The organism is Lentibacillus kimchii (genome assembly GCF_042666895.1).
Classification (GTDB): Bacteria; Bacillota; Bacilli; order Bacillales; family Amphibacillaceae; genus Lentibacillus; species Lentibacillus kimchii.
In genome coordinates, this window is the sequence record NZ_JBHTGR010000017.1 from 1 (window position 1) to 57671 (window position 57671).

48 protein-coding genes, 1 tRNA gene, 3 pseudogenes and 1 riboswitch (1 of these 53 running past the window's edge) are annotated in these 57671 nt (G+C 49.1%); of the genes and pseudogenes, 14 read left to right on the forward strand and 38 right to left on the reverse strand.

What is annotated here, in order from left to right; genetic code table 11:
* Positions 1-103: 103 nt before the first annotated feature.
* From ACFQU8_RS08260 to ACFQU8_RS08270, 3 genes and pseudogenes are all read left to right on the forward strand, one after another.
* Positions 104-925 (forward strand): annotated as a pseudogene (locus ACFQU8_RS08260) (acyl-CoA dehydrogenase family protein); the annotation flags it as partial.
* 103 nt (positions 926-1028) lie between these two features.
* Positions 1029-2573: a class I adenylate-forming enzyme family protein gene (locus ACFQU8_RS08265; RefSeq protein WP_382358740.1), complete on the forward strand. Its 1545-nt coding sequence runs from the start codon at positions 1029-1031 to the stop codon at positions 2571-2573.
* A 114-nt stretch (positions 2574-2687) separates the two neighbouring features.
* A complete protein-coding gene (locus ACFQU8_RS08270) occupies positions 2688-3641 on the forward strand; it encodes an MBL fold metallo-hydrolase (protein ID WP_382358741.1) in 954 nt (317 codons plus the stop codon).
* 411 nt (positions 3642-4052) lie between these two features.
* Here ACFQU8_RS08270 and murJ read toward each other — a convergent pair whose 3' ends face one another.
* Positions 4053-5516, reverse strand: a complete 1464-nt coding sequence (murJ, locus tag ACFQU8_RS08275; protein ID WP_382358742.1) for a murein biosynthesis integral membrane protein MurJ — start codon at positions 5514-5516, stop codon at positions 4053-4055.
* Complete coding sequence (locus ACFQU8_RS08280; RefSeq protein WP_382358743.1) at positions 5517-6692, reverse strand: polysaccharide pyruvyl transferase family protein; 1176 nt, start codon at positions 6690-6692, stop codon at positions 5517-5519.
* 89 nt (positions 6693-6781) lie between these two features.
* Between ACFQU8_RS08280 and ACFQU8_RS08285 the strand changes: the two genes are divergently transcribed.
* The 5 genes from ACFQU8_RS08285 (at position 6782) to ACFQU8_RS08305 (ending at position 12107) form a co-directional block, all read left to right on the forward strand.
* Positions 6782-7069 (forward strand): hypothetical protein, encoded by a 288-nt coding sequence (locus ACFQU8_RS08285; protein ID WP_382358744.1) that lies wholly within the window; start codon positions 6782-6784, stop codon positions 7067-7069.
* Positions 7070-7304: 235 nt separating this feature from the next.
* Positions 7305-9689, forward strand: coding sequence for an accessory Sec system translocase SecA2 (secA2, locus tag ACFQU8_RS08290; protein WP_382358745.1), 2385 nt, complete (start codon positions 7305-7307; stop codon positions 9687-9689).
* The gene (locus tag ACFQU8_RS08295) at positions 9689-10588 is read left to right on the forward strand and encodes an accessory Sec system S-layer assembly protein (RefSeq protein ID WP_382358795.1); all 900 of its coding nucleotides are present in this window, start codon (positions 9689-9691) and stop codon (positions 10586-10588) included. Before secA2 ends, ACFQU8_RS08295 begins: the two co-directional genes overlap by 1 nt.
* A gap of 183 nt (positions 10589-10771) precedes the next feature.
* The gene (locus ACFQU8_RS08300; RefSeq protein ID WP_382358746.1) at positions 10772-11770 is read left to right on the forward strand and encodes an SEC-C metal-binding domain-containing protein; all 999 of its coding nucleotides are present in this window, start codon (positions 10772-10774) and stop codon (positions 11768-11770) included.
* An 82-nt stretch (positions 11771-11852) separates the two neighbouring features.
* Complete coding sequence (locus ACFQU8_RS08305) at positions 11853-12107, forward strand: hypothetical protein (protein ID WP_382358747.1); 255 nt, start codon at positions 11853-11855, stop codon at positions 12105-12107.
* 144 nt (positions 12108-12251) lie between these two features.
* On the opposite strand, the gene ACFQU8_RS08310 is transcribed toward ACFQU8_RS08305, so the two are convergent.
* On the reverse strand, positions 12252-13214 hold the full coding sequence (locus ACFQU8_RS08310) for an NERD domain-containing protein (RefSeq protein ID WP_382358748.1): 963 nt from the start codon (positions 13212-13214) through the stop codon (positions 12252-12254).
* 149 nt (positions 13215-13363) lie between these two features.
* Here ACFQU8_RS08310 and ACFQU8_RS08315 point away from each other — a divergent pair, with 149 nt between their 5' ends.
* The gene (locus ACFQU8_RS08315; protein ID WP_382358749.1) at positions 13364-13777 is read left to right on the forward strand and encodes a hypothetical protein; all 414 of its coding nucleotides are present in this window, start codon (positions 13364-13366) and stop codon (positions 13775-13777) included.
* On the opposite strand, the gene ACFQU8_RS08320 is transcribed toward ACFQU8_RS08315, so the two are convergent.
* The 3 genes from ACFQU8_RS08320 to ACFQU8_RS08330 all read right to left on the reverse strand — a co-directional run bounded on the left by ACFQU8_RS08320 (position 13738) and on the right by ACFQU8_RS08330 (position 20053).
* Positions 13738-16389: a CDP-glycerol glycerophosphotransferase family protein gene (locus ACFQU8_RS08320; RefSeq protein ID WP_382358750.1), complete on the reverse strand. Its 2652-nt coding sequence runs from the start codon at positions 16387-16389 to the stop codon at positions 13738-13740. The genes ACFQU8_RS08315 and ACFQU8_RS08320 overlap by 40 nt on opposite strands.
* Before the next feature lie 202 nt (positions 16390-16591).
* A complete protein-coding gene (tagH, locus tag ACFQU8_RS08325; protein ID WP_382358751.1) occupies positions 16592-17902 on the reverse strand; it encodes a teichoic acids export ABC transporter ATP-binding subunit TagH in 1311 nt (436 codons plus the stop codon).
* A gap of 42 nt (positions 17903-17944) precedes the next feature.
* A complete protein-coding gene (locus ACFQU8_RS08330) occupies positions 17945-20053 on the reverse strand; it encodes a CDP-glycerol glycerophosphotransferase family protein (protein WP_382358752.1) in 2109 nt (702 codons plus the stop codon).
* 138 nt (positions 20054-20191) lie between these two features.
* On the opposite strand from ACFQU8_RS08330, the gene ACFQU8_RS08335 reads away from it, so the two are divergent.
* Together ACFQU8_RS08335 and ACFQU8_RS08340 are read left to right on the forward strand one after the other, a co-directional pair.
* Positions 20192-21754, forward strand: a complete 1563-nt coding sequence (locus ACFQU8_RS08335; protein ID WP_382358753.1) for a glycosyltransferase — start codon at positions 20192-20194, stop codon at positions 21752-21754.
* Between the two features lie 79 nt (positions 21755-21833).
* Positions 21834-24251: a CDP-glycerol glycerophosphotransferase family protein gene (locus ACFQU8_RS08340; protein WP_382358754.1), complete on the forward strand. Its 2418-nt coding sequence runs from the start codon at positions 21834-21836 to the stop codon at positions 24249-24251.
* Positions 24252-24361: 110 nt separating this feature from the next.
* On the opposite strand, the gene ACFQU8_RS08345 is transcribed toward ACFQU8_RS08340, so the two are convergent.
* From ACFQU8_RS08345 to ACFQU8_RS08380, 8 genes are all read right to left on the reverse strand, one after another.
* On the reverse strand, positions 24362-25270 hold the full coding sequence (locus ACFQU8_RS08345; RefSeq protein ID WP_382358755.1) for a glycosyltransferase family 2 protein: 909 nt from the start codon (positions 25268-25270) through the stop codon (positions 24362-24364).
* A 115-nt stretch (positions 25271-25385) separates the two neighbouring features.
* The gene (locus ACFQU8_RS08350; protein WP_382358756.1) at positions 25386-27215 is read right to left on the reverse strand and encodes a polysaccharide biosynthesis protein; all 1830 of its coding nucleotides are present in this window, start codon (positions 27213-27215) and stop codon (positions 25386-25388) included.
* A 323-nt stretch (positions 27216-27538) separates the two neighbouring features.
* Positions 27539-27667, reverse strand: coding sequence for a hypothetical protein (locus tag ACFQU8_RS08355; RefSeq protein ID WP_382358757.1), 129 nt, complete (start codon positions 27665-27667; stop codon positions 27539-27541).
* A gap of 105 nt (positions 27668-27772) precedes the next feature.
* Positions 27773-28459 (reverse strand): ABC transporter ATP-binding protein, encoded by a 687-nt coding sequence (locus ACFQU8_RS08360; RefSeq protein WP_382358758.1) that lies wholly within the window; start codon positions 28457-28459, stop codon positions 27773-27775.
* Complete coding sequence (locus ACFQU8_RS08365) at positions 28380-29354, reverse strand: oligopeptide/dipeptide ABC transporter ATP-binding protein (protein ID WP_382358759.1); 975 nt, start codon at positions 29352-29354, stop codon at positions 28380-28382. The genes ACFQU8_RS08360 and ACFQU8_RS08365 overlap by 80 nt, the downstream gene beginning before the upstream one ends.
* A 14-nt stretch (positions 29355-29368) precedes the next feature.
* On the reverse strand, positions 29369-30232 hold the full coding sequence (locus tag ACFQU8_RS08370) for an ABC transporter permease (protein WP_382358760.1): 864 nt from the start codon (positions 30230-30232) through the stop codon (positions 29369-29371).
* Positions 30229-31242: an ABC transporter permease gene (locus tag ACFQU8_RS08375; protein WP_382358761.1), complete on the reverse strand. Its 1014-nt coding sequence runs from the start codon at positions 31240-31242 to the stop codon at positions 30229-30231. The genes ACFQU8_RS08370 and ACFQU8_RS08375 overlap by 4 nt, the downstream gene beginning before the upstream one ends.
* On the reverse strand, positions 31226-32878 hold the full coding sequence (locus ACFQU8_RS08380; protein ID WP_382358762.1) for an ABC transporter substrate-binding protein: 1653 nt from the start codon (positions 32876-32878) through the stop codon (positions 31226-31228). Before ACFQU8_RS08380 ends, ACFQU8_RS08375 begins: the two co-directional genes overlap by 17 nt.
* 158 nt (positions 32879-33036) lie before the next feature.
* On the opposite strand from ACFQU8_RS08380, the gene ACFQU8_RS08385 reads away from it, so the two are divergent.
* A complete protein-coding gene (locus ACFQU8_RS08385) occupies positions 33037-34665 on the forward strand; it encodes an AMP-binding protein (protein ID WP_382358763.1) in 1629 nt (542 codons plus the stop codon).
* Between the two features lie 67 nt (positions 34666-34732).
* Here ACFQU8_RS08385 and ACFQU8_RS08390 read toward each other — a convergent pair whose 3' ends face one another.
* Positions 34733-35530 (reverse strand): YhfC family intramembrane metalloprotease, encoded by a 798-nt coding sequence (locus tag ACFQU8_RS08390; protein WP_382358764.1) that lies wholly within the window; start codon positions 35528-35530, stop codon positions 34733-34735.
* A gap of 170 nt (positions 35531-35700) precedes the next feature.
* Positions 35701-35802: riboswitch (purine riboswitch) on the forward strand.
* Positions 35803-35963: 161 nt separating this feature from the next.
* Between ACFQU8_RS08390 and ade the strand changes: the two genes are divergently transcribed.
* On the forward strand, positions 35964-37697 hold the full coding sequence (gene ade / locus ACFQU8_RS08395) for an adenine deaminase (protein ID WP_382358765.1): 1734 nt from the start codon (positions 35964-35966) through the stop codon (positions 37695-37697).
* A gap of 237 nt (positions 37698-37934) precedes the next feature.
* Here the strand turns inward: ade and hisC are convergent, their stop codons facing one another.
* The 19 genes and pseudogenes from hisC to ACFQU8_RS08490 all read right to left on the reverse strand — a co-directional run bounded on the left by hisC (position 37935) and on the right by ACFQU8_RS08490 (position 53459).
* On the reverse strand, positions 37935-38990 hold the full coding sequence (hisC, locus tag ACFQU8_RS08400) for a histidinol-phosphate transaminase (protein ID WP_382358766.1): 1056 nt from the start codon (positions 38988-38990) through the stop codon (positions 37935-37937).
* Complete coding sequence (hisIE, locus tag ACFQU8_RS08405; RefSeq protein WP_382358796.1) at positions 38983-39618, reverse strand: bifunctional phosphoribosyl-AMP cyclohydrolase/phosphoribosyl-ATP diphosphatase HisIE; 636 nt, start codon at positions 39616-39618, stop codon at positions 38983-38985. Before hisIE ends, hisC begins: the two co-directional genes overlap by 8 nt.
* Before the next feature lie 33 nt (positions 39619-39651).
* A pseudogene (gene hisF, locus ACFQU8_RS08410) lies at positions 39652-40368 on the reverse strand (imidazole glycerol phosphate synthase subunit HisF); the annotation flags it as partial.
* A gap of 2 nt (positions 40369-40370) precedes the next feature.
* Positions 40371-41081: a 1-(5-phosphoribosyl)-5-[(5-phosphoribosylamino)methylideneamino]imidazole-4-carboxamide isomerase gene (hisA, locus tag ACFQU8_RS08415; protein WP_382358767.1), complete on the reverse strand. Its 711-nt coding sequence runs from the start codon at positions 41079-41081 to the stop codon at positions 40371-40373.
* A gap of 21 nt (positions 41082-41102) precedes the next feature.
* Entirely contained in the window at positions 41103-41687 is a 585-nt protein-coding gene (gene hisB / locus ACFQU8_RS08420) for an imidazoleglycerol-phosphate dehydratase HisB (RefSeq protein WP_382358768.1), read from the reverse strand.
* Positions 41662-42963, reverse strand: coding sequence for a histidinol dehydrogenase (gene hisD / locus ACFQU8_RS08425; RefSeq protein ID WP_382358769.1), 1302 nt, complete (start codon positions 42961-42963; stop codon positions 41662-41664). The genes hisB and hisD overlap by 26 nt, the downstream gene beginning before the upstream one ends.
* Before the next feature lie 5 nt (positions 42964-42968).
* Positions 42969-43595, reverse strand: a complete 627-nt coding sequence (gene hisG / locus ACFQU8_RS08430) for an ATP phosphoribosyltransferase (protein WP_382358770.1) — start codon at positions 43593-43595, stop codon at positions 42969-42971.
* Positions 43596-44837: an ATP phosphoribosyltransferase regulatory subunit gene (hisZ, locus tag ACFQU8_RS08435; protein WP_382358771.1), complete on the reverse strand. Its 1242-nt coding sequence runs from the start codon at positions 44835-44837 to the stop codon at positions 43596-43598.
* Positions 44838-45098: 261 nt separating this feature from the next.
* Positions 45099-45599 (reverse strand): DUF3231 family protein, encoded by a 501-nt coding sequence (locus tag ACFQU8_RS08440; RefSeq protein WP_382358772.1) that lies wholly within the window; start codon positions 45597-45599, stop codon positions 45099-45101.
* 286 nt (positions 45600-45885) lie between these two features.
* A complete protein-coding gene (locus ACFQU8_RS08445) occupies positions 45886-46320 on the reverse strand; it encodes a DUF4064 domain-containing protein (RefSeq protein WP_382358773.1) in 435 nt (144 codons plus the stop codon).
* 371 nt (positions 46321-46691) lie between these two features.
* A complete protein-coding gene (locus ACFQU8_RS08450) occupies positions 46692-47438 on the reverse strand; it encodes a YggS family pyridoxal phosphate-dependent enzyme (RefSeq protein WP_382358774.1) in 747 nt (248 codons plus the stop codon).
* Positions 47439-47472: 34 nt separating this feature from the next.
* Positions 47473-47544, reverse strand: a tRNA-Ala gene (locus ACFQU8_RS08455).
* A gap of 139 nt (positions 47545-47683) precedes the next feature.
* Entirely contained in the window at positions 47684-48364 is a 681-nt protein-coding gene (locus ACFQU8_RS08460; RefSeq protein WP_382358775.1) for a phosphatase PAP2 family protein, read from the reverse strand.
* A 237-nt stretch (positions 48365-48601) separates the two neighbouring features.
* Positions 48602-48728, reverse strand: a pseudogene (locus ACFQU8_RS08465) (cell wall hydrolase); the annotation flags it as partial.
* Between the two features lie 144 nt (positions 48729-48872).
* A complete protein-coding gene (locus tag ACFQU8_RS08470; RefSeq protein ID WP_382358776.1) occupies positions 48873-49316 on the reverse strand; it encodes a hypothetical protein in 444 nt (147 codons plus the stop codon).
* A gap of 348 nt (positions 49317-49664) precedes the next feature.
* Entirely contained in the window at positions 49665-50057 is a 393-nt protein-coding gene (locus ACFQU8_RS08475; RefSeq protein ID WP_382358777.1) for a cupin domain-containing protein, read from the reverse strand.
* A 30-nt stretch (positions 50058-50087) separates the two neighbouring features.
* Complete coding sequence (arcC, locus tag ACFQU8_RS08480; protein WP_382358778.1) at positions 50088-51038, reverse strand: carbamate kinase; 951 nt, start codon at positions 51036-51038, stop codon at positions 50088-50090.
* A 299-nt stretch (positions 51039-51337) separates the two neighbouring features.
* Positions 51338-52837, reverse strand: coding sequence for a 23S rRNA (uracil(1939)-C(5))-methyltransferase RlmD (gene rlmD, locus ACFQU8_RS08485; protein WP_382358779.1), 1500 nt, complete (start codon positions 52835-52837; stop codon positions 51338-51340).
* Positions 52838-53033: 196 nt separating this feature from the next.
* The gene (locus tag ACFQU8_RS08490; protein WP_382358780.1) at positions 53034-53459 is read right to left on the reverse strand and encodes an organic hydroperoxide resistance protein; all 426 of its coding nucleotides are present in this window, start codon (positions 53457-53459) and stop codon (positions 53034-53036) included.
* 242 nt (positions 53460-53701) lie between these two features.
* On the opposite strand from ACFQU8_RS08490, the gene ACFQU8_RS08495 reads away from it, so the two are divergent.
* On the forward strand, positions 53702-54469 hold the full coding sequence (locus ACFQU8_RS08495; protein WP_382358781.1) for an SDR family NAD(P)-dependent oxidoreductase: 768 nt from the start codon (positions 53702-53704) through the stop codon (positions 54467-54469).
* 112 nt (positions 54470-54581) lie between these two features.
* On the opposite strand, the gene ACFQU8_RS08500 is transcribed toward ACFQU8_RS08495, so the two are convergent.
* The 4 genes in view from ACFQU8_RS08500 to ACFQU8_RS08515 are tightly spaced (at most 24 nt apart) and all read right to left on the reverse strand, a layout consistent with a single transcriptional unit that may run on beyond the window.
* The gene (locus tag ACFQU8_RS08500; RefSeq protein ID WP_382358782.1) at positions 54582-55052 is read right to left on the reverse strand and encodes a glycosyl-4,4'-diaponeurosporenoate acyltransferase CrtO family protein; all 471 of its coding nucleotides are present in this window, start codon (positions 55050-55052) and stop codon (positions 54582-54584) included.
* Between the two features lie 19 nt (positions 55053-55071).
* Positions 55072-56190 (reverse strand): glycosyltransferase, encoded by a 1119-nt coding sequence (locus ACFQU8_RS08505; protein ID WP_382358783.1) that lies wholly within the window; start codon positions 56188-56190, stop codon positions 55072-55074.
* Positions 56191-56214: 24 nt separating this feature from the next.
* On the reverse strand, positions 56215-57600 hold the full coding sequence (locus ACFQU8_RS08510; protein WP_382358784.1) for an aldehyde dehydrogenase family protein: 1386 nt from the start codon (positions 57598-57600) through the stop codon (positions 56215-56217).
* Positions 57587-57671 carry the 3' end of a phytoene desaturase family protein gene (locus tag ACFQU8_RS08515; protein WP_382358785.1) on the reverse strand. Its footprint extends 1415 nt past the window's final position, so only the last 85 of its 1500 coding nucleotides appear in the window; the start codon falls outside the window, past its right edge — the gene reads right to left on this strand; it ends in the stop codon at positions 57587-57589. The genes ACFQU8_RS08510 and ACFQU8_RS08515 overlap by 14 nt, the downstream gene beginning before the upstream one ends.

Consider the following 57671-nt stretch of genomic DNA (forward strand, 5'->3'; position numbering starts at 1 on the left):
GTTAAAGCAGCAGCAGGCTGCTTAGAGGAATTTTAAAAAAATACACATTAGAAATTCTGCAGGTCTTTGCGTTTTTAATAAGAGCAATTATGAAATTGATTCACCTGTCATTAATGGTGAAAAAACATCTTGTTTTGCAATCACAGAACCAGGAGCAGGTTCTGACGCAAGGAATATAACAATGCCTGCGATAAAAGACGGTGATGATTGGCTATTAAATGGGGAAAAAGTTTTCATTACAGGTGGGAACGAAGCAGACTTTGCTATGGTGTTTGCGGTAACTGATAAAGAAAAGGGCACTGACGGTGGCGTTACTTGTTTTCTGGTAGACCGTGATATGGGTTGGTACTCCGAGTATATTCACACAATGGGCGAATGGGGACCTGCAACACTGGTCTTTGAAAATGTACGTGTTCCTGAAGAAAATATCTTAGGCGAAGTAGGCCATGGTTTTAAACTTGGTATGCAGTGGATTGGTCAGGGGCGATATATGATTCCAGCTAATGCAGTTGGAGCTGCAGAAAGATTACTTCAAATGGCCATTGATTATTCTCATACTCGAAAAACGTTTGGTAAACCGATTAGCCAGAGGCAAGCGATTCAGTGGATGATTGCTGATTCTGCTGTGGATATTGAAGCAGCAAAGTGGATTGTCCTGCGTGCAGCCTGGATGGAGGAGAATGGAATAGATGCCCGTCATCAGTCTTCCATGGCGAAATTAAAGGGAGCTGTTATGGCTAATGAAGTAGTTGATCGCGTATTACAAATCCACGGTGGTATGGGTTACACAAAAGATTTACCAATTGAGCGATGGTATCGTGAATTAAGGCTGCTTAGGATTTTTGAAGGAACGGATGAAATACAGCGCCGTACGATTGCCAGAAATTTATTAAAAGGATATGAAACCGTAGGAGAGCTGTTATAAAACGATTGAAGTGTCGCTTTTATCGTTATAACTGAAGAGAGTGGCCATTTATCAAAAAGACCTAACGAGATATCTGTAACTTAGATATAAATGGAGGGATAAAATGCTTCTTTCAAAATTATTAGAGGAAAATATAAATTCCTATGGTGAGTATCCATTGCTTTATTATGGGAACAAGTCTTATACAAACGCTGAGAGTGAGCTTATGGCAAAAAAGGTTTCCTGTTTGATTGATAAGCTTGGTATAGAAGTTGGAGATAGAGTGCTTGTTTGTATGCCAAATAGTCCTGAAGTTATATTTTCGTATCAAGGTATTTTACGTTCGGGTGCCATAGTGGTCCCTGTTATGCACCTCCTCCAAGCAGATGAAATTAATTATATATTGGAGAACTCTCAAGCAAAGGCCATTGTTACGTCTTCTTTTCTATTAGATAAAGTTATCGAAGCAACAAAAGGTTTACAGATTAAACCTAAAATAATTTGTGTAGACCTGCCAAACGACGAGACATCCTCAGATCAAACTATAGACATGATGGATTGGCAAAATTCTCTTTCTAAGATTAATACCTCAGAGGAACATTCCCCAAACCTAAAAGAAGATGATGTAGCAGTCATTTTTTATACGTCAGGAACGACAGGAAAGCCAAAAGGTGTCATGTTGACCCATAAAAATTTACATGCAAATGCTTCTAACGGGGTGTTACTCAGGGAGCATGAAGAAAGAGGCACCACTTTAGGGATTCTTCCTTTGGCTCACATTTTTGGTTTTGGCGTCATGAATGATTTATTTATAAAAGGAGAATCTGTCGTTATTATTCCTAAATTTGAAACGGAAGAAGTGTTTAAAGCGATAGAAAAATATAACGTTAAATCCTTTGCACTGGTTCCGGCAATGATTCATGCAATGGTAACAAATCCAAAAGCCGATAAATACGACTTAACATCACTTGAGACTGTCACTTCAGGATCTGCAGCATTGCCAGCCAGTTTACGAGAGACGTTTTTTGAGAAATTTCAAGCGGAAGTATGGGATGCTTATGGTCTATCGGAAGCATCTCCTGGAGTGGCAACCCAAAGACATGAGTTGCCAATAAAAGAAGGGTCTGCTGGGGTACCTATGCCTGGTGTGACCATTAAAATTGCAGATGAAGATGGGACAGAATTACCTACGGGAGAAGTCGGAGAATTATTAGTGCGAGGTGATAATGTTACCCCGGGGTATTTTAAAAATGAAGCGGCTACAAAACAAGCGCTTCGAAATGGTTGGCTGTATACAGGTGATATGGCAGTGGTCGACGAGGAAGGATATCTCTATATTGTTGATCGTAAAAAGGACTTAATCATACGCGGGGGCTTCAATATATATCCACATGATCTGGAAGAATTGCTATCAAAACATGAAGCTGTTTCGGAAGTTGCAGTAATTGGTGTCCCATCTGTGAGTATGGGTGAGGATGTGCTTGCTTGTGTCGTAAAAAAAGAAGACTATAACATCACTGAAAAAGCGTTGATTGAATACTGCCAGCTTCACTTGGCAAAATATAAAACACCTCGTCAAATCGTTTTTGTTAAAGATTTACCCAGAAATGGTGTAGGTAAAATATTAAAAATGCGATTAAAAGATATGTATCAAGAATTCCAGTTTTGATCATAAAGATGATTAAAGGGTGATTATGACAGGTTAATTAGTTGTAAATCCCCCACCAAATATAGCTTATGAGTTTCAATATTACTTTTTGAAAAAGGATTTGGATGAAATATGGTGCAGAAAATAGAAAAGATTACATTATCAACAAACTTTCCAATCGGACCTGTTAATGTGTATTTGTTGTATGGAAAAAAGATCACTTTAATAGATGCAGGCGTAAAAACCAAACAGGCGTGGAAGGAATTAAATGAGGGTCTCCATAAAATGGGGCTAACCATTTTTGAAATAGAACAAATCGTTATAACACATCACCATGATGATCATATAGGGTTACTTGAGTGGATCCTGGAAATAATTTCTGTACCTGTTTATGCACATAAAAATACACAAACCTACCTCCAGGATGAAGACTATATGTATTGGAGCCACATTTTCTTTAAAAATCTTCTTTATGAGTTTGGTCTTTCAAACAAGGCGGCAAGGGAATGGTCCTTTTTAAAAAGTAAGCGGGAATTGTTAACGAATCTAAGGGTAACTAAGGAATTAAAAGAAGGAGATGTGATTCCCAATCTACCGGAATGGAGAATCATTGAAACTCAAGGGCATTCACAAGATCACATTTCCTTATATTGTGCTAAAGATAGAATTCTTATTTGTGGTGATCACGTTATTGATGACATTCATGTCGGCCTTTTTCTTGATGCACCTTTTCCTGGTGAGAAACGCGCAAAGCCGCTCCTTCAATATATTAATAACTTAAAAAAATGTCTGAGTTTTCCCGTAGAGATAACTTATTCAGGGCATGGCACTGACATTTACGATTTAGAAAGTATTGTTAATGCTCAATTAAGAAGAACAGAAAAACGAGCAACACGTCTGAAAAACACTCTATCAAAAGGAGAAAAAACAGGCCTGGATATTATTAAAGACATGTATCCTGATCGGTATGAAAATTTAATTGTCACATTTGTCCTGGAAATTACAAGTCTTCTAGATCTTTTAATAGAACGTAACGAAGTGATTGCGAAAAAAAGAAACGGAATATATCTATATCGTCTTATTGAATAAAAATTATTACATTATAAATAGGTGAATCTGACAGTGTAAAAATGAGTTTCAATCCAGTATCACAGGCGTCTATTTCTGATGCGGTACGCAAACGAAATAACCAATTGCGATTCGGCAAGGATCTCCAACTGGAAATCCATCAGCAAATTAAGATGTGGCATTCTGGACTGTCAACACCATCTCCCCTCTCATATGGATGTCTCGTCGGGGCTCAATCCTTTCAACCGTCATTTACAGCCCACCCAAATTCACTGCGAGCGAGTGGCTAACTCTTACTCGGCGGGCATCCCATTCAATTTCGAGCTGCCAGCGAGAGCGGTTCGACAAAATTCGGGTCGTGACAGGCACCCCGCACGGACGGGCACCCCGCACGGAAATTAGCATTCGCTCTGTCTCCCCCCCTTCTCTTCATCAGTGTACAAGTTTGATGCCTGTGCCGATGATGAGCAGCAGGGTGATGCCGCCGGTTGCTAGTGAGAGCAGGGCTAGGGTGAATGGCAAGAGTGAGACGAGCCATAATGCTGCGGTTGCTGCGGCTGTGTATAGTATGATTTTGCCGATGAAGCGGTGGCTGCTGACGTTTAGTTTGAGTTGCCAGCGGGCGCAGATGATGAGCAGCAGCATGTTGATGATGGCGCTTATGGCGGTGCCGAGTGCGATTGCTTCTGCGCCCAGTTGCTCCCGAAATAGGATGATGACAAGTATGTTGATGCCGATGACGGACAGGACATTCAGGGCGACGGGCAGTACGGTTTTTTCTGCGGCGTAGAAAAACCGTGTGATATAGGTGTTCAGGGCGAGTCCGAGTACGGCGATGGCATAGATTTGCAGCAGCGGGTATGTCGCGCTGGTTGAATCGGTGCTGAAGGCGCCGTATTGCAGGATGAATGTCATGATGTCTTTGGCATAAATGACCAGAAAAGCGCTTGCTGGCAGCAGGAGCAGTGTCAGGAGCCGGAAGCCTTTTTGATAGGCGTTGGTGATTTTTGTCTGATCGCCTTCCCCTGCTGCTTTGGTTAGCATAGGATAAATCATAGTTGTGACGCTTGTCATGAGCACGGCTTGGGGCATCTGCGTCATTTTCGATGCGTAGTTGAGCGCGGCGATTGCCCCGTTGTCGAGTGGTGCGGCGAACATGCGCTGGATCAGCTGGTAAAATTGCATGGTCGCACCGCCAAGCATGAGCGGGAGCGCCAGTTTCAGGAATCGCTTATTCTGCGGCATGCGCACCAGTTTCGGCTTGAGCGGCATTAAATTGCGTTTGCGGATAAAATACACGAGAAATCCGAACATTGCTGCGGCGCCGAGTGCTGCTCCGAGTGAATACGAATAGGCTGAGAGCCATGGTGTGAGCCCTGCGCCGATGATGAGATAGAGCGCGTTGAACAAAAAGGTCGACGTCGTGCTGAGCCGGTAATGGCCATAGACGTTGTGCAGCCCGCTTAGTGCTATTCCGACGACGAGGAAAAATGTTGCTGGTGCGGTCAGTCGGAACAGTTTTTCAGTCAGCGCAAGTGCGTCACCGGACATGCCGCCGAAAAACAGCTCCATCCAGAATGATGGCAGGAGCATGAAGGCGATCGTGAGCGTGCCGACCACCAGGGCCAGCATCGTGAAGACGGTCCGGGCGAAATCGTGTTTGACCTGGCTCTGCTGTTTGCCGTAGACCGAGATAAATGCTGTCGTCACCGCGCCGCCGAGCACGATGTGAAAGAAATTCGGAATGGTAAACGCCGTGATGATGCTGTCCGCTTGATAGGTTGTGCCGTATTGATAGCCGATAAACAGCTCCCGCAGAAAGGCAAACACCCGCGAGAGAATATTGATGAGTGTGATCGTGCCGAGCAGTTTGAGAAAGCGTGATGGAGCGCCCAATCAGGATCCCTGCTTTCTCATCCGGCTAGCGCCGGTGATGTTTTCCTGAATAAGGGTCATGCCCCTCGGCTCCTGATATTTCATCGCTTCAGAACGCTCTCTGAAGCGGGTCCTGGTCGTCTCCCAGTCCGCTGCCATCCGGCTGCACCCATCGGCGAAAAAGTGCTGGTTAATGTGGACATTTTCGATATGAATACTTGCCTCGGCACAGTCAATCCGGTCCATCATCGCGTGCACTTTTTGATGATAAGCAACCGCCATAACCGGCTTAGCTGCGGCCAGCGCCAGAATAAGGGAATGCAGCCGTGTTCCGATAATCAGATCCTGCTTTTCAATCAGGGCAAGCAGTTCCCGATGCGTCAGAAAATCCTCCTGCGTCTCCGTGCGATCCTGATACTGCATCAAGGCCTGAATGTCACGCACGGCACCCAGATCCTGCGGGTATTTCGTGGCGAAAAAGGTGATCACCGCCTGGTCCTGCTCGGCCAGCAGGTGATCGAGATTCGCCGCCATGCCTTCAATGTAGTGATTATATTTCTGTGTATCCTCCTCCGGCCAGTAACTGCTGTGAAAATACGGCAGCGCGGTCACACCGATCGCAAGCCGGCTGTCCGCCGGGTACTCCTGCGCTGGGGCAGGCACGTAAAACGCAGGATCCGCGATCACCTGAACCGGCTGTTTAACCCCGATGGAGGCAAGGAGGTTTTTCGATGGCGCGTCCCGGACGGTTACGAGATCAGCATGGCCCGCGAGCGATTTGACGAGCCATTTGCCGGCACGCGTGTTGATCGGTCCGGCCCCCGCACCATAAATCACTGCCGGAACATGCGCGCGCCTCGCCAGCCAGCCGTACATCGCAAAAATGACCGTACTATTTATGTAAAGATCCATTAAAATCCCGCCGCCGCCAATGATAAGCATGTCCAGCCCGCGGATGACCGGCATTGTCTGACGGATCGTCGCCATAAGCGAACCCGGCGCCGTTTTCGTCCTTTCATATAGAGGATGCGTCATCACACCTAATTTGTGGCGCGTCTCCTCCGGTGTTTTCGTGAACACACATATGTCCTCGCGCTCAACCGGATACGTCTGTTCCAGCTGGATGATAATGCCTTCCAGAATCGCCTCATCACCCTGATTCTGATTGCCATAATTTCCTGTAATTCCAATTCGCATATGATTTCTGCCTTTCTTACACATTCATTTAAATTTGACTATGGTGCATGATCCCGCATTCCCGATGGCGATATTTTTCGATCGGGAGCTTGCGGGATTGCGATCGAGAGGCTCCCGAAATCGATCGGGGTGCTCTCGATATCGATCGAGGTGCTCTCGAATTCGATCGGGATGCTCCCGAAATCGATCGAGAGGCTCCCGAATTCGATCGAGATGCTCCCGAAATCGATCGAGAGGCTCTCAAATTCGATCGAGCAGCTCTCGAAATCGATCGAACATCGCCCTTTTTCGATCGAGAGCATCGGAAGCGATCAGGCGGTGGTTCGTTTGAGAGTGTTCGTTTTCGGCGTGGCCGAAAACGTTCAATTAATGTCTAACAACTGGACAACATCATTCGACAAAATTCGGGTGGTGACAGGCACCCCGCGGGGAAACTCGCACCCTGCGGGAAACAGGCACCCCGCGGGAAAGCTTCCCCGCGGCGGGCACCCCACGGGAGCAGGCACCCCGCACAAGCGCATCCTTGTGCGGGGTCGGCACTCTTTACCTTATATTAACACGGCTGTTTATGCTATACTACTAGTAAGTTATTTTTGAAGGAGTTTCGTTGTTATGTCTACGAATCTATTGGAAAGAAAACCGAAAAATATGAAAGAGTTGAAACCGTATCTGGCGCGTGTTGAAAAGATAAATGAGTTGGAACCAAAATTTCAGGCTCTGTCGGATGAGGAGCTGCAGGCGAAAACGGCGGAATTCCGCAGTCGGCTTGATGAGGGTGAGTCGATTGATGATTTGACGGCGGAGGCTTTTGCGACGGTTCGCGAGGCGGCGGTGCGCGTGCTGGGCATGCGGCATTTTGATGTGCAGCTTCTTGGTGGTCTGGTGCTGAAGAAAGGCAATGTTGGCGAGATGGCGACTGGTGAGGGGAAGACGCTTGTTGCGTCGCTGCCGGCCTATCTTTATGCGCTGGAAGGTAAAGGCACGCACATTATCACGGTGAATGATTATCTCGCTCAGCGGGATAAGGAGCTGATCGGTCAGATTCATGAGTTTCTCGGTCTGAGTGTCGGTTTGAATGTGTCCGGCTTGAGCAGTTCGCAGAAAAAGAATGCGTATTTGTGTGATATTACATATGGGGTCGGCAATGAATTTGGCTTCGATTATCTGCGCGATAATATGGTGCAGTCGCTTGATCAAAAAGTGCAGCGCCCGTATCATTTTGCCATTATTGATGAGGTCGACAGTGTGCTGATTGATGAGGCGCGCACGCCGCTGATTATTGCTGGCAAGGATCAGGCGGCTGGGCGGCTCTATCAGGTGTGTTCGCGCGTGATTGCTGGCTTTACGCAGGATGAGGAGTTCACGTTTGATCCGGAAACGAAGGTCGCTAATTTTACCGATGATGGCATCAGCAAGTGTGAGCGGATTTTTGGGATTCCGAATTTATTCGATCTGGAGCACAGCACGCTTTTCCATGCCCTGCTGCAGGCATTGCGGGCGCGGATGCTGTTTGAGCGTGATGTGGATTACATCGTTGATGACAGTCAGATCAAGCTGGTTGATATGAATACGGGCCGTGTGATGGAAGGCCGCAGCTTGAGTGACGGGCTGCATCAGGCGATTGAAGCGAAGGAAGGGCTCGCCAATTCGGATGAGAATAAAACGTATGCCTCGATCACCGTGCAGGACTATTACCGGATGTATCCGACTTTGTCCGGGATGACGGGGACGGCGAAAACTGAGGAGAAGGAGCTGTTCCAGGTTTACGGGATGGATGTTATTCAGATCCCGACGAATAAACCGAATCAGCGGACGGACCTGCCGGATCAAGTGTTCATGACCCAGCAGGCGAAAAATGACTTTTTGCTGGAGGAGATCCGCTCGCGCTATGAAAAGGGTCAGCCGATGCTGATCGGGACGACATCGATTCTGCAGTCAGAGGAAATGGCGCGCATTCTCGATGAGGGCGGTGTCCCCTATCATCTGCTGAATGCTAAAAGTGTTGAGCAGGAGGCCCACTTGATTGCGATGGCCGGCCAGGTCGGCCGTGTGACGATCGCTACCAATATGGCCGGGCGCGGTACGGACATCATTCTGGGTGAAGGTGCTGCCGAACGTGGCGGGCTGCATGTGCTCGGCACGGAGCGTAATGAAAGCAAGCGGATTGACAACCAGCTGCGCGGGCGTTCCGGGCGTCAGGGTGATCCGGGATCAACGCAATATGTGCTCTCACTCGAGGATTATTTGCTGACGCGTTTTGCACCGGATGAACTGGAGCGGATGCGACCGAAGCTAAAATCAGATGAGAATGGTCTTGTCACCTCGTCCAACGTGCATAAACTTGTGGAAACAGCCCAAAGGATCAGTGAAGGGATGCAGTATCAGGTGCGCGAATACAACCTGAAGCTGGAATGGGTCCTGAACCAGCAGCGGCAAATTGTTTATGAGCTGCGGAATAATATTCTGGAGACAGATGATATCCTGACGTTTGTTGACAAACAAACCGCGAATGTGCCGTGGGAAATGATTGATACGTATCTGCAGGTTGATGCAGCGCCAGAAGAAATTGATTTGAAACCGCTTGAAGACAATCTGAACCGTATCCTTTTGAGTGACGTGACGCTGGCGGGACAGCAGGTAGAGACTGAAGACGACGTCAAGGAACTGGTTGAGCCGGCCTGGGAGGAACACAAGGAACGTTTCTTTTCATTTGCCGAAAACGAGCAGGTCCTGGCTTCCGTTAGGGGTCTGGCGGTTGTCGTGGTTGACAACGTCTGGAAATCACACCTGGACACGATGCAGCAGCTGAAGGAAGGCATTGGCATGCGGCAGTATCAGCAGGAAGATCCGATTCAGTTGTTTGAAAAAGAAGGCTACTCACTGTTTGAGTCCTCCTTCAGTCAATTAACGTTTGAATTGGCATCGCGTACAGCAGGCCTGATGGAGCGGAAAATCGCTGATCAAAACAAGCAAGAGTCAAAAGAAAGGACGATTTGATGTTTAATTTTGCCAAAGGAACGAAAAAAAAGCAGGAGCAAGCGGCGAAAGCTGACGACTATTTACAGCCGGATCAGGAGGAAACCTCTGACGCTGATCAGCCAGCTGTGGAAACGGAGCTGTCGATCCCGGATGACTGGGGTCTGACCGAGGAAGACCGCTACGTCTATGCGTTTCATAACAGCCAGAGCCCCAAACTGCATCAAAATCAGATTTCCATTTACGGGATGGAAGTGAAGCAAACGAAAAAAGGTATGGAAGTCGCTGGCCTGATCCGCAACACAGTCACGAAAGCTATTCAGTTCGGCGAAACGCGTGTGCTGCTTCTGGGCTCGGATCAAAAACCGGTTGCCCGCAAGACGTTTGATCTCAGCCAGCTCGGCTCGATTCCGGCAAACGGCGCGCGGCCATGGACATTCGTCTTTGAGCCGGACATGATCGTCGGTGATACAGCGCAATTAGCCGGCAGCTGGTCGCTTGCATTTGAGCTGAAAAAATCGCACCAGCTGGATTTGGAGAACTCATGGGAAGAGTCGATCAATGAGCAGACGCGCGCATCGCTCGAAACCATTGTGAAGCAGGCACCGAAGCTGAAACCGGGGGAAATGAATTTCATGGGCGTCCAGGCCAGACAGCAGGACAACGGCGATATCGCAGCCACAATCCTGATCCGCAACGGCGCGGAGAAAAATATCCATCTGGAGCAGGTGCCGCTCGGGCTGAAAGACGCCAGCGGTGAGGAAGTCGCACGCGGCAGCTTTCAAATGACAGATTTCACCATACGGGCGAATACGAGCAAACCATGGACATTCATTTTTCCAGCGCGTATGATTATTCGGGAGGAAATCGATCTCAGTGAATGGTCCGCCTACCCGATTCAGCAGGATCAGAAGGCTTAATGGCGCCTGCGGATAGGGGCCGGGCGCGGAACTTAATGATGCGCGCGGCCCCGGCCGCATCAGACAGCAGCTATGACGACACTATCCCCAACTTGTGGGTGTTACAGCTGTATTTGACTTGAAATTGCATGATCTTTCCTGCATAATAGGAAGCTAGTAATCTAACAAGAGGTGCTCGATACTATGAGCAAGATTAAACGAAATGACCCGTGCCCATGTGGAAGTGGTAAAAAGTACAAAAACTGCTGCGGCTTTGAAAATGCAGCCAATACAAGCGTTGAGCGTACGAACAGTGAACTGCAGAAGCTTCACCAGCAATTCGCCGCGGCCATTATGGACGGCTACGCACAGACACTTGCAAATTTGAAGGCACGTTACCACCGTGACGATATGGACAACGACGCGGAGACAGCCGAAATCTATCAAACCGGGCTTACACTGTGGATTCTATTTCACATCCCATTTGGCACCGAAATCCGCACCATTTTCTCGGACTTTTTCAACAAGTCCATACGCGGTGTCAGCCGGCGCACACGCGAATTGTTCGCCAGCTGGGGCGAGCAGCTGCCATCAGCCTATGAGGTGGTGCAGGTAGATGCGAACAGCCATCAGCTCACGCTGGACGATTGCCGCACGCGCGAACGTTTCCGCATCCCCTATCATCCGGAAGAAGATTTTTCCGAAGGCAGTCTGCTAATCGGAACACTGGTGCCATATGCTGATCAGTACGGTTTCTTTTATACAATTATAAAACTGTACCGTCACGAGCCGGAGCACATCACGCAATTATTAAATACTTATGACCGGCAGGATGGCGGCTTGCAGGAGCACTTCCCTGACTTTCTCGCTGACGCCCTGAATCAGGGAAAAGAAACAGATGACTGGAGCAATGCCGTTCACGAAAACGTGGCACAATTGTTTGCCGATCACATGATTGAAAAAAACGTTCAGGATGACGTCTTATTTAAAGGCGTGGCCTTCTGGCAGCGCTACGCCCAAGAAGCTAAACCATCCTTACGAAAACCCGAACCCTACGCAGCAGCCCTGGAATATCTCGTGCAGAAAGACTGGCTGCAGGATACCACGATCACCCAGGACCAGCTTGCCCGCGAGTATAACTGCACACCCGGCAGCATCTCCGCCAACTACCGCAAGCTGGCTGCAGAATCGGACGAGTCTTGACATAAGGTTAACCCTTGCCGTAATGGCAAGGGTTTTTTATTGGGATGCTCTGGCTTGGGTGGTGCTCGGGTGGATTGGGGCGGTGCTCGATCGTTATGCTGTGCGACTCGCGCGGCTTGGGGCGGTGCTCGCGCTCTATTCGGTGCGGCTCGCGCGGCTTGGGGTGGTGCTCGATCGATTTTCAGTGCGGATCGATCGCCTTTGGGTGGTGCTCGATCGATATGCTGTGCAGATCGATCGACTTTGGATGGTGCTCGATCGATATTCAGTGCGGCTCGATCGATTTTGGGCGTGTTTTTTTCTTAAAGGGAAAATTTTCGGCGTGGCCGAAAATTAACATCCTCAAACGAACGACTGCTCGATTGATTCCCCAGTGCTCCCGATCGGTTTTTGGCGGTGCTCGATCGAATTTGGGCAGAGGTCGATCGACTTTGAGTCGTGCTCGATCGATGTTCAGTACAGCTCGATCGCCTCCGACCCCCTACTTTCTATTAGACACATTATGCCATTTCCTCGTTTGAGGGTAGTAGTCTAAACCGCTGTTCTTCAGAATTCTCGAGGCCACATGGCGTGAGTTTAAACCTAAGAAATTCATACATTCCTGATTCGTGATGGTTTCCTTGATCAGCAACAAGTAATCATTAAGGGCTGTGATGTGCTCATGTTTTGAATAACAATTGCATTTCTCGCAGAGCCAGCCGCTATGAACACGTTTCATACCGCACTGCCCACAGTCTGGACAGCGGACGCCTGACCTTATATCTTTTTGTTGGAGATTATGTTGCTTGAACAGATTAATATCAAAGGTACCGCACTGGCTAAGAATCGCTTTGCCTATTTGTGGTCCAGATAACTTTTTTGCTCCTTCATCACTCATTTGGCGGTCGTACGATACGATCCGTTCATGAATTTCAGCAGCATGGGCAACATAGCTACTGACTTCTTCCTGGCTCCCCTCCACTTTGACGATTGTCGCCGGATCAGCAATAGCTACAAAACCTTTTATTGGTATTTTGCTGAAATAAAGCTGATTGAGCCAATGCTCTAGATTACGTATTTGATTTTTAACTTGGGTGATGGGATATTCAAAGCCTGACTCAATCTGATTATCGGAGCGAGTAAGCTGCCTGAGGATGGTATTAAATGTAATGAGACCTTGATAATGTTTGCTATCAACAATAAAAATCGTGTGATCAGCAATAATAAGTGAATCAATCTGAAAGTTTTTGCCGTTCGTACGCAGATAGACATCATGAAGGATCGTAAACTTCGGGGCAAGGTAATCAAGAAAATAATCGACTCTTAACTCGCCGGAATAGCCTCGCTGCTGCCGTTTGGCGTCTTCCTGTATTTTAATCAGTTCTGGAAAATTAGGTGAGAGTCGCGGAAGAAGAGCATCGAGCTTTCTTAGAGGGAGGGGTTTGCTGCGACGTTTTAATATCATGGCATCGCTCCTTTTAGAGATTTTTGTAAGAGGGCAAGTCTATCATAGCACACCGCCCTATAAAATAATAGCTGCTGATTACGTATTAAAGCGGAAAGTTAATCGAACGTTTTCGGCTGAGCCGAAAACGAACATCCTCAAATAGATCGGTGCTCGATCGACTTTGGGTGCTGCTCGATCGATTTTCAGTGCGCCTCGATCGACTTTGGGTGCTGCTCGATCGACTTTGGACGGCGCTCGATCGATATTCTGTGCGCCTCGATCGACTTTGGGCGGTGCTCGATCGATATGCGGTGCGCCTCGATCGACTTTGGGTGCTGCTCGATCGATATTCAGTGCGCCTCGATCGACTTTGGGTGATGCTCGATCTATTTTCAGTGCGCCTCGATCGACTTTGGGTGCTGCTCGATCGATATTCGGTGCAGCCCGATCGACTTTGGGTGCTGCTCGATCGATTTTCAGTGCGCCTCGATCGATTCCCAGCGCTCCCCGATCGCCCCACCACTCGTGCGCAAGCGGCTGCTCATTGCTGTGATTGTGTCAGTCTGGACTCGACCGTTTGAAAGATGCGTTGGCAATTGGACGCGTCCTGGTACTTTATAATACCTGAAATATCAACATCATAGTTTGCTAGCTGATGCTGAAGTCTGTCTTCGATTAAGTTGACCAGTTCTTCTTCGGATTCGGCGATTTTGCCGATAAAGGTTTCCTCGACTGGTCTGAGTATGCCTTTTCTGAAGAATCGTTTGACGTCGAAATGATAGTAGATAACCGGTTTGTTCATGAGCGAAAAGTCAAAGCTGACGCTGCTGAAGTCTGTTATGAGCAGGGCGTGATTGATCAATAGTTCCTGAACATAGTAAGTGTCATACGGTATGAATGTTACGCGGTCGTTGTCAACACGCATTTCGCGCTGAAAGTAGTCTTGTGCGCGGTAATGCGGGTAAAAATGCAGTTGAACATCGTAAGCTTCGAGGAGCTCTAGTAGCCGCGTATTATTAATTAGGTTTGTGTAAGCTGCATAATATTTACTTTCCAGGAATTGCTGGTCTGTATTAATCCAGTCCCGCCATGTTGGCATCAGCAAAATATCCTTTGGACGGGTGTTCTGGTTCTGGATAAGGTTATCAAATCTGGCGAGTCCTGTAACAGCCACTTCATCTTCCTGATAACCCAGTTCATCCATAACAATGTCATACTTTTCGGGTTCACTGCTGACGATGACTAGATTAAAAGGCAGCTCATAGTATTTTTTGTGATACTCGACATTCTTGCGTCCGAGAACGCCATGCTGCAGAAAGACGCGGTACGTATTTTCATAATGGAAAAAGCCGCTTGCTGGTTTGTATGGCAGGATATTTTCCAGATCATGTGTGCCTAACAGGACTTTCGCTTTGAAGGCAATCGCAAAATGTTTTTCGGATCCGAAACACAAGACATTTGGGTTATCTTTCATTTTTTCATATTCGGGTGATTCCTCATCGATAACATAGTAGGCGTCGATATCGGTATGGTTTTGCAGCCAGTGAAACAGCACAATCCCGTTGTCCTGTGCCGTATTGTACCGTTCGCCCAAGAGCCATACATTGCTGTCCTTCACCGATGTATCGGCGGGAATCTGGATGGTTCGCGGGATGGTAAAGGATTCAATTTTAAGATTGCCAAACGGTGTCGTGGTTATAAGGAAATGGTGCTGATTGGACGCGTCATCTTCCTGTTGCTTATACGTATAATAGTTATCTTTTTTGTAGTCAGCGTATTTATATTTAATTTTTTCTTTGCGAATCATGTCTCCCTGCTGATTGATGATCACCACAAAAATATCAAAAATGGTTTTCTCTTTCGATTTGAGGTTTATCAGATCCAGTTCATTTAGGTCGGCTTCAAAAACGTCCTGTATGGGCATATAGACAGCATCAAATGAATGTCTGTCTTCAATATATAAATAAGGCGCGCAGTCCATAAATTTATCGAGTGCCCCGTCCCCTTCTCCAAGCTGCCCTTTCAGAATAAAATCGTCAATCTTCCATAATTGTTTGTTTAATTTTGGCTTTTGAACGTTCAGGCCGAGTGTCGCATCTTTGCGTTTATAAAAGGCGTAGGTCATGTATTGCGCATTTACAGCGTGTTCGAACGTCAGATCCCCTTTCAGCACAGAACGCTTGATCTGCAGCTGATATTTGAGGGGTTCATCACCTTCTTGTAAGACAAAAAACCGCTTTTTGGCAAAATGGTCGTTCACATCCATCAGCGGAATATGTGCCAAGTACCCTTGAGTCTCTGGATGTAAGCTGTAGATGTAGTCCCGATCATGAACGGGGTCATTCATGATTAACTGCAGATTGGCGTCAGCTTGCTGTTCGATTGCCTCAGGCGTTATATGAAGGCTGATAGATGCCGACTGATGTTCGATCCCGATGGACGCTGCCTTTAGCCGGTTTGGCGCAACATGTAAATGGAAATAGCCCTTCTTACTCAGGGGGGTCATCCGATGATGGCAGGTATTGAAAAAGGCCATTTCCTGCTCCTGAATACCAGCCGGCGTTAACGTATTGCCTGTTTTTATAAACAGCTGCCAATTGCCTTTTGATAACAGCGACAAATCATGTACCTGGACGCATCCCTCATCCACGGTCGCCTGCAGCAACATGTCTTTTTGGCCCCGAAGGAAACACAGTTCCATAGGTGTGTCATGCCAATCCGTCATTTGAAATGAGAGCGTGTTATAACCTGTCTGGACATCACGAATAGTGATTGGTTCACGATTGAAATCATATTCCGGCAGCAGACGCCGGATCGTCAGATGTTGCTGAACCTTCGTGACCAGACATTTGCCACCGGTTATAACGGCCTCTTTCATAGCACTGTTGCTTAAGGAAGTCGTCAGCCACATCACTTGATGATTAATATAGACATGCAACACGGCGCTCGACTCGATCACGTTTAGATTATCAGCGGAAACGGTAATGGTTAAATGCTTCCCTTGCCGTTCACAAGGCAGAAAATAGGCGTGATCGTCAGTTGTTAACGCTGCCGCAACATGGTTTATATCACCCCAAAAATGACTTAGCTGAAAATAATAGGTTAATGCATCAGAGTCGCCTGACCAATCATACAAAGTTACTTTTTTCACCAAACGCTGTTTCCATTTTTTTAAGATCTTATGCCACTTCAATAATCCTCGCTCCTAGCTCATACATGTTGTCATTTTCGTGTACCTTTTTGGTCAAACCTCATAATAGCTGCTGCCTTTTGTTTAATACCGTCCCTATTCTAGCAGACCATTTTTATATCCAGCCATGCATGTAAAACAATTTACATACTTTTTACACCTCCAAGCTGGGAGGCGTTTGATTCGAGTCCGTGCGGGAATCGGTCTAGTCACCTGTCACATGTTTGGCATGCACCCAGATGTGCTCACCTTCTAGTGTTCCCCGGTACCAGACATTGTTGCCGATTTTATCCGTCTGGTCGACCGGAAAGGCCGTGTCTTCATACGGGCCTAAATCAGCGATCAGCTGGTTTCTCCGGCCGCCCCAGGGAAGGCTGTAAGCTGCACCTGCGCCTGTCAGATAGCATGTTTTCGGGTCAGAATCAATGGCTATATGCACATGACTCGCCATATCCGAGGCTTTCATCCAGCCAATGACCCCTGTCTGGGCACTGGGCTCCGTACTCAGCAGGTAAAACAGCTCATCATAATAAACGGCTTCTCGTTTAATGTAGTAGACATGATTTTTATACTGATCCGAGGACATCCCCTGATCCAGCTCATCCAGCGACGGAAAAATCGAGGAAATGCCGCCTTTAATATGGCCCAGCTTGCTGACAGGTTCTTCCTTGTAATACGTTTTATACGTTTGTTTGGCTTTGACAGCCGGTTCCTCCGCCAGATCCTGCTGCGGCTGCGCACCGTTCAAGACATCTGTTTTATATTGAACGCGTTCCTGTTTGGTCATCTTTTTCCAGTCGGCCAGAAACTGTTCGTATTGCGGTATGATCTCTTCCACATCCCCGTAAGTACGGACACGGCCGTATTCCAGCCAGAGAATCTTATCGCAGAACTGCCGCATCTGACCGATCGAATGGCTGACGAAAATCATCGTCTTGCCCTGGGTTTTGAATTCTTTCATTTTGTTCAGGCTTTTTTCAGCAAACGCTTTATCCCCGACCGACAGTGCCTCATCAATAATCAGCACGTCCGGATCAATATTGATAGAAATGGCAAACCCGAGCCGGGATTTCATGCCGCTGGAATACGATTTAACCGGCTGATCGATGAATTGGTCCAGTTCGGCAAATTCGATAATGCCGGGCTCCAGTTCTTTAATCTCATCCTTGCTGAACCCGAGCATGAGGCATTTCAATTCAATATTATCGCGGCCGGTCAGATCGCCTTTGAGACCGGAATTGACTGCGATCAGCGACACCTCGCCGTTGACGCTGACAGAGCCATCTGTCTCGGGAACAACGCCGGCGATCACATTGGCAAGCGTTGATTTGCCGGAGCCGTTAATGCCGACAAAACCGACCACATCACCCTGCTCGGCCTGGAAGCTTATATCCCTTAGTGCGTAAAAGGAATCGCCGTAACTCCGGGGTGTGGCAAAGTCCAGCAGCCGCTCCTTCGAGCCGTTGTATAACTTATACATTTTTGATAGATTGCGAACATCAATTGCCCTGTCCATAGGTATCACTTGCCTTTATAAAGAGACTGTAACAAACGTTCTTCAGAATAATTGATTGACCACGCGTTCACTGGCCCGGCCGTCTTCCAGATAGCAAAACTTATCGTAAAAGGCCTGTGTTGTGGCCGATGGTTCGAAACCATGCTGATCAATTGATTTGATTTCCTGAAGCAGCGCCTCGGTCGTTTTAACCAGCGGACCAGGTGCTTTCGCCTCCAGATCAAAATAAAAACCGCGCAGATTGTCCCGGTAGTCTTCAATGTCATAAACATAGAAAAACATCGGCCGGCGCAAATTCGCATAATCAAAGAACACCGAGGAATAATCGGTGATCAGCATGTCGGACACGAGGTACAGCTCCCTGATGTCTTCATGAGCGGAAACATCAAATACAAAATGATCGTAGCCGGTAAGGTCAAGATTCTCCGCCACGAGATAATGCAGACGCAGCAGAACAATCGTATCCTCCCCGAGTTCCTCATGCAGACGGTCCAGATCCAGCTGCAGATCAAATTTATACTGACCCCGTCCGTAAAACTGATTATCCCGCCATGTCGGCGCGTACAGAATCACGCGTTTGTCCTCGGGGATATTGATTTTATGTTTTAAGTCGCTGATCGTCCCCGCGTTGTTGGCGTTGATTAAAAAGTCATTCCGCGGGTACCCGGATTCGATCATCGTCCGGTCAAACTGAAACGCCCGCCGGAAAATTTCCGTCGAATAGGCATTAGGTGAGACGAGATAATCCCATTTAGCCGTCGCCTTCAGAAAGTTTCGTTTATATTTTTCAGCATTGGTGCCCGGCATATGCACCTCGTCCATATCGGTGGCCAGCCGTTTCAGCGGCGTGCCGTGCCACGTTTGCAGATACGTCGTATGCTTCGGTTTGGGAATCCATAACGGCAGGCGGCTGTTGGAAACCCAGAAGCCTGCCCGCGCCATCAGGAACAGCCATTTAATCGAGAAACGGCGCACGTGCCTGACATGTTTATCTTCAAACAAGGGCATATGCCGCCTGTCGACACTCCAGTACATCTCATAATCAGGCTTGTGCGTCAGCATATACTCATAAATCGCCCGGGGGCTGTCGCTGTATTGCTTGCCGATAAAGCTCTCAAACATGATCGTCTTTTTCTTGGCCGGAAGCTTTCCTAAAAGCGAAAACGCCAGCTTATACCAATTCTTTAACACGTTACTGCGCCGCACTCTAACCCAGGCTGACTTGAGCTGGCGCACCATTTCTTTCCTGCGGTAAAATCTAGTAATCTGCAAGGATGCGTAATAGGATCTCTTGGTAGGTTTCAGCAGTATTTTCTTCTTTTCAGCATTAACCGACTGGATAACGCGGGTCGGCTGAATGCCGGCACTTTTATCCAGGCGAACGCGGGTGCTCCGGATTGTTTCACGCCAGCTGTTGGTGTTCAGGGTCATTTCCAGATAATATTTTAAGTATACTTTCCTGTCATTGTTCAGCATGTGCGAAAAATTGAATGAGCCGGTGAAACCACAGTACAGAAGCTCGTTATTCCCTTCTGCTTTTTGCTGGATGTCACCGCGCTGCATACGTTCAACGGGCACCACTGTTTCCTGGTCATCGCGATTATTCGTTACCACTAACCGCAGATCTTCAACGTCTGAGTCACTTGTTTTAAATAAAGGCGGGTAATTGAAGTAGCCGGAAAAGCTCAGCTGATCCTTCTTTAGGCTCACCTCATCCAGTTCAGCATATAAAAAGTAATGATTAAACCGGAATGAAAGCTTGCCATTTTTCGTGGGGTACGGATAAAACATTTTCGCCTGGTCCGGCAGATCGACAACCAGAAAGCGGTACTGGCTGCTCGTGTTTTTCGCCCGGATGCGGCGCTCATCATCCTCCGTCTGGCCATTTAAATACACGTCCCAGATGTCGCGCTTCATGAATGTTTGCGCATGCGCATCAAAAGGCAGATAGACATTGAATACGGTAACATCTTCCCGCTGTTCAGCCGTCACGGACGACAGCACCAGCCATTCCTCTGTATCACGTTCAACTAATGTGAAGAAGCAGTTGTCCCATGCTTCGAAAAACGTATTTTTAACAGCCAATTGAAGTTCGTAAGTCGTTTCCTGAAGGTTTATATCGATCACTTGGTTATTTTTCAGTGCGGACATGGTTGTGATGTGACTCCCCTCAATTGATTCCCAGTATAGTCTATATTATATCGGGGCGTGAATTGATTTTCAAACGTAATATGATTATACTTGGAATAAGTATGCTGGGCAAATGACAGCACAGAAAGGGAAGACGCCATGAAACCAACCGTGTTTTTTCTTATAAACTCTATCGACCTGCAGCGGGGCGGCCTGACCAAGGCGTCCTTAAAACAAGCGTCATTCTTCGCGGAGATGGGTTATGATACCCATATGCTGACCTTCAATTTCAATCCCGATTATCCGCGAATACGCCGGAAGCTGCATAAACTGAGAAAGGTTCATAGCAACGTCAGGATACGCAATATGTATGAAGAATTAGCGGGACACAAACAGCCCGAATACGCCCGTTCTCCTGCCAAAAAGGCTTCCCTTAAACAACTGACCAAAGGAACAGCGGCTGTTAAACGGCCTGGGTATAATGCGTACCGCTTGTATGCTAACGGGCTGTATACGTCTTATATCGCCCTCAGGAAAAATCAGTCCCTCAACTTTATCGATTATTTTAATGCGAACCGCTACCGGACCAAGCGGGAAACGTTCGACAGCTGGGGTCATCTGGCCAAAACGGCCTACATGGATTACAAACATAATGAGCCGCGCCAGACGATCTATTATGACCGGAAACAGCGCGCCTATTTAACGCAGTGGCATAAGCCTGCGGATGAGACGACAAACCGGCATGTGCTTTTTCACAAGGATGGTTCGGTTAAAAAAGAGCTGACACAGAAGGAACGCGTGCTTGAACTGGACTGGCTGCATGACGTGATTGACCGCCTCGGCGGCAAGCAGTCCATCGTTATATCCGATACGCGAAGCACGGACGATCTGCTGGTTAAGCTGCATCACCCAAGGGCCGCCAAAATTTGGCGGCTGCACAGCAGTCATTTGGAGAAGCCCTATACCACGGATGCGTCTATCGTGCCAAAAGTCCAGTACGGCATGGAGCATCTCGAGGCGTTTGATGCGATTGCCCTGTTGACAGAAGAACAAAAGCAGGACATCAGCAACCGGTTCGGCAGTCACTTAAATCTGACCGTTGTGCCGCATTATCACGAGACGAACACATCATTCCGGCAATCGCTGCGTGCTGCCGCACAGAAGACGGATCCACGGCGATGTGTCATCGTCAGCCGTCTGTCATCGTTGAAACGGCTCAGTCATGCGATCCGGGCCTTCCGGAAAGTTGTGAATGAATTTCCTGATGTCTGCCTGGACATTTGGGGAACCGGAAAACAGGAGCCCAAATTGCAAACATTGATTGACGAGCTTGATCTGGGGCAGAACGTGTTTTTGCGAGGCTATACCTATAACCCGGATGCGATTTATCAGCGCGGGCTGTTTTCAGTGACGAATTCAAAATCTGAAGGCTTTGCCCTGTCAATTCTGGAAAGCATGTATAACAAAACACCGGTCATCAGCTACAATATTAAATACGGGCCTGAGGATATGATTGTGGACGGCGAGAACGGCTATCTGATTAAGCCATCGATTGAGCAGCTTGCTGACCGGATGATCCGGCTGTTCCGCGAACCTAAACGTGCCATCGATATGGGCGAAAATGCGCGGAAGTCTATTGATGAGCATTTCAATAAAGCTGTCTACAAACAGAAATGGCAAGAGACCATCAATACCGCGCTGGCCAACAAACGTCAATCATAAGGCTGGATGCGATCGGCACGGAAGGATTGCAGCTTCTTCCAAAAGTACTGAGCTCGGACGAACGAAGGAGGTATAGTCTATGACACCTGCTGTCTATTCGGTTCAGCTTGATAAACGCGGCGTGATGACATTAAACGGCATGGCTGATGCGCCTGTAACCCAGAGCGATGCAGCCGCTCTGCTGCTCAAAAAACGCAAGTCGTCTGAAACGCACATATTCCCATTAGACTGGACGGATGAAGATAACTGGACGGCCACCGTTTGCTCACAGGATATGGCGTTAGCAAATGGCACGTGGGATGTTTATATCGTCTGGAATGAAACTGAGCGGCAACGGCTAAAAACAGAAGATGGGCTCGTTATCGATGAAAACCGGACAGCCCTGCTGAATCAGGGGCAGCATACATATGAGGTCCAGTGCTATATCACGACAAAAGGCTCGCTCTCTTTAAAAATCGCCACTCCTTCCATGACCGTCACGCAGCTGAACGGCGAGGTGATCGGCGACAGCACTATCAGGCTGACAGGCTATATGCGTGAGGACGCCTCCCGCACAGCTGACTTAAACGAAGCAGCTCTGGTTGTGAAGCAGGAACACGGTGAGGACGCACTGCAGACGTTTCCCCTGCACCGTTTTGCAGAGGATCAGGACAGGTTTTATGCCGATATCAGCTATCAGACGATGGCGCGTGATCCCGAAACAGATAAGTGGGATGTTTATATGCGCACCGGCGGCTATTTGTTCCGTGTTAAGCTGGATGATCCAGGCGAACTGGAGCGGCACACGTGTCTGGAATGGCGCGATGCGGAGCTCACCTTGCTTTATATCTATTCAACTGTCTATGACAATCTATCGATCAAGCGGACAGGGCTCAAAATTAAACGCGATGTCACATCTTATACGCTCAGTGACGACCAGTTGCAGCTGCAGGGCTATGCTTATTTCGAACGGCTCCCTTTTGACATACCTGATAAGCTGAAGCGCTCCATTATCATTCGCCAGCGGCAGACCGGTGAAGAGCTCGTCTATCCACTGGAAAACCGAGCTCTTGCCGACACCGCTGATGCCTATTATCAGTATGCTGGATTCACGGTGACGGTTCCACTGGAGACGATCCAGGCAATGCAGTCCGATATCTCACATGTCTATGATATTTCAATTCGCCTTGTCTATGGTGATCATGTCCAGGAACGGGGGCTTGGGCTTGAATTCTATGATTACCAGGTCGATAAACCGCTCGCTGCCAGTACATCCTGGCAGCGCACTAAGGGTGTCCGGAGCTTTCTCACACTGACACCGGCGGGCAATTTAAAACTGGATATGTATAGCTACGCGCGCCGAAAACTCAAGTATGTGCAAAAGCTGCAGACAGCGAACCGTCCTGCCGCAGATGACCGTCCTATTTGGCTGATTGGTGAACGGCCTGATACAGCACAGGATACCGGGTATCACTTTTTTAAATACTGCCGCGAACAGTTTCCGGATCTGCCGATTTATTACGTTATTGCCAAAGATTCACCCGACCGGGATCATGTGCGCCAGCTGGGTCATGTGATTACATACGGATCGATGGATCATTTCAGGAAAACCGCCGCCGCCAGTACATTTATCGGGTCACATGACTTAGAGTACATCCTGCCGACCCGGGCTGTGGACTGGCCCAGTTATCAGCATGGCACGCGCGTGTTTTTGCAGCACGGGGTTCTTGGCCGGAAAAAAGTCGATTACGCGAAAAGCGATTACCAGTATCCGTTCCATGTGTTCTGCGTGAGCTCCGAATCGGAACAGAATATGGTGATCAACCAAATGGGTTATCAGCCCGAAGAAGTAGCCATCACTGGCCTGTCACGGTTTGACCAGCTTATGGAGCAGCCGGACACAGAACGCTCCATCCTGCTGATGCCGACGTGGCGGGACTGGATTAAGGAAAATAACTTTCTGGAATCCGAGTATTTTCACCGCTATCAGGCACTGCTGACGGACAGCCGGCTGCACGCAATGCTTGAGAAATATGATGAGCATATGGACTTTTACCTGCATTACCGCATGCAGGCGTATGTTTCCTATTTCAGGGAGCTTGCATCAGACCGCATGACCATCATTGCCTTTGATGAGGCGGATGTGCAGAGCCTGCTGCTTAAAAATCGTCTGTTAATCACCGACTACTCTTCGGTATCATTTGATTTCAATTATATGGGAAAACCCGTGCTCTTTTATCAGTTTGATTTTGAGCGCTTTTTCAGGAAGGGCTTGCTGCGGCCAGCGGCGGAAACGTTTCTGGGTGAGATTTGCTATGATCAGGAGACGCTTATCACGGCGATTGAACAGCATATCCAAAACGGCTTTGAGGAGTCACCAGACGCAGGCAAACAGAAAGAAAACCTGTTTGACCATATTGACCAGCACAATAATGAACGTATATTAAACGCCATCATGGATGCGAAGAAAACGCAAAATAACGGAGCAGACACAACCGGACCGCATCCAGCGAGGTGATGCGATCCGGTTGTGTTTTGGCACAGCGCCTGGCCACTATCTGACCCTGGAGCTATTAACGTACAGAACGGGGTTATCGGGCATGGATCTGCTCAAGCTCTGTTGCGGGCTTAACCATTGCCCTGCCGCAGTTTCCGGGTGTGACTCACCAGCTCACGAACGCAGTTATAAGGCGACGTGACCAATGCTTTTAGCAGATGTGTGGCCGTGATCCGCATATAGCCACTCCGCTTGCCGGCAACAGCCATAACAGCATGGTGTCTGAACGTTACATAGCGCCGTTCAGCCCGGCTGAGCTGCGGGAAATAGGTTTGTTTAAAGGCGAATAGTTCCCGTTCCTTAGCTAGTTTGTTAGCGCCGACGGAAATCCGCTCACCGTCATGAATGTACTGGATGACGTTTGCTTCCGGCAAATAGCCAATGGTCAAGCCTTGCTCAATCGCCTTCAGCATCAGCATAAATTCCTGGCCCATCGCGACATTATCAAACCCGCCAATTGTATGGAGTGCCTCCTTTTTAAACATATAGGAAGCAGTCGGGGTCAGATGATGCAGCAAATGGTTCTTTAACAGCTCGTCATTCGCTAAGTTTGTCACATAGGGATGATGGCGAAAGTCGACAAGCGTGTCAGCTGTATCATGAATACGAACGTCCGTAAAGGAAAGGTCCAGCCCGTTTTCTTCCATATAATGGACCTGGCGTGTGATTTTCTCCGGTAAATAAATATCGTCATCATCGAGAAACGTTATGTAATCGCCACTTGCCCGGGCAACACCTTCATTGCGGGCCAGCGCACCCCCGAGATTTGTCTCATTGCGATTATAGGTGACGCGGGAGTCGTTCTCGTACGCCAGCATTTTCGCCTCGGTTTCCGCTCGCACATAAGAATCAGGGGCATTATCATCCACGACAACAATTTCGATAGCTTGATAGGATTGCTTAAGAACCGATTCAATGGCCCGTTCCAGATAGTCACTTCGTTTATAAGTCGGAATAATGACACTTACACAGGGTGTCATAGTTTATCAGCGCCTTACTAAAATTATTCTTAGATTATAGCCACAAGCGGGGCCGTCAGTTATGACATGACCCACGCTCTGCGCCCAGATGCTGTGAATCACGCCACCATTCCGGTCAGGAGCCTTTTGCGGCAAGCTCCGTCCGCTCAGTATGGACAATCGTCATCAGGGCTTCTTTTAATTGCGTATCGTCTTTGTCCGAAAACTGCTCGATGAGACGTGTGATCAGACGGGGATCCACTTCGAGTGTCCGGCCGACATAAATTTTCTCGTAAACTTCCCCGGGATGCACTTCATCATCACTCAGCGGTTCTTCAAACATCTTTTCACCTGGGCGAATGCCGCTGTATTCAATCCCGATTTCCGTCTCCGTGTAGCCGGAGAGTTTAATCAGGTTGCGGGCAAGGTCGACAATCCTGACAGGTTCGCCCATATCGAGGACGAAAATCTCCCCGCCCCTGGCAAGTGTTCCGGCCTGAATCACCAGACGGGAGGCTTCCGGAATCGTCATAAAATAGCGCACCATATCCGGGTCCGTCACGGTAACCGGGCCGCCCCGGGCAATTTGATCTTTAAACAGCGGAATGACACTGCCGCTGCTGCCGAGCACATTGCCAAAGCGCACCGCAGCAAATGTTGTCTGACTGGTTTGATTCAAATGCTGAATGATTATCTCCGTGATGCGTTTCGTCGCCCCCATCACGTTCGTCGGGCGGACCGCTTTATCCGTCGAAATCAGGACAAACGTGTTGACGTTAAAGGCATCCGCTGCTTCCGCCATATTTTTTGTACCGATCACGTTATTTTTCACGGCTTCGTGCGGGTTGTATTCCATAAGCGGGACATGTTTATGCGCAGCAGCATGATAGATAATCGCTGGTGCGTATTGCTGGACAATTTCATACATACGGTCTTTATCCCGTACATCACCAATCAGCGTGACAAACTCCGTGGCAGTACTGTCGTATGTGTCCTTTAATTCCATATGGATCTGATAAATGCTGAATTCATCGTGCCCGACAAGCAGCAGCCGGCCGGGCTGGAATGGCATCAGCTGGCGGCACAGTTCCGAACCAATCGAGCCGCCGGCACCTGTAACCAGAACCGTACGTCCGCTGACGTATTGCGAAATGGCATCGATGTCCAATTCTACAGGGGCCCGTCCCAAGAGTTCCTTTTCATCAACATTTTTAAGACTGCTGACCTCGACACGGCCGGTCAGGAGATCCTCAAGCTTCGGAATCAGCTGCACTTTTGCATCGGCCTGGCTGCATATATTCACGATCGTATTCAGTTCGCCATTAGCAAGCGACGGTATGGCGATTACGATAAGATCAATCTGCTGCTGGTCGACAATTGCGGGAACATCCTGGATGCGGCCAAGCACCGGGATGCCGTACATTTCCATACGCTGTTTCGTCATGTCATCATCGACAAAAGCAATCGGCCGTATCTCTTTGTGTTCATTCCGGTTATGCAGCTGACGGGCAACCATGGTGCCAGCAGCGCCAGCCCCGACAATCAGGGTGCGATTCTGGCCTTGATACCCGTCGATATAGCGGTCGTGAAACACGCGCCAAACAAAACGTGATCCGCCAATCAGTGTGACATGCAGGAGCCATGTGACAAGAAGCGCGCGTGAATAAAGGGTGAAATCAGCCGCAATCATTTGCACGAGACCAGCAACGATAATGGACAGTGTCACCGATTTAACAATCGCCAGCAGTTCACCGACACTCGCATATGCCCACACTTTATGGTACAGCTTGTACACCGCGGCAAATAAATGATGCGAAATTAATAGAGCTACAGCACTGATGACAATGGCGTCAAGCTGGAAAACATCTTTAGACCGGTAGGTGACCCAGGCAGCAATGAAAAGTGCGGTGCTGACAATGACTGAATCGAGAAACATTAACAACAGCAGGCGTGTTCGATAGGTCACATATATCCCCCCTTCCCTTTTCATGTGCAGGTCAGACGAAAACGCTCGTTCGCTGAATTCCAGTATAACAGATTTCGCCATAGCGCAACAGTTTTCTATCAGGGGGAAGCTGGATGCTGGTCAGACTGCCATAAAGCTTTTTCATCTTGATCAGCAATCTTGCATGTGGTGTACTTATACGTTAGTTCAGTCCCATGAAATTGATACTTGTAAGTGTCAGGCTGAAAAGATTATATCCCCCGTTACCTTACACGACAGGCGGACGCTTTCCGCGGGCACGGCTTGAGCCTCCTCGCTCGCAAAAAACCGCTCGCTGTGGGGTCTCAAGACTCGTGCTGTTCCCGCAGGAGTCGCCGCCTGTCGTTCCAGGTAACGCGGCTTGTCTTCAGTTTACTTTGCTGGTCTAGTTCAGTATTGCCTTTTTTCGTCCAATCGCACCTTGATAATGCCATATTTATTTCCTTCTTGACATACCACCGCAGGTCTTTCCAGCAAGGCTTTCGTTTATTCTGCTGTTTCAGCGACAGCTGTGGCAAGCATGATTTGCCTGAAACGTCTCAGTCAGCCGGCTGCAGCAGCTCGGGAAAAGAAACCAGCCGGTCTGCAACCCGCTTTAGCAGCGCTTGGTCATGACTGATGGCGAGCACGCCGAACCCCCATTCGTTGCGCATGTGTAAAACGGCCTCCCAGATCTGTGCCTGTGTGACTGCGTCAAGCATCGTGGTCATCTCATCCGCGATCAGATAATCGGCTGCCGAACCAAGGGCGCGCGCCAGGCAAAACCGCTGCAGTTCACCGCCGGACAGCTCACGCGGGTACCGCTCCAGCCACGCCCGGGAAATGCCCAGCGTCTCCAGGAAATTATGACCAGCCCCGCCCCCTTCAGCGAGGATTTTTTTCATTTTCCAGCGGGGGTTAACAGCGTGCTCGGGATGCTGCAAAACCAGCTGAACCGGGTGCACCCCGCTTGCAGGCAGCGCATGCCCATCCAGCAAAATATGGCCCGCATCCGGCTTCGCAAACCCAGCCAATAGTTTTGCGAGCGTCGTTTTGCCTGTGCCGCTCTGGCCAGACAGCCCGACAATTTCACCCGGTGCGATCGTTATGGATAGATTATGGAACAGCGGCTGATCCCGCTTATACCCGTAACGAAGTCCCCGCGCCTCAAGCATGAAAACACCTGACCATCCCGCCATGCTGCGTTTTCGATGGAGGTGATGTTTGCCAGCAGATTTCTGAGGCAAGCGGGCATCTCGGGGCAAACGCACAACCCGCCGGTTTTTCATCAGGAAGCGGCTGTGAGCCTGCGATGGGCGTAAAAGTTTGCTGTGGCAACGCGTTCCATAACGCCCGTGTATAAGGATGGCGCACGTTTTCCCCGTTTCCCTGAAAGTCCTGCACGTTGGCGATTTCCACCGTTTCGCCGGCATAAAACACTGCGATTTTGTCAGCAACCGAGAGAGCTGTCATGATATCGTGGGTGACAAACATGACCCCTTTGCCGACATCCGCGAGCTTGCGAATGTTCGCGGTAACATCCGTCAGCGCCGCCTCATCCAGCCCCGGGGTCGGCTCATCCGCAATCATCAGCGACGCATCACTCGCCAGCGCTGCCGCTATCAGCACACGGCGTGCCATGCCGCCGGATAGTTCAAACGGGTAGCATTTCCCGGCATCACGGGACAGGCCCATCGTCTGAAAAATCGCTTCCTGCTCAGCCTGTTTATGTTTTCCCTTGAGCATGTGCTGCACCTGTTTGCCCACTTTCATCAAGGGGTCAAGTGCGCTGATCGACTGGGGAATCAGCGTGATATCCCGGCCGCGCAGCCGCTCCTGCTGCCCGTCTGTAAGCGGCTCGCCAGCAAACGACAGGCGGCCGCTGACTTCTGCATTCACCGGCAGCAGGCCTAAAATGGCATCCGCCAGCAAGCTTTTCCCAGAACCGCTGGCACCCACGACTGCAACGACCTCACCTTCATGGATGGCAAGCTCGACATCACTGATAACCTGGCTCGTCATCTCCTGCCAGCCTTTATGATACTGATGAAACGTCAGGGACATGTTTTGCACTTCAAACAGCGGTTCTCCTTCATGTTCCGCGAAGGGTCGTCTCGTCTTATCTGCAGCAGGCAGCACCATGTATCAGTCCTCCTTCAACCATTCTGACTGTGAAACGGATCGGCCAGCTTCCGGACGTGGCGCCCCAGCATGTCAAAGGTGCCAACCATTAACAGCAGCATGAGCCCAGGGAAAAACGCCAGCCACCACATGCCCGTTGATAAATAACGCATGGATTCTGACAGAATTACGCCGATAGCCGGCACATCAGCAGGCAAACCGAATCCTAAAAACGTGATCGCTGCTTCGTGCAAAATCACATGCGGAAATAATAAGACAAAACCGATCAGGAGCTGCGAGGTTAAATGTGGCAAGAGATGCTGCCGGGCAATCCAGAAACGTGATCGGCCGAGCCTGCGGGAAATCGCAACATAGTCGGTGTTCAGCACCGGCAGCACCTCGGCTCGCAACAGGCGAGTGAGCGCCGGCCAGTGCGTCAGCGCAAGACCCACAATCACGCCTTTAAAACCGCCGCCCAGCGCAAAGGAAATTAAAATCAGAATCACGATATGCGGCAGACTGAGAAACAAATCAATCAGCCAGGTAACGACCGTATCAAACACCTGATGGACCGAGGCCAGCAAACTCAGCAGCAGCGCTATGATGACGCTGACCAGAGATGCCAGGACGCCCACACCAAAACTCAGGGTGAGACCCTTAAAGGTACGAGCTAGCATATCCCGTCCCATCCAATCCGTGCCAAATAAATGTCCGAGCGATGGCTGCCCGTTTCTAGCAGCTAAATTGACCGCCAATTTGTCCGGACTGATCAGCCAGCCAGCAGCAAGCATGCCGGTGAGCAGCAGAGCAGCCAGGACAATCATGAGGACTGCCTTTTTCCGAATTGACCATTTTTTCCGTTTGCCAGCAGAGACACCCACGGCTGTTTGTTCATTCATGTTGCTTCGTCCTTTCTGATCCGCGGATCAACCAGCCGGTACAGCCCATCCGCCAGCGTGTTGCCCACAAACACAAAAATGGTGCTGAACAACACGATCCCCAAGAGCAGCGGCACATCGCTCGATAGGCCGGCCTGGACGACAGCCTGCCCGAGTCCGGGATAGGCAAAAACCTGTTCTGCCAGCACCGCGCCGCCAAACAATTCACTGAATGAGGCGAAATGCAGCGATATCGCAGGAAGCGAAACGTTGCGCAAGCCGTGACGCCACAACAGGGAAAAACCCCGCTCCCCTTTCGCCCGCGCATAGCGGATGAATTCGCTATGCAGAACTTCGGTCAGTTTTTGCCGTGTATGCAGAGCGACGTTGGCCATACCGGTTATGCTTAATGTTAGAGCCGGCAGAACCAAATGCTTCAGCTGTTCGGCCAGGGTGACGTCCGCGGCCACTTCTCCGGCCGGTGAAGACAGCCCTACCGGGAACCAGCCCAGGGACGCGGAAAACAGCATAAGCAATAACAGGCCCAGCCAAAACGGCGGTGTCGAGGCCATGGTGAAACAAAAGCCTTTAATCAGGCGGTCGAGCACCGTCCCTTCACGCATACCCGCGATAAGACCGGCCAGAAAACCGATGATGCCGGATAAGAGCCAGGCAGCCCCCATCAGAACGAGGGAAGCACTGAATCGTTCCACAATCACCTCGGCAACCGGCTGCCGAAACACCAGTGATGTGCCAAGATTCCCGTGCAGAACAGCTTTTCCCCAGCTGATAAATTGCTGATACCCGGACGCATTCAGGCCCCAGTACGCAGCTATGTTTTCCTGCTGCTCCGAACTCAGGCGTGCCATATCCCCGCCGACGTAGGAACGGACCGGGTCAATCGGCGAATAACTGACAAGCATGAAGGCCAGGATGCTGACAGCGATAAGCAGGGTCGTGAGTTTTAGCGTTTTTTTCGCGATCAGCCGCAACACAGGTCGGAACCGCAATGTGTCAGCCTTCCTCCGCATCTTGCCAGTGCCAGTTTTCAATGGCGTCCGTTATAGGCCAGCCGTGCCCGTGCGGCTGGATGCGCTGCTCGCCAATCTTTAAATCATCCTTTATAAAATACGTATGCTCAATGTTCACAAGCCATACCCACGGGGCATCCCCCTTTGCCGTGAAACCTGTCTCGCCGTCCCACTGAGCCTTTTTCCAGAATGCATTGGCCGCTTCCTGCGATGTGGCCCGCATCGCCTGTTCCATATAGCGGTCAACGTCCGGATTGCTGTAATAATTGGCGTTATTCAGACTTTCAGCTTTTGTATGGCTGCTATAGGTGTGATACATCTCCAGCGGTGTTTGATTGCCATAGCCCATCATGACCGGATTCGCTGGCATGAGCCTTTCCAGTTCATCCCAGCTTTTACCTTCTGTGCTGATAGACAGCCCTAATGGTTCCATCTGACTCGCAAACGCCAGCGCTAAGGATTGCCGGATGTGATCATCAGACGGATAATACAATGTGAACGACGCCTCCACACCGTCTTTTTCACGGACGCCTGCATCATTTTCCTGCCAGCCGGCCTCAGCAAGAAGACGTTTGGCATCAGCCAGCCGGTTATCCTCAATGACCGTATCCGGATTCCACCAGGGCAAGTCATCAGCTATGGTATAAGCCGGTGTGCCGTAACCTTCCAGAACACCGTCCACCAAACCTTCGCGGTCGACTGCGATATTCATCGCTTTTCGGATAGCTCTGTCCGATGTTACAGCATTTCCGAGCGGATACCCTTCTTCTGTCTCACCGCCGGCTTCGGGATAAGGCAGCATGACACCCCGGTTATCCACACTCTGCAGATCAACGAGCCGCATGCCTTCAACCGTCTCATCCGCTAGCGATGGCGGAACAGCCGCTACATCTGCTTCACCCGCCTGCGCTGCAGCAAAGGCCGCGTCCTCTTCCAAAAACAAGAAGGTCAGCTTTTCAAAATTGGGCGGGTCTCCGTAGTAATGCGGATTGGCCTCGACAATTAATTGCTGGCCTTTACGCCATTCAACGAGCTGAAAGGGGCCTGAACCGATGGGATGCTCATTATACGCCTCATCATACGCGTGCTCCGGAACAATCCCGATCCTTGCTAATTGATCGATAAACGTGGAATCCGGCTCTTTTAAGGTGAACGTCATCGTGTGGGCGTCCGCCTTTTCAATCGATTTGACATTGCTCAAATCAATCACCGAGCCGCTCGTCTGGGCGGTTTTATATGTAAACACAACATCCCTGGCGGTCAAGTCTTCCCCATCGGAAAACTGCACGTCTTCCCGTATGGCAATTGTCCATTCCAAACCATCGTCACTGACGTGATAATCGGTTGCGAGGTCCTTCTGGATAGCAAGGTCCTCATCATACGTTAAGAGCGTACTCTGAAACAAAGGCGAGCCGTACTGGCCCCAGCCGGTGGTTGGATCAAAGCCCTCATCAGGCTCACCGCCGATTGCCAGCACCAAATCTTTGCCCTTGGAGGCATCCGCCGTTTCCGCTGAACCAGCATCCTCCTCGGCTGATGCGCAAGCACCCAGAGCAGCTGTTAGCAGCGCCATCATGATGACCATCATCGATCGTTTCAGACGCATCGGGCATTCCTCCAGTTGTTCTGTCGTCATCACATAACTATGCGTGTCTTAATGGTTTCATGCACCAGGCATTGCTGGGCCTTCTATCCATTGCTATTTATATGAAATTTTATTATAATCAAAAAATACACAATACTTAAATGGGGTTATTTATCACATGCGTCCGATAATCATAAGGAGGAATCATCATGCCATTCGAAACACTCATAACATCTGAACAAATCAAAGAAATGGAACAGAACGGATTGTGGCGGATGGAAACGGTCTTGGACCACCTCAACCAGTGTGTTGATGCCTGTCCTGACTCTGAAGCAGTTTTTGACGGCTATACCAGACTGACCTATCATGAACTAGCTGAGGAAGTGCAGTACTGTGCCGCTGGTCTTGCGGAACTGGGTGTCGAGAAGGATACGGTTATCTCGCTGCAGCTGCCGAACTGGGTGGAATTTATTATTTTCCATTATGCGGCCACTTTTTTAGGAGCCGTTACCAATCCGCTTGTCCCAATCTACCGGGAACAGGAAATCCGTTATATGGCGGACCTTGCTGAAACGGAAGTCTATATAGCACCCAAACAATTCCGGAATTTTGATTATGAAGAAATGATTCACCAGCTGAAACCTGACCTGCCCGCATTAAAATCGGTCATTATCGTAGGCGAACCGGACTATGATACGTCACTTAGCTATGATACGTGGATGAAGGATAACCGCCAGTCCGGCCAGAATGCGGAGGAAGTGGACGCTGATCCGAACGACGTTTCTGAAATTATTTTCACGTCAGGAACAACAGGGGAGCCAAAAGGGGTGCTGCATACCCACAACACGCTAACCTGCGCAACACAAGGCATGATTGATCATCTAGGTCTGACGGACAGCGATGTCGTTCATATGGCTTCAACTTTTGCCCATCAGACAGGGTTTCTGTACGGATCACGCATGCCGGTGCAGTGCGGTGCTAAAGGCGTTTATCAGGACGTGTGGAATGCAGAAGAATTCGTTGAGATGATTGAACAGGAACAGATCACCGTCACATTTGGCGCAACACCGTTTCTGCACGATTTACTGAACGCCAGCAATCTGGAGGACCGGGATATCTCATCACTGCGCATTTTCGTTTGTGCAGGAGCGCCGATTCCCAAGCCTCTGCTGGAAGAGGCCCTGGAAAAATTGCCAAACTGTAAGGTGCTGGGCGCCTGGGGCCAAACAGAAGATGCGATCGTGACCGTGAGCAGCCTCGATGATCCGGCTGATGTGATTATCTCATCCGACGGCATTCCCATTAGCGAGGGAACAGAAATACGCGTTACCGACGATCAGGGCACAGAGCTCCCCTATGGGACTGAGGGGAACCTCGAGGTGCGCGGTTCATTCGTGTTTGCCGGCTATGCCAAACGTCTGGCGAAAACCCAGGAGGAATTCAATCAGGACTGGTTTATCACCGGGGATCTGGCCATAATGGATGAAAGCGGGCATATGAGCATTTCCGGCCGGTCTAAAGATCTGATTATCCGGGGCGGTGAAAATATTCCGGTAGCCTACGTGGAAGACGTGCTGTATAAGCATCCATCGATTGCAAGTGCCTCAGTCGTAGCCGTGCCTGATCCGCGCATGCAGGAACGTGCGTGTGCCTGCGTCATACCGAACGACGAAACATCGCTGACCATGGACGAATTACAAACATTCTTACATGAGCAAGGTCTTGCCAAACAATACTGGCCGGAATACTTGCAGGTGTATGAGGATTTGCCGCGCACGCCAAGCGGAAAAATCCAGAAGTTTAAACTGCGTGAAGAAGTCAAACAGAACGTGACCTGATTACGGACTCACAGCAGGAGCTCTTCCCCACTGCCGCAGCAAACGGGAAGAGCTCCTGCTTGTCATTTTATTGAGCATCTGCTGAATCACTGAATAAACGCTTCGATCGTTTAATAAATCTGAGCGAGGCAAGCGCAACGATTAACAAAAAGATTTCGGCTATTAGGCCGTTTAACTGAAAGGCTTGCGTCAGCATAATCGAGATAAAATTGACAGCCGTATGAATCAGGATCGCATAGAACAGAAAACGGATCCTGCTTCTGCTGACACTGTAGAGCACCATTAATGATAAGGCCAGCTGCAGCGCAAAGGTCAGGAGCCGCTCCACACCAACCAGGAAAAACATATAGGCCGGCGCCTGGGTCAGCTGATCCTGCATAACCTGTAACTGCAGTGATGCGTCGCCCATACTCTGCAGCATGTCCGCAAACTGCCCCGTATTAATCATGACAGCGACGATAATGGACTGAACACTTGCTATGGCACCCACGAGAATCGCCTCAATTCCGCCGTGCCCAATACCGTAAGCGATACCGTCCTTCCAGTCCCGAAATGGTGTTAAGATCAAGCGAAATCCGACATACCGTCCGACTTCTTCAAACACACCAGCGGCCAGTGCGCCGTACAGTGCGTACAGATACGGATTTGTCAGCCATTCACTGGTGACATCATTTCCCTGCAAAACATAGCCATTCAATATGGACTCCAATAATTGCGAGAAAACGATGAATATAGCCACACCGACCAGGACTGGCTTCCAGTCAATGCGATAGGACCGTTTCATATAAATCCAGCCAGCAATCGGTATGATCAGCGATAGCAAAAGCGACATAACCATAAACACAATCGACCATGAACTTACCAAATAAATACCCTCCATCCTTGCCACTTTGAAAAAAAAGGCAGCTTGTCTTATGATATCATACATTCAATCGTTTGAATCAGGTGCCAGGTACATACACAATTCTGAATAATCTGAGTTGTGTATGTACCTGGCACCCAGCAAAACAGGATGTTATAATGAGAGACATCTAAAAAATGATAGTGGTATTCACTCATATAATTGCAAGGATATGGCTTGCGCGTTTCTACCAGTTTACCGTAAATAAACTGACTATGAGCAGCAATGGGATAATCATAGATGTTTTAAGTCTATTCTTTTTCGGCGCGTAACCCGAAGACCTTTTGCTCACTCATAGGATGATTGAGTGTGCACTGGTTCTTCGGTTTTTTTATAGGATGCGGCAATGAAGGCTATAAACCCTTTGCTGAGCGGTCCAACCATTGGAGGGATAATGTTGAATAGAAATGAATTAAAACAATTGATAGACGTAAGTGCAGGTCGTGAACCCGCGGATCTGGTTTTGAAAAACGGCAAAATTGTGGATGTCTATCAAGGCGCTATTCTCACAGGTGATGTGGCGATCGTCGCAGGAAAAATTGCCGGTGTTGGCGAAACGTACGACGGTAAGGAAACGGTCGACTTACAAGGAAACTATATAGCGCCTGGCTTCATCGATCCGCATATTCATGTCGAATCCTCCTATGTAACACCGGAAGAATTTGGCCGGCTGCTTGTCCCCCACGGAACAACAACCGTGATGGCCGATCCTCACGAGATCGTGAATGCAGCGGGACTTACCGGGCTTGATTATATGATCGAAGCAGCGAGCCACACCGCTTTAGATATCCACTATATGCTGCCTTCCTGCGTGCCGGCTACCAATATGGAGAATTCTGGATCGGTGTTGAATGCCTCCGATATGGCCGAAGCTTTGCAAGAAGGAAAAGCCCAAGGTCTCGCCGAGTTCATGAATTTCCCAGGTGTCATTCAAGCCGAGACAGACACGCTGGATAAACTGTTAGCTGCGAAAAATCTGCATAAACGCATCGATGGCCACAGTCCGATGGTGAGCGGCAAAGACCTTAACGCCTACATTGCCGCTGGGGTGGAGAACGACCATGAGTGCTCCACCGCTGAGGAATTGCAATCGCGGATTTCAAAGGGAATGTATGTCTTTTTAAGGGAAGGTTCTGTAACACAGAATCTGCGCACCCTTCTAAAAGGCGTCACACCGCACAATGCGCGTCGCTGCGCTTTATGCGGCGATGATGTGCAAGCCAAAACCATCCTGGAAAAGGGTCATTTGGACAACGCCATCCGCATCTGTATAGAGGAAGGTGTTGATCCGATCCAGGCGATCCAAATGGCGACGATTAATGCTGCCGAAAGCTGTGGATTTAACGACCGGGGAGCCGTCGCCCCGGGGCTGAAAGCTGATTTAGTTATCTTCAGTGATCTTGCTAATCCCGTGGTGGAACAAACCTATATTGACGGCAAACGTGCTGCCGATCAGGGAAAGTACGTCATGCCAGTTAGCCGGGCAGACATATCGCCTATCGAGTCCAGTATGCATATCAACGATTTTTCAGAAGACAAACTCGCTCTGCCGCTGGCTACAGCTCAAGCGCGGGCAATTGAAGTTAATCAGACAGAGGCTTTGACCAATGAGGCCATCGTTGACGTTGACCAGGACGAGAAGGGCGCGTTTGTTTATAATCCTGAAAAACCGGTTGCGAAAATTGCTGTTGTTGAAAGGCATCACCATACCGGGAACGTGTTTGTGGGACTATTGAAGGATTATGGCATTAGCCGGGGTGCTATCGGAATCTCGATCGCCCATGACTCGCATAACGTGATTGTAACCGGAACGAACGACGCGGATATGGCAGTGGCTGTTGAAAACTTACAACACCAAGACGGCGGTGTGGTCCTGGTTGATAATGGAAAGGTTATCGGCAGCATGGCACTTCCAGCAGGCGGTTTGATGAGCCATCTTTCGGGAGAAGAAGTCGCCTCCCAGCAAACCACCATTAATCAAACAGCACGCGACGTCCTTGGAATCGCGGAAGACGTTGATCCCATCATGACACTGGGCTTCATGTCACTAGCCGTCATCCCCACCCTCAAAATCACAGACCTGGGCCTCGTCGACGTAACAAAATTTACATTCGTGCCCGTATCTGTATAAGGTAGGTGCCAGGTACATACACAATTGGGAACTATCTGAATTATGTATGTACCTGGTACCCGGGCAGCATGCGTGACTAAACCGCTCTGGAAATAGACGTCGCTTTCCGCGGGCGGCTGGTGAGCCTCCTCGCGCGCCGGCGCGCTCCGGGGTCTCACCTATCCTTTGCTCCCGCAGGAGTCTCCGTCTTTTCCTCCGCTGTTTAAGGTGAGCTGCCAGGCACCCCGAACCAACCCTTTACCCGAGTTCATCCAGCGCTGCCAGTACTTCTTTCATGTTATCTTGTGTTCCAATTGTTATGCGGAGGTAGTCTTTTATCTGCGGCTTGTTGAAGTGTCTGACCATAATTCCCCGCTGTTTCAGCTGCTCGTACAGTGCTCCGGCCTCATAAGCCGGATGCCGGACAAAAACAAAATTGGTCTGCGACGGCAGGACGGAAAACCCGCGCGACTTGAGCTCTCCGGCAAACCACTCCCGCGTCGCGATGATCTGCCGGGTTGTCTCAGCGAAATAATCCCTATCCTCGAGCGCAGCCGCCGCTCCCGCAATAGCCAGACGATCAACGGTATAAGAATTAAAGGAATCCTTCAGCCGCAGCAAGCCTTCGATAAGCTCAGGCTGGCCCAGCGCAAAACCCACGCGCAAACCAGCAAGCGAACGTGATTTAGACATCGTCTGGACGATAAGCAGATTAGCGTACGTATTAATCAGCGGGACAGCTGAAGCCTCCGCAAAATCAATATAAGCCTCGTCTATAATAACGACCTGATCCGGATTATGTTGCAAGATCGCTTCAATACGCTCCAGCGGCAAATACACACTCGTCGGCGCATTCGGATTGGGGAAAATCACGCCGCCTTCTGCCTGAAAAAAGGCTTCCGCCGGCAAACGGAAATCAGTCGTGAGCGGCACTTCCTGATAGGGTATATTAAATAACTGCGCATAAACCGGATAAAAGCTGTAGGACACCTCCGGAAACAGAATCGGCCGCCCAGGGTCAAAAAACGCCATAAACGAAAAGGCAAGCACCTCATCTGATCCATTGCCCACAAAAACATTTTCCTTGTGAAGCTGCTGATCGGCCGCGATTGTCTCGCGCAGATAATCAAGGCTGGGCGGCGGGTAGCGCTGCAGCTGTTGCTGCGCTGCCGCCTGTATCGCCTCCACCACATGAGGCGATGGCGGATAGGGATTTTCGTTCGTGTTTAATTTTAAAATATCCGACTGGCTGGGCTGCTCACCCGGAACATAGGGCTCGGTGCGCTTGAGCGCCTCACTCCAGAATTTAGACACGTTCGTCACCTTCCTTTTCCAGCTGCCGGCGGTAGAGTTCACGTTTAATATCAGCGACGGAGATACCGAGCACTTCCATTAAAACAAGCGTGTGGTAAGTCAGATCAGCGATTTCCCACGTCGTTTCCGCCGTATCCTGATTTTTCGCGCCAATAATCACTTCACTTGTCTCTTCGCCGACCTTTTTCAGGATTTTATCGATCCCTTCCTGGAAAAGATAGTTCGTGTATGTTCCCTCTGCGGGCTTTTCATGCCGGTTATGAATGCGCTGGACCAGCTGTGTCACAACGTCCGGCTCCGGCGTCTCTTCTGCATAAAGCGACTGATGAAAGCACGTCATCTCGCCGGTGTGACAGGCCGGGCCGAGCGGTTCCACCTGAACAAGCAGCGCGTCCTGATCACAGTCATACGCGATGTGTTTTACCGTCTGCGTATTGCCGGATGTTTCGCCTTTATGCCACAAGGTCTGTCGCGTTCGACTGAAGAGCCATGTTTCCCCCGTTTCCAGCGTTTTATCGAGCGCTGTCCGGTTCATATAAGCAAGGGTCAGCACACGCCCGTCCCGCGCGTCCTGAATAATCGCTGGAAGCAGGCCGTTCTCGTCAAATTGCAATGTATCCGGCATCATCCCCGCGTCCTGATGACCGTCTATTTCCGCTTTTAAGTCACGAATCGTCAGCACGCCATAATGAAACACCGAAGCACCAAGCGCAGCATCTGCCCTGTTCGGCTTAAGCGCGTCCAGGATATGCGCAACACTTCCGGCGCCGCCGCTCGCAATAATTGGAATTTGCACACGACGGGCAACCGCCTCGATCAGCTCAAGATCATAGCCATTTTGTTCTCCGTCCGTATGAATCGCATTCAGAACCAATTCGCCCGCTCCGAGCTGTTCGCCTCTCACGGCCCAGTCCACAGCATCAAGCCCGGTATCGGTCTGGCCGCCGTTTTGATACACGTGCCAGCTGCCATCACGGGAAGCTGCAGCATCAATCGAGAGCACCACCCGTTCCGGTCCAAATTGGTCAGCTGCCGCGGCGATCAAATCGGGATCGCTGACAGCAGCAGTGTTGATCGATAATTTAGCAGCCCCGGCATCGCGCAGCTGCTGCATCTGTCCGAGTGTCTTGATGCCGCCGCCTGCTGTCAAAGGAGCCTTAACACCCGCGGCGAGCTGCCGGACGACATCAAGGTAGCCGGACCACCCATCCGGATCAGCAGCAATGTTATAACAAACCAGCTCATCCGCGCCGTCCTGATCATACTGTTTGGCTAATGTCACCGGGTCAGCGACATCTTTTATATTTTGAAACTTTTGCCCCTTCACAACGCGCCCGTCCGCAACATCGAGGCAGGGAATAATCCGTTTAGCCGTCATGTTTAACACACCTCCAAAAGTTGTTTCAGTGTCGTGGTGCCATCGTATAAAGCTTTTCCGACAATGGCGCCGTACATATTCATGTCACGCAATCGTCTCACGTCTTCTTCGCTCGTAATGCCACCTGAGGCAATCACGTTAATCGCTGACGCATGCTGAATGGCCTCAAGCTCCGCTATATTCGGTCCCTGCAGCATCCCATCTTTGGAAATATCTGTATAAATCACGGTCTTAACACCGCTTGCCGCCAATTCCTGGATAAAGTCAAGCGCCCGCACACGACTTGTCGCCGTCCAGCCGTCTGTTGCAATCAATCCATCCTTAGCATCGACCGAGACAGCAATGCGATCACCATAGACGTGCAAAGCCTTAGCCAGAAATTGGCGATCTGCAAGAGCAGCCGTCCCGAGAATCACGCGATCCACCCCGGCGTTTAGATAAGCTTCCAGCTGCTCGAATGACCGGATGCCGCCGCCGACCTGCAGCGGGATCGAGACCTTCGCGGCAATTTGCGCGATCAGCTCCTTATTTACGGCTTGGCCAGCTTTGGCGCCGTCCAGATCCACAATGTGCAGATACGGCGCCTGAGCGCTCTCCCATTTTTCTGCCATCGCTGCCGGTGAGTCACTGTAAACATGCTCCCGGGCATAATCACCCTGAATCAGACGGACACACTTGCCATCCCGGATATCAATCGCTGGCAATAGAATCATAGACTCACCCCTTTTTATCTGCTACAGCATGCCTTTCGTGCTGGGAATACCTGTCATACGCCCACTGATGCGGCTTGCTTCATCAAGCGCCCGGCCGAATCCTTTGAAAATGGCTTCAATCATATGGTGGGTGTTCTCACCATAGGCAAGATTAATGTGCAGTGTCACCCCAGCATGGCGGGCAAAGGCGAGGAAAAATTCCTTCACTAGTTCGGTATCAAACTGCCCCGCTTTATCCTTTAATCCCTCCACATGATACACGAGATAACTCCGGCCACTGATATCCAGCGACACGGTTGCAAGCGCCTCATCCATCGGTGTTGTCACCGTCGCATACCGGGTGATGCCGGCTTTATCGCCCAGAGCCTCACGAAAAGCCTGCCCCAGCAAAATTGCGCTATCTTCGACCGTATGATGCTGATCCACCTCTAAGTCACCAGCACAGGTGAGCGACAGATCAAATAAACCATGTTTCGCCGCCAGCGTCAGCATATGATCCAAAAACCCGACACCGGACTGGATTGACGCGTTGCCTTCACCGTCCAGATGCCAGTCCAGACGAATCGCTGTTTCGGACGTTTCACGACTGAGAACGCTTTGCCGCATGATTAGCCTCCTTTCTTATCTGCACTGAATTCGCATGTGCTGTCAGCTGCTCCGACCGGGCCAATCGGTCAATCTGGTCAGCCGCCTGTTCGAGCGCGCTGGCACTGTATTCGATAATGCTGGTTCTTTTTATAAAATCATACACGCCGAGCGGTGAGGCAAATTTGGCTGTTCCTGATGTCGGAAGTGTATGATTGGGCCCGGCAAAATAATCACCCAGCGGTTCCGGTGAATAATGACCGAGAAAAATAGCTCCCGCGTTCTGCACGCGATCGACATACGCCCCGGCATCAGCCAGCATCAGCTGCAAATGCTCCGGCGCCAGATCATTTACGATGTCAAAAGCCTCATCGAGACGGTTCACAACAACAATCGCCCCGTGTTGATCAAACGCTTGATCAATAATGGCTTTGCGCTCCAATTGGTCTATCTGTTTTTCAATTTCTGCTTGAATGGCCTTCGCTTCCGAGGAAGAGTTTGTGATACAAATCGCTGCTGCATCCGTATCATGTTCTGCCTGTGACAAAAGGTCAGCCGCTGCAAACGACGGTGGTGCTGTGTCATCCGCCACGATACAAATCTCACTGGGACCGGCGATCATATCAATCGCCACATCACCGTACACCCACTTCTTGGCACGCGCCACATAGGCATTTCCAGGGCCGGTAATCTTAGAGACGCGGTCAATGCTTTCTGTTCCATAAGCAAGCGCCGCGATTGCCTGCGCTCCTCCCAGCTTATAAATGGCTGTCACCCCCGCCAGATCAGCTGCTGCAAGGACTTCATCGGAAATCCGGCCATCCGGACCGGGTGGTGTGGTCATGATGATCTGCTTCACGCCGGCAATCCGGGCAGGAATCGCATTCATCAAGACGGTCGACGGATACGCAGCTGTTCCCCCTGGGATATACAAGCCGACTTTTTCAATCGGCGTTACTTTCTGGCCGAGCTGTTTCGCATTCGTCTGTTCCAGAAACCAGGAGGCCTCTTGCTGGGCCTCATGAAACGCTGTGATATTATCACGGGCTTCTGCAAGAGCATCCATAAAAGCATCCGTCACATTTTCCCGTGCCGCATTTATTTCAGGACGCGAAACAGCAAGATCCGCCAGCTGCACACCGTCAAACTGCGCCGTCAGGTCAAATAGCGCCCTGTCGCCATCCTGTTGCACCTGACGGATGATTGCCTGCACCGCTTCATCCAGCTGCTGGTGCCCGCCGGATGGTTGCCGGCGCCCCTGCCGTTCAGCAAATTGCTCCTGTGTCATGATTTCCATGATGATCACTCCATTCCTGTTTTGAGCTGATTAATGAACGTATGGATGTCGCGTGACTTCGTGGTAAAGCTCGCTTTGTTCACAATCAGCCGCGTACTGATGTCGCCCAGTTTATCGAGTACCAGCAAACCATTCTCCTGCAATGTGGTGCCTGTTTCCATAATATCGACAATCACATCAGCGAGACCGATTAACGGCGCCAGCTCGACCGAACCGTTCAGCTTAATCACCTCAGCAGGTATACCGCGCCTGTCAAAGTAAGTCCGCGCAACGACCGGGTATTTCGACGCCACCATGATTTTTTGTGCTGGATCAGATGGCAGATGCTGCTTGCCTGCCAGGATAAATTGACACTGGCCAAGCGCTAGATCAAGAAGATCATAAACATCGGCCGCGCGCTCCATAATATTGTCTTTGCCAGTGACTCCGGCATCAGCCGCTCCCTTTTCCACATACGCGGGCACATCGAGCGGTTTTACCAATATCAGCCGGAGCTGACGCTGGTCGTCGCTGAAAATAAGCTTCCGGCTTTGCGGATGAAAATCCGGGAAACGATAACCCGCCTGCTCCAGCAGTTCAAGGACACTGTCTGCCGTCCGCCCTTTTGCCAGGGCAAGTGTAATGACCGCCATTCACGCACCTCCTATCGCTTCATGCAGCAGCGATTGCAATTCCTGTCCGTCGGTAAACGCCTGTTCTGTCTGTTGGTCATCAAACCAGTTGCCGTCGGGTGAGAAACAAGCCGTGCAGCTGCTGTCTTCGGCGGTGTGTCCGGAATCCCCCCGCGGATAGGTCACCACGGCATAACCAGCTTCACGCAAATCATTAGCCGTTCTTAAAGCATTGATCTGTTCCTGAGGTTCATAAAACAGCGTTATATCAACAGATGGCGCTGTGCTGACAAGGCGGTTTTCCTGTCGCAGCGCATCTGCTAGATAGCTGGTCTCATAGGCAAAGCCAATCGCCGGAAGCACCGCTCCAAACTGATCAGCCAGCCGGTCATAACGGCCGCCCATCACCACCGGTTTGCCGTAATCCGCTACAACTCCCTGAAAAATCACGCCCGAATAATAGTCCATGTTGTTGATCAGCCCGAGGTCAAATACAACCGCATCCGCCGCGTCATAGGCCTGCAACAGCTTGTTCAGCGCATGCAAATCAGCCAGTTCCGCCTTCATATCAGGCGTTAGGGCAAGCTCCTCGGCACGTTTAAGCACATCCTCCGGGTCGCCGTATAATAATGGAATGGTCTGCAGAATAGCTGCCAGATCATCCGGAACATTGACGTCCGCGAGAAACCGTTTAATATCAGCGAGATTTTTCGATTGCACCAGCATCTGCAGCTGCTCCCGTTCAGCAGGAGCTAAATCGAGCTGACGCATCACAGCTTTAAAGAACCCAGCATGCCCCATTTCAATTTTAAAACGTTCAAATCCGAGATCCTGCAGGCCATGAGCTGCCAGCGTGATCACCTCGGCATCTGTCTCCGGCCGGTCGCTGCCAAAACGCTCCACGCCTGCCTGCAGACGTTCTTCCAGCTCAGAGGCCTCCGGGTACTGCCGGAAAATATGCGACACATAAAATAAACGCGCTTCCCGTGTCGTCGACGAAGCCATCATACGGGTGATGGGGATGGTCACATCAGGCCGCATCACCATCACTTTGCCTGACTGATCAATCGCTTTAATCATATTTTCCCGCTTGACGGTTCCACTGACCAAATCATATAAATCGTACTGTTCAAATGTGGACGTCCGCACCTGACGAAACCCATATGTCTGAAAGCGATGTTTCAGCGTCTTGATTAACGCCTGGCCGGATTGAAATTCAGCCGATCCCGTATCCTGTGAACGATCAAACAAATACGACTCCACACCAGCACCCCCCCTTTAGTTGTATCCAATTCGACTTTATTACTTTATCACTTTATTTAATTAAAGTTTTGTAAAGTATATATGATGAAAAACGCTATGTCAATAGGGTGCGGGTGGGGTGCCAGGTACATACACAATTCTGAATTGTGTATGTACCTGGCATGTATGAAGTGGAACAGCAGATAAGAACGTAAAATCCGCATGAAATCAGATGTGAAACCTTGATTTCATGCGGATTGTTTAATTCAGGACTGAGCCTTTTTAATTATCATGGTGTAATGGCGGTGAAACTAACCATCCTTTGTCTTTGGTCAGTTTTAAATACTTTTCGCCCAGTGTTGCCTTTTGGGTATGAAACTGGCCAAACATCCTGGCAATATCTTCCCGGGTGGACGTGCCCATCATTTCACTGCACGAAACAAGACCTGCTGCAATTTGCCCAGCGACAGATGCGGCAATCTCCTGGTCCATAAAGCGTGCGCCTGCTGGTATATCTTCCACGTGCGCCTTGGGCCGTTCCGGTGGCGTCGGCGGCAGACCCACGCCATTCTTTTTGAGAAGTTCTTCCATTTCTTTAACTTCCTGCTGACCTTGCTGAATGGTATCCTCAAGTAATTTAGTCAGGTCCTCGTCACCTGCATGGTTGACCAGCGTCTGATACTCGGCAATCAGCCCTTTTCCGCCCATTACCGCTGTCCAGACACCAAACACCTCACCATAATGCATCGGCTCATCTGCGGGATTTCCATCTAAAATACCCATTGGCATCCTCCTAATCCATTTCATTGTATAGGTGACACTTTTTAAAGCACACGCCTATTGTGCCTCTGGCGTGGACATCTATTCAGGTGCCAGGTACATACACAATTCATAATGGTTAAATGATTAATCAGCAGTATGATGTTCAAACTCACGTTAAAAAACACAGAAATTAATCCTGTGTTTTTAGTTGCTATTTATTTTGTGAAATCAGGAATTAAAAGGTCCATTAAGGATGTTTTTCATTGAATCCACAATTTGAAAACTGCACATATTTTCACAGAAAGTATTATTGGTCGGCAGCATGAACGTTAAATTTACTCCGTTTAATGAGATAAATTCCAGATACTGCTTGTAAAACAGCCGGTATCAGCGTAAAAAATGATGCCACGGCGGCACAAATTAAAAAGATACCCGATAAATGCTTTTGGGATCTTAACAAGGCTAGACTTATTCCATTCAACACGACTGAAAACCCGATAAGAATTAATGGATAGTGCGCATATTGGTTAAGATAAGACAATATATCAGCAGCCAACGGAGCTGTATCAACATTATCTCGTTGTGCCTTTGGATCTTTAGACAATATGTCAGTCACTACTGTATTTGCCGTTTTATTTTGCTCCAACGGTCCTATCGAGCTTAAAAATATAAACGCAGCTATTAAAAGAACTATGGAACAAACAGATAAAATAACAATAATGGTATGTACAGAAGTCTTCATTGACTTTATCACCCTTTTAGCGCGCTCAGTCTGTTTCAACAACTTGAATAGTTTTAATGAGATTCTTAAACAAACGTTTGATTAACTTTGGCGATCCAGTCTAAAGAGGTGGGGACTATTAAAAGCAAGAGGCTGGGACAAAAGACAAGAATCATAAGCCTGCTTCGGAAAAAGACGCCGCTTTCCGCTCGCGGCTGGTGAGCCTCCTCGTGCTCGTCGCGTTACAAGGCGTGCGTTACCAGTTGCACTCGTGTGATGACCTCCTTTTACTGCTGGCAGATCGAGCACTTTTTCGAGCGCACCCGTTCACTGCCACGCCTGCCGCACAAAAATGCCAGGGTGGGTGTGGCGCCTCCCTGGCATTTGCTGTCTTAATCGTCTGTATCGGAAAGCTGTTCGTTCCAGTAGTAGCTGTCGGGGTATTCGCGGTCACCGAAGATGGCAGTTCCGACGCGAATCATGGTTGCCCCTTCTTCAATCGCTGCCTCCAGATCACCGGACATGCCCATTGAGAGGACGCCCATATCAACGCCCGGATAATCCTGGGCTTTGACCTGTTCCTGAAGTGACTTCAGCAGGCGAAAACTTTCGCGCGTCTCCTCGGAATTGGCCGACAGCTTGCCGATCGTCATCAGCCCTTTAATATGGAGTGTACTGAATTCAGACAGCTGTTCAATTAACGTGAGCACATGCTCCGGCGCGGCACCGAATTTGCTTTCTTCATAAGACGTGTTTACCTGTACAAGAATATCCAGTGTGCGATTATCTTTAAGAAGCCGATTGTGCAGCTTTTGAGCCAGTTTCAGACGGTCAACGGACTGAATACATGTGACATATGGCAGGACATTATTGATTTTATTCGTCTGCAGATGCCCAATAAAATGCCACTGGGCTCGATTATCTTCAATAAGAGGATATTTTTCCTGCAGCTCCTGGGCTTTATTTTCGCCAAGCAGTGTCTCACCGGCATCAAGCGCAGGCTTAATAGTTTCAGCACTGACGGTTTTCGTTGCCAATAAAAGCGTGATGTCGTCAGGATTTCTGTTCGCAGACCGGCAAGATGCATCAATTCTTTTTTTAATCTGATTCAGCTGTTCTTGAACTTTATTGGCGTTCATAACATTTCCTCTTCTTTAACACGAATTTTTGAAAAGGGGGTATCTGGATTCGAACCAGAATATAAGGTCTTGCACAACCTTGGCCTATCCATTTGGCTATACCCCCATAACATTAATTTTTAATTTTTTAGTAACTTTACAAAAACATGTAAACACAGTATAATAGCTAGCAATGAATCTTGTCAAGGACCTCACATGCACTCCCTTGTACCTCATAACGTGCACTGAGACCACCATCTTCTGCGTTAGTACTGCGAATCATGCGCCGCCTTCCGCACCGGCTTAATGAAACGATCGTGTTCCGGAAGATATGTATAAAGAAAAATGCTGAAAAACAGCCACGCTCCTCCGGCCAGTAATCCGCCCAGAACATCAGATAAGTAATGAACGCCCAGATAGACGCGGCTAAAGCCAATCAATCCGATTAAACCAACAGCGCTCATCCAGACCCATCCAGACGGCTTCGACATGCTTTTCATAGCACGGAACAGCAAAAAGGCTAGAAAACCAAAAAAAGCGATTGAATTCATGGCATGTCCACTCGGAAAACTGTCTGAACTCACCTGAACAAGATGCGTTATCTCCGGACGCGGCCGTTCAAAGACAGCTTTCAGCAACCAGTTGCAGAGCCGCACACCCAAAAGATTCAAAACGAACAAAAGCGTCAGCCAATAACGTTTCTGAACGAGCAGCACACATGCGAGAATCACCAGCATCGGATAGCTGACATAAGCCGAGCCCATATAAGTTATAACAACGAAAATAGCTTCTCCTGATGAACCAAGAAAATTGTATAAATAAGACTGCATCTGCTCATCGAAAGCCAGCAGCCAAGGCTGTTTATACGATAAACCAATCACAAGAAATAGTACAGCTGCCACAACCATACAGAATCCTAAAAAAATCCGCTTCTGGAAAACCGGCATGATGCGCATTCCCCTTTCAACGTTGTTTCATCCATCTGAAATACCATCTGCCAGCATACCATATCGCGCATAAAAGGGGCATCGATCGACTGCACCACAATTTCGATCGAGACTCACACAAAATCGATCGGCGACACTACAATTTCGATCGAGACTCACACTACAAGCAGCCAGGAATAGGACGTTATTGTAAAAGTGCCATCCTTCCACAAAAACATCCTTTCGATAGATACCTGGTCCGGCAAACGGCTGGCCGTACCATGTTTGCGGACAATCACCATAGGGGGTTGAAGTACCACAGTGAATATTTTGCCGGTTGGCGCCGCCAATACTTCAGATTTTTTCTCGCTAATCGTCTCTCAGCATCCCGTAGGTTCTCCGACGGCTTCCGCACGCATCATTCTGGCCATTAAGTCAACGTCTTTATCCTGGTATTTAATGAAAGCTATAAATTCACCTCCATAACATTTAATGAAGGTGTTTGCGCAAATAGATATGACTCCTTGGCCTATTCCTTCTGTCCTTCTGCTTGATCACGCAAGTTCTGTTTAAGCTCTTCAAATTCTTCCTCACTTAATTTATCTAAGGGATCCGGCCGGTACCAATGCAAAACTCCATTGAAAATCATGCCTCTGAATATTTCGCCTCCAATATTTAGTTTAAAATAATGGGAAACATGTGCTGGGCCTTTCATAACAGATTCAATTTCCACATCATCTGCATGCTGCAGTTTTTTGTCGCCCTCCAGCAATTGGTGAAGCTCCTTTTCAAGCCAATCCACCTGATCTTGATCAACATCCTGAATGGGGTGCGGATGCATCCATTGAATCTCGTTGTCCGTGTAATGGCCCCTATATTCTTTGCCATCCAGTAATATACTGAATTGCTGCCGTTCATGCGGCCGACCTTTAAAAATGGTCTTAACATCAAAATCTTTATTGTCTTTAACCAATATGAACACCTCACAATGTTGTTGTATGCTCAGCATTTATTGTGCACGGGATCTTACCTTCCATTCAAAACTGGCTTTACAAATGTTATTTTAAAATTATTAAAAATACGTTATAGTGGTAATAATTGCCTATACAAATGCTTTGGGGGTTATGAAGTGCTTTTAGCTCATATTCGAAACAGTGACTTTGCGGAGCAATCTGTGCAATCTCCCCAAGATCGCCACTCCCCTAATAAATGCGTCCGTTGATCACACTAAAATATGGTTCCGATCCTCATATTCTGAAGAAGATCGAAACCATTTTGCCAGGTACAGTCAGTCTTAGCCCTGTTTGCTCGTTTAATACCTTTACACGTTTCCCTCGTCGACCATGAATGATTTCATATCACTGTTTTTAACGTCTCCGTCAGATACAGGCAGAAATATACTTACCTGTTCTGTGGGTTCCGTATCAGCGTTGAAAACGGAATGCACAACGCCTTCAGGAACAATGAACGTATCACCATCCTGATAAGTCAGCCATTCGCCATTCTGCAGGCGTTTCACCTTGCCTTTAATAATATGAATAACTTCCGCTACATCATGATAATGCGGCAGGACGGCTCCACCTGTCTCGAGGTATTCCCGCATGACAGTACTGACATTAACGCCTAAGGCATCCGCGTCTTTGGAGCTCAGGATATTACGATGGTAGACATTGCGGTGTTCCTTGAATAAATGCCATGTTAATTGTTCTCCCACATTCACTGTCGTCCTTGTCAGTCATGAGGATCACTCCTTTTCTGAAGTTTTTACAATCGTTGTTCCGGTTTCACCCTGGATAGCATCCTTAGCCTTTTCCAGCGATGTAATAATTGATCTTCGTCCTTCTTTAGCGCTGACAAATTGTATAGCGGCCTGAACTTTAGGAAGCATGCTGCCCGGGGCAAACTGGTCTTCTTGAATTAGTTGTTCTGCCTCTGCACCAGTCAATTCGTCCAGATCCTGCTGGTCAGGTTCTCCATAATTGATCGCGATTTTTTCGACTGCGGTCAGAATGAATAAAAAGTCTGCATCGAGTTCATCAGCCAGGCACCTGCTGGCGGAATCCTTATCAATCACCGCATCAACGCCTGTCAGGGTATGACTCTCTTCTTCGACGACGGGGATGCCGCCACCGCCGGCTGCGATCACAATACGGCCCGTGTTGACCAGGTCGTTAATAATATCTTTTTCAACCACTTTTATCGGCGAAGGGGACGGAATGACCCGGCGATACCCTCGGCCGGCATCTTCTATATACGTGTCACCTGTTTCTTCCATTAACCTTTTCGCTTCATCTTTTGAATAAAATGATCCGATTGGCTTGGTTGGATTCTCAAATGCCTGATCATCCTTATCAACCGCCACTTGGCTCACAATGGTTGCCACCGATTTATCAATTCCGCGATTCAGCAGTTCTTCACGGATGGCATTCTGCAGGTGATAGCCTATATAGCCCTGACTCATGGCGCCGCATTCAGCAAAGGGCATGCTCGGCACCCCTGAATATTCCTGAGAGCCGTTTTCAAAGGCTAAATTAATAGCGCCAACTTGCGGGCCATTGCCATGGGAAATAATAACGTCGTGCCCTTCTTCAATTAAATCCACAATTGGTTTAGCGGATTCCTGTACTAATTGCATTTGCTCCTCGGGGGTATCGCCAAGAGCGTTTCCCCCAAGAGCAATGAGTATTTTACTCATGAACGCCATCCTTTCCATAAACGTTGTAGAAACGCTGCAGTCCTTTTTCAAAGCATGCCTTAGGCGCATGCTAATTGCTAGCGCTGCTCCCCCCCTTAAATGTTTCCGCTTGTGACTAAGAACAGACCCAGACAAAACGCGGAGAAAGCAATGGTTAAAGTGCATAGACCTCATGTACTTATAGAAGAAAGGATCTATTAACATCATCATATATGTGAATACTCTGATAAATATGAAATAAAAAAAGGGCCGCCATGATGGCAGCCCAGGATTGCCTTACCTATTATGCAGGCAATGCGTTATCGCTTACCTGCCTTCTCTTTTCGTACCAGTTTCGCCACAGCTTCGACATGATAGGTTTGCGGGAACATATCGACAGGCTGAATCGCTTCAACTGCATAGCCGTGCTTCGTTAAATACTTTAAGTCGCGCGCCTGCGTTTCAGGATTACAGGATACATATACCACCCGCTTGGGCTTCAGTTTGGCGATGCTGGACAGGAATGCTTCGTCACTCCCGCTCCGGGGCGGATCCATCAGCACAACATCAGCCTTTTCACCGCGCGAAGCCATTTGCACCATGAATTCGCCGGCGTCGCCCTGATAGAACCGGGCATTTTTCACACCATTGCGTTTGGAATTGCGAATAGCGTCACGCACCGCATCTTGATTTAATTCCACACCCATCACGCTGCCAGCTTTCTGACTGGCAATCAGACTGATGGTGCCAATGCCGGAGTACGCATCCACCACCGTTTCCTTGCCCGTCAGATTGGCCATTTCAATCGCCTTCGTATACAATTTTTCCGTCTGGGCCGGATTAATCTGATAGAACGACTTCGCGGATATTTCGAACGTCATGCCGCCAAGCGTATCGGTAATCGTCCCCTTGCCGAAAAGCACTTTTTCCTGATCACCCAAAACCGCGCTGGTGTTCCGCTTATTGATATTCAGCAGGAGCGTCGTGATTTCAGGATGGGCTTTGCGCAAGGCTGTTATAAAGTTATTCTTGCCTTTGAAGATAGGTGAGGCCGCTACCAGAACGACCATGATCTCACCGCTCGTCTGGCCGACCTTTATCAGCACATGCCTTAAAAAGCCCTGACCGGTATCTTCGTTGTACGGCTGCATTTTAAACGACTTCATCATGCCTTTAATGGTCTGCACGATTTCGTCTGCCTTCGGATCATGAATCAGGCACCGATCCATAGGGATGATCTGATGCGTATTCTGCGCATACAGCCCGCCAATCACCTGCCGATCTTTATTCCGGCCAATAGCCATTTGACTTTTGTTCCGGTAGTCATACGGATGGTCCATCGTCAAAATAGGTTCCGGCTTGCCGAACGGTTTCATGAGCGCATCGACCGTATTTTGCTTAAACTGCCCTTGCGCCTGGTTGCTCATATGCTGCAGCTGACATCCCCCGCATTGCTCATAATACGGACAGGGCGGCTCGACACGGTCTTCAGACTGATGGAGCACCCGCTTCAGCTCCGCATCACCAAACCTTCCCTTTTTGGAGACACGAACCTCAGCTGTCTCACCAGGCAGCAGGTGCGCGACCTCCAGCTGCTTGCCTTCCCATTCGACAAGTCCTTTCCCTTCATTGGTCAGACGCGAGCACGTTACTTTCGCCGTTGTGGCTTTCGGGCCGCCCTGGCGTGCATTTGGGGAGCTGTTTTTTGGATTGCCGCCTTTGGGTTTTCCTTTTGCCGGGCCCTGCTTTTTATTTGGTTTGCCAGATTGATGGTTTGATTGAGCGGGCTTTTTATCGTTACGGTTTTTTTGCTTGGACATAAGCATCTTCCTATCTCTGTTTCTTCTTGAACAACCTATTATAGACTACTTGGAGCGAACCGTAAAATGGAGATATGCAGTATGTAATAACTCTATATTTGGCACTTAATCGTTGCGTCATTTTTACAGATCCCGCGAATCACAAAAAAGGGACAAAGCCACTACGGCCTTGTCCCTCATTTAAGTATCATTTTCGTTAGTCCACTTTTTCTGTCTCCAGCGTCACGTCAATATTGCCTCTGGTTGCTTTGGAATACGGGCACGCCTGGTGCGCATCTTTGACCAGCTGCTGTGCTTCTTCTTCAGAATCAGCGCCTTTCATTTTGACATGAATAGTCGCTGCAATTTTAAAGCCGTCATCACTCGGATCTTTGCAAAAGCTTACGTCTGCAGTCGTTTCAGATTCAATCTTTTTCTTTTGCTGTGACGCGACAAGATTTAAGGCACCATCAAAGCAGGCAGAGTAGGCTGCTGCAAATAATTGCTCAGGATTAGAGCCCTTATCTTCCTTATTAGTGGCCGGATTGACTAAATCCAGATCGATCAGACCATCACTTGACTTAACGTGACCATCCCGGCCGTTTTGGGCTGTAGCGCTTGACGTAAAAATAACTTCACTCATAATAACGTCTCCTCCCTGACATGGGTTGTTTAATCTTCCTATACATTAATCTTCCCTATCACCGTGCAAGATAAACCGGAAACTTAGACTGTTCACCAGCAATTATAAAAGTTCACCGTCTGTGATCAGCTGTCCTGGCCGTATCTGCTTAAAACATGTATCCTATCATGATTTTTTCGCACCGCCATTATCATAACAGTCTATCAACCTATATATACTTATACTAAAGGGGGCTTTTTTAAATGGCGATCAACATGGCTGGCAAGGCTGGTTTAGTAACCGCAGCGGGGTCTGGTATTGGGCGAGAGAGCGCCCTGGCTTTTGCAAACGCAGGCGCTAAAGTCATGGTTTCCGATTTAAGTAAAGATACCGGTCAGGAAACTGTCAGATTAATTAAGGAAAATGGCGGAGAAGCAGTTTTCTTCAAATGTGATGTGACCGATGAAGATCAGGTGAAAGCACTGGTTGATGAGACTGTTTCAGCATTTGGTACCTTGGATTTCGCTCATAACAACGCTGGATTCAGTTTCTCGCAGAATAAAATTGGTGATACCGATTCAGATAACTGGGAGAAAACGGTTAAGGTTACCTTATATGGCGCCTTTTATGGCATGAAACATGAAGTGAACGCGATGGTGAAGACGGGCGGTGGCGCTATTGTTAATACGGCATCGAGCGCCGGAGTCGAGGGCGTTATGAATATGACACCCTATTCCGCAGCGAAATTTGGTGTGGTCGGCCTGACAAAATCTGTCGCCCTGGAATATGGTAGGCAAGGTGTTCGCGTGAATGCCTTTGCACCGGGATCAACGCTGACACCTGCCTTGAAAGGCTGGGCTGATAGTGCGCCGGAGCAATATGAAGCGATCCTGGAATCGATCCCTTCAGGTGACATGGCAGATCCTCAAGATCAAGCGAACGCCGCACTGTTCTTATGTTCGGATATAGCACCACAAGTTAATGGCGTCGTATTGCCAGTTGACGGAGGCTTTACAGCCGGTAAAATCTAATCATACGAAATGCTTCAAGGCTGCCGGTAAATCTCGACAGCCTTTTAATTTTATGACACTTTTAGGTCCTGGTTCCAGCGTCCTTACTCATGCTGCTTAGCGTATGACCAGATCAACGCGCTAAAATCACCTTAATACGTGCGCGGTTATAACGCTGGATCAGAATAAATGGGACATTTGCGAGAAGAGCGTAGCCGATCATCACCCAGCCGGCCCAGACAGGATTCCAGAGGAAAAAGACAGGCGCAGGCACAATCAGCAGCCAGTGTGTCAGCTCGGCACGCTTGGTTTCCGCAGCAAACCGCGTCAGTGCATCCCTGGTTGTGCCATGCAAGTACCGTTTATTATAACTTTGTTTCACAATGGAAGACCCTTCAATCAGCAAGTCCTTCCACCTTTTGACTGAAACTAATTGATTCCAGAGCGCCCCATCCCTTTCCCATGACGCAATGCGAAACCAGCGCCCATCCTTCTCAAAAAAAGAAACGGGCATCTTCAGGCAGAGATACGATATGGCATAGTGACAAATGCCCCAGGCTATAATATCCGAAACCACTATCCAGAGAGCAGTCGCGACTGTCATATCAGATGCCGCTCCTTTCTCACAGTTTGATTCTGCGTCCTTTCCACGTGACAGTCCGTAAAACATGCGTACGATAAAATGAATAAACAAACAGAACAGTGAAAAATAAAAACAAAGCGGGAAAGAACAAACATATCCACCAGTTAAAATCGCCCGCACGCCTTGCTAAACATAAGACATGAGCTGCGTACAACAGGTAACATACAGCGCTTATGCCGGCCCATACCGGGGCTCCAGCGGCCAAAGCAACGATAGGAAAAGCAGTGGCCAAAAAGGCGCCGCTCATCCACAGGCTAATCAGCACCATGACGATCCAATGCGTTGATTGCGAAGCGACAGCAAGATTTTTGGTCCATCCTTCGACGAGCTGTTTCATACCCTCCGGATACATGCGAAAGGCAATCATCCCTTTACCGGCATAATTGCGCACCGGCAGCTGATGATACCTAAAGACATCACTCAAAGCATAGTCATCCATAATCGATTCGGCCGCAGCTTCGTGCCCGCCTGTTAATTGATAGCTGGTCTTATCACATAAAATACAGGGACCAAACGAACCGGCCGTTTTAAATCTGTCCTGCCAGAATGTAAAGACATTAACCCCTGTCAGAACGATAATATTAAAAACAGCCGATAGATTCTCATACAGCTTAGTGATATGATGATAGGGCTGGATCGATAACAGCCCCTGCTCATTCTGTTTCTGATATGCCGTCACTATATGAAGCAGACTATGCTGACCGAGCAATTGAACATCCGCATCCAAAAACATCAGCCAGTCTCCCTGGGCGCAGTCTGCACCATAAGCACAAGCAGCCGATTTCCCTGGAGCCATGTGACTGACGCCTTTATTTTGAATGACTTTTGCCCCATAGGCTTCAGCAACAGCTGCCGTATCATCATCTGATGCATCATCAATAACCAGTATTTCGTAAGCCTGGAGTGATTGGTTTGTCAGGGATTGGAGCAAATCAGGCAATCGCTTGGCTTCATTTCGCGCCGGAACAATAATTGACAGATAAGGCAGCTGCCCCGTTTGGCTGCCAGGCTGAGGTGTCCGGAACGACCACAACATCAGTGTCCCGCCCGTCAAACCTGCCAGCACAAACAAAAGTGCCGTTAAAAACAACATGTTCATCAAACCCGCCCCCTCTTCAAACCATTAAAACAGCCATTTCCTGAATCGCTTAATCAAACCTAAGTTTTGCGTCGGCGCTCCGGGGTATTTTTGTGACAGATGCTTATAATGATAGGCCCGGTAATAGGTCTGTTCAAAGCTGCACTCAGCGAATCCCGCTTTACCGTGAGAGACACCGAACCCGCTCCTGCCGATGCCTCCAAATGGAACATGCGGATTAGCGGCGTGATGAATCACTTGATTAACCGATACGGTCGACTTCATTTCCTGCTGGGCTAATTGAATTGTCCGGTCATCTGTGCTGAATACATACGCCACAAGCCCGTCTTTCTGGAGTTCCGTTCCTTTTACCAGCGATTCTAAATCTGTATAAGGTATAACAGGTAAAATTGGGCCAAAAATCTCCTCACTTCTCACAGCGGCATCACGCGGCAAGTCCGTTAAAATCGTTGGTGTCAGCAGTAACTGATCACGATCGACTTCTCCGCCATAATAGATCGTTCCTTCCGTTAAGCAGTCACGTAACCGGTCCAAATGACGCGTATGAATAAGGCGGCCATAGTCGGGACTGGACCCAGCCTGATGTCCGTAAAAATCAATTATCACTTTTTTCAGCAGCGCAAGCGTTTGATCATACAGTGATTCAGGAACAAATAGTGTATCCGGGGCAATACATGTCTGCCCCGCGTTCAGGAATTTCCCCCAGACAATCTCCTGAATCGCTTGCTCCGAGAAACCTGTCTCATCCATCACACACGGGTTCTTCCCGCCCAGTTCCAACACAACAGGGGTCAACTGCTCAGCCGCCTGGCGATACACCTTTTGGCCAGTCGTCTGACCGCCGGTGAAAAAAATTAAATCAAACTGGAGCGCGATTAATGCCTGAGCCATACTAGCATCACCGGTCACAGCCAGCACCTGACTGGGGGAAAAATAATCAGCAATGGCCTCTGTCAAGGCAGCACTTGTCTGCGGCGCCAGTTCTGACGGCTTAATCACACACGCATTGCCCGCAGCTAAGGCACTGACAACAGGCATTAAGGCCAGCTGCAATGGGTAATTCCATGGACTTAAAACTAACACTGTGCCATAGGGCTGTCTAACTGATTCAATTTTTTCAATAAACCCTAGTTTGACATGGTAAGAACGATCGGGCTTTAACCATCGTTTTAAATGGGCCAGCACATAATCGATTTCATTTAATACAACGGCCAGCTCTGATGTATAGGCTTCAACCGCTGACTTATGCAGATCAGCCTGCAAGCTTTGCAGAAAGACATCTTCTTGTTCTATAAGCATTTGCTTCAGCCGTTTAAGAAGCTGCTCACGTTTGGCCAGACTGAGGTGGCGGTCTTCGGCCAAGCGGTCATCCAGCAATGCCTGCACACGGCTGATGTCAGGACGCGTCATGATTCTGGTCCCGTTTCACAATCATATCCTTCACTTGCTGACCGCTTAACGTCACCATAGGCATCCCGCCA

Bases quoted from the DNA above. Each gene is read 5' to 3' on its own strand.
- ACFQU8_RS08500 (WP_382358782.1), bottom strand. From the start codon at position 55,052: ATGACAGTCGCGACTGCTCTCTGGATAGTGGTTTCGGATATTATAGCC.
- hisG (WP_382358770.1), bottom strand. From the start codon at position 43,595: ATGGCGGTCATTACACTTGCCCTGGCAAAAGGGCGGACGGCAGACAGT.
- ACFQU8_RS08380 (WP_382358762.1), bottom strand. From the start codon at position 32,878: ATGACGACAGAACAACTGGAGGAATGCCCGATGCGTCTGAAACGATCG.
- ACFQU8_RS08460 (WP_382358775.1), bottom strand. From the start codon at position 48,364: ATGCCGGTTTTCCAGAAGCGGATTTTTTTAGGATTCTGTATGGTTGTG.
- hisD (WP_382358769.1), bottom strand. From the start codon at position 42,963: ATGGAAATCATGACACAGGAGCAATTTGCTGAACGGCAGGGGCGCCGG.
- ACFQU8_RS08490 (WP_382358780.1), bottom strand. From the start codon at position 53,459: ATGAGTGAAGTTATTTTTACGTCAAGCGCTACAGCCCAAAACGGCCGG.
- arcC (WP_382358778.1), bottom strand. From the start codon at position 51,038: ATGAGTAAAATACTCATTGCTCTTGGGGGAAACGCTCTTGGCGATACC.
- ACFQU8_RS08355 (WP_382358757.1), bottom strand. From the start codon at position 27,667: ATGGCATTATCAAGGTGCGATTGGACGAAAAAAGGCAATACTGAACTA.
- ACFQU8_RS08340 (WP_382358754.1), top strand. From the start codon at position 21,834: ATGACACCTGCTGTCTATTCGGTTCAGCTTGATAAACGCGGCGTGATG.
- tagH (WP_382358751.1), bottom strand. From the start codon at position 17,902: ATGGACAGGGCAATTGATGTTCGCAATCTATCAAAAATGTATAAGTTA.
- ACFQU8_RS08335 (WP_382358753.1), top strand. From the start codon at position 20,192: ATGAAACCAACCGTGTTTTTTCTTATAAACTCTATCGACCTGCAGCGG.
- ACFQU8_RS08265 (WP_382358740.1), top strand. From the start codon at position 1,029: ATGCTTCTTTCAAAATTATTAGAGGAAAATATAAATTCCTATGGTGAG.
- hisIE (WP_382358796.1), bottom strand. From the start codon at position 39,618: ATGATGCCGGATACATTGCAATTTGACGAGAACGGCCTGCTTCCAGCG.
- ACFQU8_RS08330 (WP_382358752.1), bottom strand. From the start codon at position 20,053: ATGTCCGCACTGAAAAATAACCAAGTGATCGATATAAACCTTCAGGAA.
- ACFQU8_RS08310 (WP_382358748.1), bottom strand. From the start codon at position 13,214: ATGATATTAAAACGTCGCAGCAAACCCCTCCCTCTAAGAAAGCTCGAT.
- ACFQU8_RS08295 (WP_382358795.1), top strand. From the start codon at position 9,689: ATGTTTAATTTTGCCAAAGGAACGAAAAAAAAGCAGGAGCAAGCGGCG.
- ACFQU8_RS08445 (WP_382358773.1), bottom strand. From the start codon at position 46,320: ATGAAGACTTCTGTACATACCATTATTGTTATTTTATCTGTTTGTTCC.
- ACFQU8_RS08450 (WP_382358774.1), bottom strand. From the start codon at position 47,438: ATGAACGCCAATAAAGTTCAAGAACAGCTGAATCAGATTAAAAAAAGA.
- ACFQU8_RS08300 (WP_382358746.1), top strand. From the start codon at position 10,772: ATGAGCAAGATTAAACGAAATGACCCGTGCCCATGTGGAAGTGGTAAA.
- ACFQU8_RS08365 (WP_382358759.1), bottom strand. From the start codon at position 29,354: ATGGTGCTGCCTGCTGCAGATAAGACGAGACGACCCTTCGCGGAACAT.
- rlmD (WP_382358779.1), bottom strand. From the start codon at position 52,837: ATGTCCAAGCAAAAAAACCGTAACGATAAAAAGCCCGCTCAATCAAAC.
- ACFQU8_RS08505 (WP_382358783.1), bottom strand. From the start codon at position 56,190: ATGAACATGTTGTTTTTAACGGCACTTTTGTTTGTGCTGGCAGGTTTG.
- hisB (WP_382358768.1), bottom strand. From the start codon at position 41,687: ATGCGGCAAAGCGTTCTCAGTCGTGAAACGTCCGAAACAGCGATTCGT.
- ACFQU8_RS08375 (WP_382358761.1), bottom strand. From the start codon at position 31,242: ATGCGGAGGAAGGCTGACACATTGCGGTTCCGACCTGTGTTGCGGCTG.
- ACFQU8_RS08280 (WP_382358743.1), bottom strand. From the start codon at position 6,692: ATGCGAATTGGAATTACAGGAAATTATGGCAATCAGAATCAGGGTGAT.
- ACFQU8_RS08510 (WP_382358784.1), bottom strand. From the start codon at position 57,600: ATGACGCGTCCTGACATCAGCCGTGTGCAGGCATTGCTGGATGACCGC.
- secA2 (WP_382358745.1), top strand. From the start codon at position 7,305: ATGTCTACGAATCTATTGGAAAGAAAACCGAAAAATATGAAAGAGTTG.
- ACFQU8_RS08440 (WP_382358772.1), bottom strand. From the start codon at position 45,599: ATGGGTATTTTAGATGGAAATCCCGCAGATGAGCCGATGCATTATGGT.
- ACFQU8_RS08385 (WP_382358763.1), top strand. From the start codon at position 33,037: ATGCCATTCGAAACACTCATAACATCTGAACAAATCAAAGAAATGGAA.
- hisA (WP_382358767.1), bottom strand. From the start codon at position 41,081: ATGATTCTATTGCCAGCGATTGATATCCGGGATGGCAAGTGTGTCCGT.
- ACFQU8_RS08345 (WP_382358755.1), bottom strand. From the start codon at position 25,270: ATGACACCCTGTGTAAGTGTCATTATTCCGACTTATAAACGAAGTGAC.
- ACFQU8_RS08495 (WP_382358781.1), top strand. From the start codon at position 53,702: ATGGCGATCAACATGGCTGGCAAGGCTGGTTTAGTAACCGCAGCGGGG.
- ACFQU8_RS08370 (WP_382358760.1), bottom strand. From the start codon at position 30,232: ATGAATGAACAAACAGCCGTGGGTGTCTCTGCTGGCAAACGGAAAAAA.